Origin of the sequence: Kocuria sp. HMSC066H03, from assembly GCF_001812045.1 — a bacterium.
GTDB lineage: Bacteria > Actinomycetota > Actinomycetes > Actinomycetales > Micrococcaceae > Kocuria > Kocuria rhizophila.
Genome location: NZ_KV807506.1, coordinates 850,781 through 908,329, shown reverse-complemented (window position 1 = coordinate 908,329; position 57,549 = coordinate 850,781). Strand labels below are relative to the sequence as shown.

General features: G+C 70.1%; 45 protein-coding genes and 1 pseudogene (1 of these 46 running past the window's edge). 27 read left to right on the top strand and 19 right to left on the bottom strand.

What is annotated here, in order from left to right; all coding sequences use genetic code 11:
- Positions 1-554, top strand: partial view of a 2-hydroxyacid dehydrogenase gene (locus HMPREF2833_RS07460; RefSeq protein WP_019310465.1) — the 3' portion only. The gene continues 424 nt to the left of window position 1, outside the view; the window shows 554 of its 978 coding nt (coding positions 425-978); its start codon lies off the left edge, out of view; its stop codon occupies positions 552-554.
- Positions 555-712: 158 nt separating this feature from the next.
- Here HMPREF2833_RS07460 and HMPREF2833_RS12705 read toward each other — a convergent pair whose 3' ends face one another.
- The 5 genes from HMPREF2833_RS12705 to HMPREF2833_RS07435 all read right to left on the bottom strand — a co-directional run bounded on the left by HMPREF2833_RS12705 (position 713) and on the right by HMPREF2833_RS07435 (position 7,024).
- Positions 713-2,026, bottom strand: coding sequence for a cysteine desulfurase family protein (locus HMPREF2833_RS12705; RefSeq protein ID WP_019310466.1), 1,314 nt, complete (start codon positions 2,024-2,026; stop codon positions 713-715).
- Positions 2,027-2,178: 152 nt separating this feature from the next.
- On the bottom strand, positions 2,179-3,093 hold the full coding sequence (gene nadC, locus HMPREF2833_RS07450; protein ID WP_070637242.1) for a carboxylating nicotinate-nucleotide diphosphorylase: 915 nt from the start codon (positions 3,091-3,093) through the stop codon (positions 2,179-2,181).
- The gene (gene nadB, locus HMPREF2833_RS07445) at positions 3,071-4,873 is read right to left on the bottom strand and encodes an L-aspartate oxidase (protein WP_070637240.1); all 1,803 of its coding nucleotides are present in this window, start codon (positions 4,871-4,873) and stop codon (positions 3,071-3,073) included. The genes nadC and nadB overlap by 23 nt, the downstream gene beginning before the upstream one ends.
- The gene (gene nadA, locus HMPREF2833_RS07440; RefSeq protein ID WP_070637238.1) at positions 4,866-6,203 is read right to left on the bottom strand and encodes a quinolinate synthase NadA; all 1,338 of its coding nucleotides are present in this window, start codon (positions 6,201-6,203) and stop codon (positions 4,866-4,868) included. Before nadA ends, nadB begins: the two co-directional genes overlap by 8 nt.
- Positions 6,200-7,024 (bottom strand): NUDIX hydrolase, encoded by an 825-nt coding sequence (locus tag HMPREF2833_RS07435; RefSeq protein ID WP_070637236.1) that lies wholly within the window; start codon positions 7,022-7,024, stop codon positions 6,200-6,202. Before HMPREF2833_RS07435 ends, nadA begins: the two co-directional genes overlap by 4 nt.
- A 249-nt stretch (positions 7,025-7,273) precedes the next feature.
- Between HMPREF2833_RS07435 and HMPREF2833_RS07430 the strand changes: the two genes are divergently transcribed.
- Positions 7,274-8,836 carry an AbgT family transporter gene (locus HMPREF2833_RS07430; protein ID WP_070637234.1) on the top strand — a complete coding sequence of 521 codons (1,563 nt, stop codon included), beginning with the start codon at positions 7,274-7,276 and terminating at the stop codon, positions 8,834-8,836.
- Positions 8,837-8,980: 144 nt separating this feature from the next.
- Here HMPREF2833_RS07430 and HMPREF2833_RS07425 read toward each other — a convergent pair whose 3' ends face one another.
- Both HMPREF2833_RS07425 and HMPREF2833_RS07420 read right to left on the bottom strand, forming a co-directional pair.
- Positions 8,981-11,941 (bottom strand): DUF4401 domain-containing protein, encoded by a 2,961-nt coding sequence (locus tag HMPREF2833_RS07425; protein ID WP_246829096.1) that lies wholly within the window; start codon positions 11,939-11,941, stop codon positions 8,981-8,983.
- A 193-nt stretch (positions 11,942-12,134) separates the two neighbouring features.
- A complete protein-coding gene (locus HMPREF2833_RS07420; protein ID WP_070637230.1) occupies positions 12,135-13,553 on the bottom strand; it encodes a glucose-6-phosphate dehydrogenase in 1,419 nt (472 codons plus the stop codon).
- Between the two features lie 164 nt (positions 13,554-13,717).
- On the opposite strand from HMPREF2833_RS07420, the gene HMPREF2833_RS07415 reads away from it, so the two are divergent.
- The 4 genes from HMPREF2833_RS07415 (at position 13,718) to HMPREF2833_RS07400 (ending at position 20,434) form a co-directional block, all read left to right on the top strand.
- On the top strand, positions 13,718-14,098 hold the full coding sequence (locus HMPREF2833_RS07415) for a hypothetical protein (protein WP_070637228.1): 381 nt from the start codon (positions 13,718-13,720) through the stop codon (positions 14,096-14,098).
- A gap of 57 nt (positions 14,099-14,155) precedes the next feature.
- Positions 14,156-16,309 carry a glycoside hydrolase family 15 protein gene (locus tag HMPREF2833_RS07410; RefSeq protein WP_219620212.1) on the top strand — a complete coding sequence of 718 codons (2,154 nt, stop codon included), beginning with the start codon at positions 14,156-14,158 and terminating at the stop codon, positions 16,307-16,309.
- A 184-nt stretch (positions 16,310-16,493) separates the two neighbouring features.
- Entirely contained in the window at positions 16,494-19,553 is a 3,060-nt protein-coding gene (locus tag HMPREF2833_RS12815) for a DUF11 domain-containing protein (protein ID WP_070637226.1), read from the top strand.
- A gap of 92 nt (positions 19,554-19,645) precedes the next feature.
- Entirely contained in the window at positions 19,646-20,434 is a 789-nt protein-coding gene (locus HMPREF2833_RS07400; protein ID WP_235005099.1) for a class F sortase, read from the top strand.
- 151 nt (positions 20,435-20,585) lie between these two features.
- Here HMPREF2833_RS07400 and HMPREF2833_RS07395 read toward each other — a convergent pair whose 3' ends face one another.
- Together HMPREF2833_RS07395 and HMPREF2833_RS07390 are read right to left on the bottom strand one after the other, a co-directional pair.
- The gene (locus HMPREF2833_RS07395) at positions 20,586-21,836 is read right to left on the bottom strand and encodes a S8 family peptidase (protein ID WP_070637594.1); all 1,251 of its coding nucleotides are present in this window, start codon (positions 21,834-21,836) and stop codon (positions 20,586-20,588) included.
- 280 nt (positions 21,837-22,116) lie between these two features.
- Entirely contained in the window at positions 22,117-22,665 is a 549-nt protein-coding gene (locus tag HMPREF2833_RS07390) for a GNAT family N-acetyltransferase (RefSeq protein WP_083310956.1), read from the bottom strand.
- 353 nt (positions 22,666-23,018) lie between these two features.
- On the opposite strand from HMPREF2833_RS07390, the gene HMPREF2833_RS07385 reads away from it, so the two are divergent.
- Entirely contained in the window at positions 23,019-24,395 is a 1,377-nt protein-coding gene (locus tag HMPREF2833_RS07385) for an L-serine ammonia-lyase (protein ID WP_070637592.1), read from the top strand.
- A 103-nt stretch (positions 24,396-24,498) separates the two neighbouring features.
- Positions 24,499-25,005, top strand: coding sequence for a metallophosphoesterase family protein (locus HMPREF2833_RS07380; protein WP_070637221.1), 507 nt, complete (start codon positions 24,499-24,501; stop codon positions 25,003-25,005).
- A gap of 19 nt (positions 25,006-25,024) precedes the next feature.
- Here the strand turns inward: HMPREF2833_RS07380 and HMPREF2833_RS07375 are convergent, their stop codons facing one another.
- Positions 25,025-25,246 (bottom strand): hypothetical protein, encoded by a 222-nt coding sequence (locus HMPREF2833_RS07375; RefSeq protein WP_070637220.1) that lies wholly within the window; start codon positions 25,244-25,246, stop codon positions 25,025-25,027.
- A gap of 168 nt (positions 25,247-25,414) precedes the next feature.
- Here HMPREF2833_RS07375 and thpR point away from each other — a divergent pair, with 168 nt between their 5' ends.
- The 6 genes from thpR to HMPREF2833_RS07345 all read left to right on the top strand — a co-directional run bounded on the left by thpR (position 25,415) and on the right by HMPREF2833_RS07345 (position 32,742).
- Positions 25,415-26,011, top strand: a complete 597-nt coding sequence (thpR, locus tag HMPREF2833_RS07370; RefSeq protein WP_070637218.1) for an RNA 2',3'-cyclic phosphodiesterase — start codon at positions 25,415-25,417, stop codon at positions 26,009-26,011.
- 166 nt (positions 26,012-26,177) lie between these two features.
- Positions 26,178-27,275, top strand: coding sequence for a hypothetical protein (locus HMPREF2833_RS07365; protein WP_246829095.1), 1,098 nt, complete (start codon positions 26,178-26,180; stop codon positions 27,273-27,275).
- Between the two features lie 49 nt (positions 27,276-27,324).
- A complete protein-coding gene (locus HMPREF2833_RS07360) occupies positions 27,325-28,737 on the top strand; it encodes an MFS transporter (protein ID WP_070637216.1) in 1,413 nt (470 codons plus the stop codon).
- Between the two features lie 244 nt (positions 28,738-28,981).
- Positions 28,982-30,214, top strand: coding sequence for a M20 family metallo-hydrolase (locus HMPREF2833_RS07355; protein WP_070637214.1), 1,233 nt, complete (start codon positions 28,982-28,984; stop codon positions 30,212-30,214).
- Between the two features lie 125 nt (positions 30,215-30,339).
- Positions 30,340-31,509 (top strand): CaiB/BaiF CoA transferase family protein, encoded by a 1,170-nt coding sequence (locus HMPREF2833_RS07350; RefSeq protein WP_070637212.1) that lies wholly within the window; start codon positions 30,340-30,342, stop codon positions 31,507-31,509.
- Between the two features lie 57 nt (positions 31,510-31,566).
- A complete protein-coding gene (locus HMPREF2833_RS07345) occupies positions 31,567-32,742 on the top strand; it encodes an acyl-CoA dehydrogenase family protein (RefSeq protein ID WP_180956146.1) in 1,176 nt (391 codons plus the stop codon).
- Between the two features lie 165 nt (positions 32,743-32,907).
- On the opposite strand, the gene HMPREF2833_RS07340 is transcribed toward HMPREF2833_RS07345, so the two are convergent.
- The gene (locus HMPREF2833_RS07340; RefSeq protein WP_070637210.1) at positions 32,908-33,786 is read right to left on the bottom strand and encodes an N-acetylglucosamine kinase; all 879 of its coding nucleotides are present in this window, start codon (positions 33,784-33,786) and stop codon (positions 32,908-32,910) included.
- A 160-nt stretch (positions 33,787-33,946) separates the two neighbouring features.
- Entirely contained in the window at positions 33,947-34,270 is a 324-nt protein-coding gene (locus tag HMPREF2833_RS07335; protein WP_039101461.1) for a putative quinol monooxygenase, read from the bottom strand.
- 122 nt (positions 34,271-34,392) lie between these two features.
- Here HMPREF2833_RS07335 and HMPREF2833_RS07330 point away from each other — a divergent pair, with 122 nt between their 5' ends.
- Complete coding sequence (locus HMPREF2833_RS07330; protein ID WP_039101463.1) at positions 34,393-35,757, top strand: MFS transporter; 1,365 nt, start codon at positions 34,393-34,395, stop codon at positions 35,755-35,757.
- Positions 35,758-35,830: 73 nt separating this feature from the next.
- On the opposite strand, the gene HMPREF2833_RS07325 is transcribed toward HMPREF2833_RS07330, so the two are convergent.
- On the bottom strand, positions 35,831-36,022 hold the full coding sequence (locus HMPREF2833_RS07325) for a CsbD family protein (RefSeq protein WP_019309710.1): 192 nt from the start codon (positions 36,020-36,022) through the stop codon (positions 35,831-35,833).
- 131 nt (positions 36,023-36,153) lie between these two features.
- Positions 36,154-37,107: a hypothetical protein gene (locus HMPREF2833_RS07320; RefSeq protein ID WP_070637208.1), complete on the bottom strand. Its 954-nt coding sequence runs from the start codon at positions 37,105-37,107 to the stop codon at positions 36,154-36,156.
- Between the two features lie 146 nt (positions 37,108-37,253).
- Here HMPREF2833_RS07320 and HMPREF2833_RS07315 point away from each other — a divergent pair, with 146 nt between their 5' ends.
- Complete coding sequence (locus tag HMPREF2833_RS07315) at positions 37,254-38,354, top strand: hypothetical protein (RefSeq protein WP_141756167.1); 1,101 nt, start codon at positions 37,254-37,256, stop codon at positions 38,352-38,354.
- A 185-nt stretch (positions 38,355-38,539) separates the two neighbouring features.
- Here the strand turns inward: HMPREF2833_RS07315 and HMPREF2833_RS07310 are convergent, their stop codons facing one another.
- Entirely contained in the window at positions 38,540-39,658 is a 1,119-nt protein-coding gene (locus HMPREF2833_RS07310) for a pirin family protein (RefSeq protein ID WP_083310992.1), read from the bottom strand.
- On the bottom strand, positions 39,655-40,650 hold the full coding sequence (locus HMPREF2833_RS07305) for an NAD(P)-dependent oxidoreductase (protein WP_070637204.1): 996 nt from the start codon (positions 40,648-40,650) through the stop codon (positions 39,655-39,657). The genes HMPREF2833_RS07310 and HMPREF2833_RS07305 overlap by 4 nt, the downstream gene beginning before the upstream one ends.
- Positions 40,651-40,767: 117 nt before the next feature.
- Between HMPREF2833_RS07305 and HMPREF2833_RS07300 the strand changes: the two genes are divergently transcribed.
- Both HMPREF2833_RS07300 and HMPREF2833_RS07295 read left to right on the top strand, forming a co-directional pair.
- On the top strand, positions 40,768-42,168 hold the full coding sequence (locus tag HMPREF2833_RS07300; RefSeq protein WP_070637202.1) for a YncE family protein: 1,401 nt from the start codon (positions 40,768-40,770) through the stop codon (positions 42,166-42,168).
- Positions 42,169-42,448: 280 nt separating this feature from the next.
- On the top strand, positions 42,449-43,882 hold the full coding sequence (locus HMPREF2833_RS07295) for an aminobutyraldehyde dehydrogenase (protein ID WP_070637200.1): 1,434 nt from the start codon (positions 42,449-42,451) through the stop codon (positions 43,880-43,882).
- A 15-nt stretch (positions 43,883-43,897) separates the two neighbouring features.
- On the opposite strand, the gene HMPREF2833_RS07290 is transcribed toward HMPREF2833_RS07295, so the two are convergent.
- A complete protein-coding gene (locus tag HMPREF2833_RS07290; protein ID WP_070637197.1) occupies positions 43,898-44,623 on the bottom strand; it encodes a TetR/AcrR family transcriptional regulator in 726 nt (241 codons plus the stop codon).
- A 103-nt stretch (positions 44,624-44,726) separates the two neighbouring features.
- Between HMPREF2833_RS07290 and HMPREF2833_RS07285 the strand changes: the two genes are divergently transcribed.
- From HMPREF2833_RS07285 to HMPREF2833_RS07270, 4 genes are all read left to right on the top strand, one after another.
- A complete protein-coding gene (locus HMPREF2833_RS07285) occupies positions 44,727-46,187 on the top strand; it encodes a flavin monoamine oxidase family protein (RefSeq protein ID WP_070637196.1) in 1,461 nt (486 codons plus the stop codon).
- Entirely contained in the window at positions 46,184-47,095 is a 912-nt protein-coding gene (locus HMPREF2833_RS07280) for a universal stress protein (RefSeq protein WP_070637194.1), read from the top strand. Before HMPREF2833_RS07285 ends, HMPREF2833_RS07280 begins: the two co-directional genes overlap by 4 nt.
- The gene (locus HMPREF2833_RS07275) at positions 47,092-48,597 is read left to right on the top strand and encodes an APC family permease (RefSeq protein WP_019309719.1); all 1,506 of its coding nucleotides are present in this window, start codon (positions 47,092-47,094) and stop codon (positions 48,595-48,597) included. The genes HMPREF2833_RS07280 and HMPREF2833_RS07275 overlap by 4 nt, the downstream gene beginning before the upstream one ends.
- A gap of 92 nt (positions 48,598-48,689) precedes the next feature.
- The gene (locus tag HMPREF2833_RS07270; RefSeq protein ID WP_029603161.1) at positions 48,690-49,067 is read left to right on the top strand and encodes an RNA-binding S4 domain-containing protein; all 378 of its coding nucleotides are present in this window, start codon (positions 48,690-48,692) and stop codon (positions 49,065-49,067) included.
- Between the two features lie 148 nt (positions 49,068-49,215).
- Here the strand turns inward: HMPREF2833_RS07270 and mptB are convergent, their stop codons facing one another.
- Entirely contained in the window at positions 49,216-50,781 is a 1,566-nt protein-coding gene (gene mptB / locus HMPREF2833_RS07265; RefSeq protein ID WP_070637192.1) for a polyprenol phosphomannose-dependent alpha 1,6 mannosyltransferase MptB, read from the bottom strand.
- A 276-nt stretch (positions 50,782-51,057) separates the two neighbouring features.
- On the opposite strand from mptB, the gene HMPREF2833_RS07260 reads away from it, so the two are divergent.
- The 4 genes from HMPREF2833_RS07260 to HMPREF2833_RS07245 all read left to right on the top strand — a co-directional run bounded on the left by HMPREF2833_RS07260 (position 51,058) and on the right by HMPREF2833_RS07245 (position 55,666).
- Positions 51,058-52,365: a glycosyltransferase family 87 protein gene (locus tag HMPREF2833_RS07260; RefSeq protein WP_070637190.1), complete on the top strand. Its 1,308-nt coding sequence runs from the start codon at positions 51,058-51,060 to the stop codon at positions 52,363-52,365.
- Complete coding sequence (locus HMPREF2833_RS07255; protein WP_070637188.1) at positions 52,346-53,755, top strand: glycosyltransferase 87 family protein; 1,410 nt, start codon at positions 52,346-52,348, stop codon at positions 53,753-53,755. The genes HMPREF2833_RS07260 and HMPREF2833_RS07255 overlap by 20 nt, the downstream gene beginning before the upstream one ends.
- 108 nt (positions 53,756-53,863) lie before the next feature.
- Entirely contained in the window at positions 53,864-54,439 is a 576-nt protein-coding gene (locus tag HMPREF2833_RS07250; protein ID WP_019309724.1) for an HdeD family acid-resistance protein, read from the top strand.
- A 42-nt stretch (positions 54,440-54,481) separates the two neighbouring features.
- Positions 54,482-55,666, top strand: a complete 1,185-nt coding sequence (locus tag HMPREF2833_RS07245; RefSeq protein WP_070637186.1) for a chloride channel protein — start codon at positions 54,482-54,484, stop codon at positions 55,664-55,666.
- Between the two features lie 10 nt (positions 55,667-55,676).
- Here the strand turns inward: HMPREF2833_RS07245 and HMPREF2833_RS07240 are convergent, their stop codons facing one another.
- Entirely contained in the window at positions 55,677-56,405 is a 729-nt protein-coding gene (locus HMPREF2833_RS07240; protein ID WP_070637184.1) for a GTP pyrophosphokinase, read from the bottom strand.
- Positions 56,406-56,619: 214 nt separating this feature from the next.
- Here HMPREF2833_RS07240 and HMPREF2833_RS07235 point away from each other — a divergent pair.
- A pseudogene (locus HMPREF2833_RS07235) lies at positions 56,620-57,495 on the top strand (IS481 family transposase); the annotation flags it as partial.
- Between the last annotated feature and the right edge of the window lie 54 nt (positions 57,496-57,549).

Genomic DNA, 57,549 nt, shown 5'->3' with positions numbered 1-57,549 from the left:
ACGTCACCGGTGCCACGCTGGGGATCGCGGGCATGGGCCGGATCGGCAAGGCCGTGGCCCGGCGCGCTCTGGGGCTCGGCATGACCGTCCAGTTCACGCAGCGTCCGCCGCACGACCGCGAGGTGTCCGACGACGAACTGGGCGATCTGGCGGGGCACGTCACCCAGGTGCCGTGGGACGAGCTCGTGGCCACGAGCGACTACCTCTCGCTGCACGTCCCGCTCACGGAGGACACCACGCACCTGGTGGACGCGGACGTCCTGCGCCGCATGAAATCCACGGCGGTGCTCGTGAACACGGCGCGTGGGCCGGTGGTGGACGAGAAGGCCCTGGTGCACGCCCTGCGCGAGGGGCAGATCTTCGCCGCCGGGCTGGACGTGTTCGAGAACGAACCCGCCGTGGAACCCGGTCTGCTGGAGCTGCCCAACGCGTTCTTGCTCCCGCACATCGGCTCCGCCGAGGCGGGCACGCGGGCGGGGATGGCACGGATGGCCGCGGAGAACGCGGTGGCCATGGCCCGCGGGGAGAGGCCGCCGTACCCGGTGGAGGTGTAGCTCGCGCGGGTGGTCGGCGGCGTCGGGTTTCCGCGCCGGGGCAGTTCGTGTGCGCCGGGAACTCGTCGGCGTCCGGCGCCTGAGCGGAGTGAGCGGCGGTGCGGGCGCCGCGCTGGCCGGGTTCGGTGAGCGGCGTCGGTCGATGAGGCGGCGGCGAGTCAGCCGCGGCCCTGGAGTGCTGCGACCACGTCCGCCGTGGCGGCGATCGCCGTGTCGACGTCCTGCGCGGTGGTGTCCCTGCCCAGGCTGAAGCGGACCGCGGTGCTTGCCACCTCCGGGGAGAGGCCCAGCGCGGTCAGCACGTGGGACGGTTCCGTGGAACCCGCCGAGCACGCCGAGCCCGAGGACACCTGCACCCCGCGGTTCTCCAGGTCCACCAGCACGGTCTCCCCGTTGACCCCGGGAAAGCAGAAGCTGGCGTTCGTGGCCAGCCTGTTCCCGCTGGCGCTCGGGTCCGGGCCAGTGAGCACGGCACCGGGAACGCGGCCGAGGATGCCCTCGATGAACCGGTCCCGCAGCGCCGCCGTGCGGCGTGCGTGCTCCTCGCGCTCCGCCTCGGCGCGTTCCAGGGCGACCGCGAGACCCACCGCTCCCGCCACGGTGGAGGTTCCGGACCTGCGACCCCGTTCGTGGCCACCGCCGCTGAGCAGCGGGCGCAGGGGGGTGCCCCGCGCGATCCAGAGCAGTCCGATGCCCGGCGGCGTGCCGATCTTGTGACCCGCGAGGCTCAATGCGCTCACTCCGAGGGTCCGAACGTCCAGGGGGAGCACGCCCGCGGCCTGGACGGCATCCGTGTGCAGGGGGACGCCGTGCTCGGCGGCGATCTCCGCCAGTGCCGCGATGTCCTGCACGGTGCCCACCTCGTTGTTCGCGAGCATCACGGAGGCCACCGCCACCTCGGCTCCGCCTTCTGGTGCCGCCCCGTCGGGTGCGGTGGTGGAGCGGACGGCCACCGGCGTCTCGTTCTCCCCGCGGTGCATGACGCCGCCTGCGCGCCCGCCAGCGCCCGGTGCCGTGTGCTGCGCCCCCTGCCGTGCGGCGTCGTCGTTCCCCAGCAGTGCGGTGCGGAAGGCCTCCGGGGTGACCGCACCGCTGGGGTCCACGGGGACCGTCCGGGCGGTGAAGCCGTCGTAGCGGGCGAGGTCCGCGGCCGAGTCCAGAACGGCGTGGTGCTCGATGGCGCTCGTGACCACGCGTGTGCGGGTTGCGCGGCGCTCGCGGCGAGCCAGAGCAATCCCCTTGACCGCGAGATTGTCCGCCTCCGTGCCCCCGGAGGTGAAGACGATCCCACCCGGGCGGGCGTGGAGCACCGCGGCCACGCGCTCGCGGGCGTCCTCCAGCGCGTGCGCGGCGCGGCGCCCGCGCTCGTGGTGGCTGGACGCGTTGCCGAACTCGCTCGTGAGCCACGGCCACATGGCCTCGAGCACGTCCCGGCGCGGAGCCGCGGTGGCGGCGTGGTCCAGGTAGATCATGGGTGGCCTCGTTCGACAGGTAGGGGCATGCGGGGGTCTGGGGTGAGCACCCCCGGGACGGGCAGGAGAAACCGTGCTCGGGCACGGCTCGCGTGCGGCAGCCTGGGCCGGATGCAGGGTCATGGAGGCTGGGTTCTCGCGCCCTGCGCGTCTCAGAAGGTGGGCTGCGGGTCCACCGCGATGTCCAGGCCCAGGTCCAGGGCGCGTACGGAATGGGTCAGGGCGCCCACGGAGATCACGTCCACGCCCGTGGCGGCCACGCGGCCGATGGTCTCCAGGGTGATCCCGCCGGAGGCCTCCACCGCCGCGCGGCCGTCGATCATGGCCACTCCGCTGACCAGGTCCGCGGGCGCGAAGTTGTCCAGCAGCACCACGTCCGCTCCGCCGGCCAGGACGTCCTCGATCTGGTCCAGCCGGTCCACCTCCACCACCATGCATGCCGTGTGGGGCATCTTCCGGCGCAGCTCGCGCAGGGCGCGGGGCAGGGACGCCCCTCCCGCCGTGAGCACGGCCAGGTGGTTGTCCTTGAGCATCACGGCGTCCGAGAGCCCGAAGCGGTGGTTGTGCCCGCCGCCGCACGTCACGGCGTGCTTCTCGAGTGCCCGTAGACCCGGGGTGGTCTTGCGGGTGTCGCACACGCGGGTGCGGGTGATGGTCCCGGTGGGCAGCTTGTTCGCGCGCTCCACCTCCGCCACGGTCTCCTCCACGGCGGCGACGTAGCGCGCGGTGGTGGTGGCGATCCCGCACATCCGCTGCACCAGGTTCAGCACCGTGCGCTCGGCGGTGAGGATGGCCCGTGCCGGTCCGCGCACGGTGGCCACAGTGGTGCCGCGATCGAGAGCGTCCCCGTCCGCGACGTGCAGCTCGACCTCCACGGCCGGGTCCAGCACGGTGAAGCCCACCCGGACCACCTTCGCGCCCGCGAAGACCCCCTGCTCCCGGGACACGACCGTGGCAGTGGCGTGTGCATCCTCGGGGAGCGCGAGCTCGGAGGTGAGGTCACCCCACGGGGCGTCCTCCGCGAGTCCTGCCCGGATCACGGTCTCAACGGCTGAGCGGTGCAGCATGTGCTGTCCTTTCGGTGCTGGTGGGGGCGCTGACGTGGTGGTGTCCTCCGGGGAGGGTCGTGTCCGCGCGGCTGGGGGTGCCGGGGTGCCCGGCCCCGTCGGTGCCCCGGGTGGCATGGTGCGCGGTTGACGGGGTGGGGCACTGGGAACCGGTGGATGCCGGATCGTCGGCGCGGTGGTGGGCCCCGCAGGACTCGATCCGCTGCCGCGCCGCCCGGACGAGCTCGCGTGCCACGGTCAGGAGGTTCCGGTCCTCGTGCTCCGCGAGGGTCTCCGCGTCCGCTCGGGGCCCCTCCGACGACGACGCCGCGAGCCACCCGTCCAGCGCCCGTTGCGTCTCCGCGAGGCCCACCTCGGTGCGGACCACTCCGGCACCCTGCCACATCACGGCCTGCAGGGCCGCACGGGTGAACGGTGCCGTGCTGCCACAGGTGGTGTGCCGGTCCGATGGGGTGGGATGCGCGTCATGCCGATCGGACGCCGGCCAGGACGCGGGATCGGCCGGCGCAGCGGCCACGAGCCGTCCGACGCGCTCCCCGAAGACCACGGCCTCCAGGAGCGAGTTGGACGCCAGCCTGTTGGCACCGTGCAGTCCCGTGGCCGCGCACTCGCCCGCGGCCCACAGCCCGGGGACCGTGGTGCGTCCGGCGGCGTCGGTGGCGATCCCGCCCATGAGGTAGTGCGCGGCGGGGCTCACCGGAACCGGTTCGCGTGACCAGTCGATCCCGCGGTCACGCAGTGCCTGGTCGATCGTGGGGAAGCGACGGGCCAGGTGCTCCGCGCGGGTCAGGCCGTCCGGCACGGGCACCGCGGTGCAGTCCAGCACCACGTGCGCTCCGGGGGCGGACGCCCGTTCGGCGGCGATCGCCCGGGCCACCACGTCCCGCGGCGCCAGCTCCGCCCGGGGATCTACGCCGAGCATGAAGCGCTCCCCGCGGTGGTTGCGCAGCACGGCCCCCTCGCCGCGCACGGCCTCCGAGATCAGGAACGAACCCGGCTCGGCCAGGGCGGTGGGGTGGAACTGCAGGAACTCCAGATCGCGCACCGCGGCCCCCGCACGGAGGGCCAGCGCGATGCCGTCCCCCGTGGCCACCTCGGGGTTGGTGGTGAACGGGTACAGGTGGCCCGCGCCGCCGGTGGCGAGCACCACGTGCTCGGCGGCCAGGACGTGCTCGGGACCCAGGCGACCCGCCGGATCCACGGAGCGCGCGGTCACGCCGGACACGGTTCCACCCCGTTGCAGGATGCCGGTGACCAGTGTGTATTCCTGGACACTCATGCCTCCCGACGCGCTGGCCTCCCGCACCCGTGCCGTGAGGGCCTCCTGGATCACCCGTCCGGTGGCATCACCCCCGGCGTGCAGGATCCGCGGCACACTGTGCGCCCCCTCAAGCCCCTGGACCCACGGGGAGCCCGGCCCGGCCACGCGGTCGAAGGACACGCCGTGCTCCGTGAGCAGGGTGATGGCCTCCGGGGAGTCGGCGACGACGCCGCGCACCACCTCCGCATTGCACAGCCCCGCTCCTGCGGCCTCGGTGTCCCGGGCATGCAGCTGGGGGGTGTCCAGGGGCTGACCGCCAGGGAGGTCGCGGGTCATGGCGGCAATTCCGCCCTGCGCCCAGTCCGTGGCGGTGTGGCCGAGGGTGGACTTGGTCAGGACGGTGACCCGGGCGCCGCGGGCGGCGGCACCCAGTGCGGCGGTGAGTCCGGCGGCACCGGAGCCCACGACGAGCAAGCGCGGCGCGGCATCGTCGTCCGGGCGGTCCCGCGCCTCACGCACGCGGCACCGCGGCGAGCATGCGCTCCAGGGCCACCGACGCCTCGGCCGCGACCTCCGGTGCCACGCTCACCCGGTTGACCACGCGCCCGGCCACGAGCTCCTCCAGGACCCACGCAAGGTATCCGGGGTGGATGCGGTACATCGTGGAGCACGGGCAGATCACCGGATCCAGGCAGAAGATGGTGTGCTCCGGGTGCTCCGCGGCCAGGCGGTTGACCATGTTGATCTCAGTGCCGATCGCGAAGGTCTGTCCCGGTTCCGCCGCGGCCACGGCCCTGCGGATGTGGTCCGTGGAGCCGGCGGAGTCCGCGGCGTCCACCACCTCCATGGGGCACTCGGGGTGGACCACCACGGTGCAGCCGGGGTGCTCGGCGCGGGCCTGCTCGATCTGGGCGACGGTGAAGCGGCGGTGCACGGAGCAGAAGCCGTGCCACAGGATCACCCTCGCATCCTCCAGCCCTGCGGGGGAGTTGCCGCCCAGCGGCCTGTTCGGGTTCCACAGCGGCATCTGCTCCAGCGGCACGCCCATGGCCTTGGCGGTGTTGCGGCCCAGGTGCTGGTCCGGGAAGAACAGCACCCGCTGCCCGCGGGCGAACGCCCACTCCAGCACGGTGGCGGCGTTCGAGGACGTGCACACGATGCCCCCGTGGCGCCCGCAGAACGCCTTGAGCGCCGCGGAGGAATTCATGTAGGTCACGGGAACCACCGAGGCCAGCGGTTCGCCCCGCTCATCCGTGCGCGCGTCACCGTGCTCGTCCGTGGCGTGGGGGCCGAGGACGTCCATGAGCTCCGCCCAGCACTCCTCCACGGAGTCCTCGTCCGCCATGTCCGCCATGGAGCAGCCCGCGGCCGGGTTGGGCAGGATCACGGCCTGCTGCTCCGTGGAGAGGATGTCCGCGGTCTCGGCCATGAAGTGCACGCCGCAGAACACGATGGTCTCGGCCTCCGGGTGCGCCTTCGCCTGCTGCGCGAGCTGGAACGAGTCCCCGATGAAGTCCGCGTGCGCCACGATCTCGTCCCGCTGGTAGAAGTGGCCCATCACCACCACGCGGTCCCCCAGGGTCTGCTTGGCCGCGCGGATCATGGCGTCCAGCTCCTCGGGACTCGCGTCCCGGTAGCGCTGCGGAATGGCGGGCTGCGTCGGGGAACCTGCGGGAACGACGTCGTGCTGGGACGCCCCGGGGCCGTAGCCCTCGGTGAGCGGGGCCGGGAAGTCCCACGGCTGCTCCGCGAGGGCGGCGCTGCACGAGCCGCCGGGCGCGCCGGACTGCGCGGCGTCGTCCCCGGGGCGGGAGGACAGCAGGGTGAGGCGGGTGGCTACGGAGGTCATGGTGTCTCCTGGCTCGAAGGGCTCTCGTATGTTGGCGGACTCGGCGGGGTCGACGGCCCCGGCGGGCCGGGACTGCTTGAAGGGCTGGAAGTGCTCGAGGGGCCGGGAGCGCTCGCGGGGCTGGGACGCTCCACGGGGTGCGGACCGGCGCGGGTGAAGTCCGGAGCGGTGTCCTCGGTGAAGCGGTACAGCGCGGGCGGCCGGTGCGGGGTTCCGGCCACGCGCTCACCCGTGTCCCGCAGCCGGCCCGAGCGCAGCGCGTGGCGGCGGAAGTTGGGGGCGTCCACGGCGCGGCCCAGGATGGCCTCGTGCACCTCGCGCAGCTGGGCGATCGTGAAGGAGTCCGGCAGGAAGGAGCGGGCGACGGCGGGGTCCGCGATCCGGTCGCGCAACCGGTCCAGGGCGTGGGTCACGATCAGCGAGTGGTCGAAGGCCAGGGGTGGCAGGTCGGTGGCGCGCAGCCACGTGACGTTGAGGTCGTCCTCGCGCCTGGCCGCCTCCCGCGGGGGCGGCGCGGCCCAGTAGACCACGGTGACCACGCGCTCGTCGGCGCCCTGCGAGCGGGTGAGGCCGCCGAAGGTGGCGAGCTGCTCCAGGTGGGCGGCGTCGAGACCCGTGGTGAGGCGCAGGTACGCGGCGGCGGAGTCCTCCAGCGCCTCGTCCTCGCCCAGGGGCCCGCCGGGCAGCGCCCACCGGTGGTGGTACGGCTCGCGGATCCGGCGCACCAGGGGCAGCCAGAGCTCGTGGCGCCCGCCCGGCCCGGTGGGGCGCACCGTGAAGATCACGGTGGACACGGCGATGCTCGTGCACGGGGTGCCCATGACCACCGCCCTTCGCGGGAGAGAACCGGGACGGGGCCCGTTGATGTCACAGAGACTCTAACCCTCTTAGAGTCACTGTGACACTGAGTGCGCGACTGTGACGTGCGGGGGTGCGACCGGCTGAGACTCTGTGTGCGGCGCCCGGGGAACGGCGCCACACTGCGCGCTCCCTCGTGTCCTCACCCACGACGGGCCGGGCGTTGCGTACGTTAGGCAGATCACACGTCCACCGTCAGAACGGAATCCGCAATGTCCTCAACCGCACCCAGCGCCCGCCCGAAGGGCGCGGGCAGCAAGGGAACCGGCGGCCTGCTCCGGGTCCTGAACTGGATCGAGTGGCTGGGCAACAAGCTCCCCGATCCCTTCTGGCTGTTCCTGATGCTCGCGGGCATCGTCCTGCTGCTCAGCTGGATCCTGTCCGCCGTGGGCCTCAGCGCGGTCAACCCCGCCACGGGGGAGGCCGTGGCGGTGACCAACCTGCTGTCCCCGGAGGGGCTGCGCAAGATGGTCTCCGAGGCCGTCACCAACTTCGTGGAGTTCCCGCCGCTGGGTCTGGTGATCGTGGTCCTGCTCGGCGTGGCCGTGGCGGAGCAGTCCGGGATGATCTCCGCGGCGCTGCGCGGTTCCGTGGCGCGCGTGGGCCCCAAGTGGCTGACCTTCGTGCTGGCGCTGACCGGCATCACCGGCTCCATCGCCTCGGACGCCATGTACGTGGTGCTCATCCCCCTGGGCGCGCTCGCGTTCAAGGCCGCAGGGCGCTCTCCCGTGGTGGGGCTGATCGTGGCGTTCACGTCCGTGGCGGCGGGCTTCAACGCGTCCCTGCTGCCCACGGCGTCGGACGCGCTACTGGGCGGGATCACCACCGCCGCCGCGGGACTGATCGACGACTCCGTGATCGTGACCCCGGTGTCCAACTACTTCTTCACGTTCGTCTCCTCCTTCGTGCTCGCGGCCATCATCACGCTTGTCACCGAGACGGTGCTGTCCAAGCGCGGCGAGGCGCTCGCCGAGGACACGGACACCAAGCAGCAGGACATGGGCGACTTCAACGACATGCGCCTGAAGCCCCGCGAGAAGCGCGGTCTGCGCAACGCCGGGATCGCGTTCGTGATCATGCTGGCCATCTACCTGGCCCTGCTGCTGACCCCCGGCTCGCCGCTGCGCGCGGAGGACGGCTCCATCCTGATGTCCCCGCTGCTGCTCAACGTGGGCATCGTCATCGCGATCATGTTCGCGGTGGTGGGCTGGGTCTACGGGCGCGCCGCCGGGACCATGACCACCGCCCGAGAGGTGCCCGAGGCCATGGCCAAGGGCCTGGCTGGCGTCACTCCCGTGCTCGTGCTGTTCTTCGCCGCCGCGCAGTTCACCGCGTACTTCCAGTGGTCCGGGATCGGGCCCGTGCTGGCCGTGCACGGCGCGGACTTCATCGGCTCGCTGGGTCTGAGTCCCGTGTTCACGTTCGCGGGCATCGTGGTGATCGTGGCCGTGATGAACCTGCTCATCACCTCCGGCTCCGCCCAGTGGACGCTGCTGGCCCCGGTGATGGTGCCCATGCTCATGCTGCTGAACGTGTCCCCGGAGATGACCCAGGCGCTGTTCCGCATCGGCGACTCCCCCACCAACGTGATCAGCCCCGTGAGCCCGTACTTCGCCCTGGTGCTCGGCTACCTGCGCCGCTACCAGAAGCAGGCCGGCGTGGGCACCCTGATCTCCCTGGTGCTGCCGGTGTCGATCGCCATGCTGATCGGCTGGTTCCTGCTGTTCGTGGCCTGGTACCTGCTGGGCCTGCCGCTGGGCCCCCAGGACCTCTGACACCGGCCTGACCAGTCGGCCAGGGCCCCGCCACTGCCCCGATCCGGCGACCGCCAGGTCTCCTGGTCCGACGACGACGGCGCCCCCGCCCGTGCGATGCGGACGGAGGCGCCGTCGTCACGTCCCGCGGCAGCGGGAGGGGTGTCAGTCGCCGGTCTTCACGGTGAGCTTGTCCCCGGACACCACCACGGTGCCGGAGGTGGAGATGCTCGTGGTGGTGTCCTCGTCGGACCAGTCGGCGGGCTCGTCGTCGTCGTACTCCTCGTTGTGCTGGTAGTCCAGACGCGCCTCACCGGACTTGGTGGTGGTGAAAGAGATCTCGCCGCTGTCGAACGGGGAGCGGGACACCGAGTACGTGGGGTACTTCTCGATGCTCCACACGGGGTTGCGGTAGTCCTTCTCGTCCCCGTAGATGGAGTACTCGAAGGGGCAGCCCTCGGGCTCGAACTCGGCGGTCTTGGCGCACTTGTCCAGCTGCGCGTTGAGCTGCTTGGTGACGTCCTGCTCGAGCGCGGGGGTGAAGGACTGCTGGAACGCCATGCCGGAGGACAGGGGTGCGGACCCGGCGCGGATCTCGGCCACCTGCTCGCCGCCGTAGGTAACGTACTTGCTCGTGGAGGACACGGCCACGGCGTAGTCACCGGGCAGCACCGTGAACTGCGTGCTGCGGGCCTCGCCCTGCTCGTCCACCGCGACCTTCTGGCCGTTGACGGTGAGCTCGCTGACGCCCGCGGGGATCTCCACGCTGAAGCTCTGGTACAGCGGGACCCCCGCGCTCTCGTCCACGCGCCAGGACTTGAACAGCCCGTTGCGGGAGTCGCTGACCATGGGCACGTCCACGGGGGTGGTCACGCCGTCCTGGGTCACGGTGGCGTTCACGGTGGCGTGGTCCCCGTCGATCCGGGTGTCCTTGATCTCGTAGGACGAGATCCGGTTCTCGGCGGCGCCGTAGACCTCGTCCGTGAGCAGGGCACGCTCGCTGGTGCTCACGTTCGGGTCGGCCGCCTCCGTGACGGCGGTGGCCTTCCCGTTCGTCGCGGACTGCAGCAGCTGCTCGGCCTGCTTGTCCGGGCCGAACACGGTGCGTCCCAGCACGGAGAACACCACGGCGGCCACCACGGCCAGCAGCAGCACGGCGCCCACGATGATCGCGATCAGCCGGATCCGCTTCTTCTTGGCGGGGTCCATGGGTTCACGCGGCGGGCGCGTGTAGGTGGCAGCCGCGGCGTCGTCGTACCGGGGCAGCTCCTGGGTCTGCTCCCCGGGGACGGGGGCCGTGTGGTCGCGCTGCGCGGTCACGGCGGGCTCCGCGGGGTACTGCGGGGACGACGCCGCCGCGGCCGTTTCCTGCGCGGGGGCAGCGGGCACGGGGGTGCCGGACGCCGCGGCGCCCTGCGGTGCGGCGGCGTTCGCCGCGCCGTGGTGTGCGACGGCCGCGCCCCCCATCGCGGCGGCGGAGGCCACCACGGCGGCGCGCCCGCGGGAGCGCTCCGAACCGCGCAGCCAGCGGGTCACCGGGGCGGGCAGGGAGTGCATGAAGGCGGGGGCCACGAAGCGCGCGAGCAGCTCGATGACCACGCCCCACAGGAGGAAGACCAGGCAGGTCCAGCCGGCCGGGCGCACGCTGAAGCCCGCGGAAGCCGTGTCGGAGCCCTCACCGATGAAGGACCCGGACACCCGGAGCAGCCACATGAGCAGAAGGCCCAGCAGGAAGTAGGCCAGGGGCAGCACGGCCCAGGAGAAAGGGTTGCGGGCCACGCGCTGGTCCACGGGGCGCACATGGGCCCAGGTGAGAGCCGCGCAGACGACGGACAGCACGGCCAGGGCGATGATCAGCACCACGGCCCACACGGGCACCACGGCGTCGGTCCAGAGGTAGGCCGTGCCGGAACCCCCCGTGAAGTCTGCGAAGGAGGCCGCCTGTCCGCCCGCGAAGAGCGCGGAGAGCAGGCCCATGACGAACAACCAGCCCACGGCGAGCGGCAGCCACAGCAGGGCGGAGAAGCCGAGAACGGCGCCGCCCTTGACGAATGCGTAGATCAGCAGGCCCAGGCCAGCCAGGCTGCCGAACACCGCGAACTGCACCGCCATGGGACGAAGTACCTGCAGCAGGCCGGGAGCGGTGCGCTCGGCGCCGATCACCACGCGGCCGGGGGAGGTCTGGGTGGAGCGGGCGTTGAGCGCGGACGCAATCGTCAGCAGCCCCACCACGAACAGCACGGGGAACAGCAGGCCGCCCACGGCCGTGATGCGCACACGCACATCCGTGTAGTAGATGGAGGTGTTGGTCTGCAGCGAGGTGAGCGCGGTGACGATCAGGGCCACGAGGCCCCAGCTGATGCCGCCCAGTGCGGCCATGAGCCATTGCACCACACGGTTCTCCACGCGCAGGGACGCGGAAAGCTTGCGGGCCAGGAACCATGCGGCGGCAACGCCGCACGCCAGCGCGAAGTACTGCGGGACAGCGATGCCCCCGGACAGGCGATCGTCCTCCGAGGACATGATCAGCCGCAGGGGGGTCAGGGCAGCCATGGCCGCGAGCTGGAAGGGGGCAAAGAAGATCCATTTCCAGCTGGACGCTCCGGGGTCCACACCACTGAGGTCGTCCACCTGGTCGTTGAGCTGGTCCGCGAAACTGCCGTTGGAGTCTCCGGAGATGGCCGCACCCAGCATGCTCAGCACCAGGGCGATGGCAGCTCCGACGACCGTGCCCACGTAGCCGCCGAGACCCGCCACCAGGGGAACCCACCAGTGCCGGGAGGTCATGCTCGCCAGTGCGGCGGGGGGTGTGTAGGCGGGGGCGCCGGGCTGACCGGCGGTTGCGGTGGTGGCGGTGCCGGCGGCGGGTGCCCCGGCGCTCGCGGCGGGAGCGTGCGACGGCGCTCCCGCGGTGCCGTTCGCGGCGGCACCGTTGGTCTGGTGGGCCTCGCCCGTGCGGTCGGTGCCCTGGACGGGCGGCATCGCCCGCGTCTGCTCCGTGTCGCTCGCGGCGGAGGTGGTCTCGTCCCGGTGGTGTCCCGTGCCTTCAGCGGCGGGAACACCCCCGGTGGTGTTCGGGTCCGGTTCCCGGGCCTCGCCCGCCGGATCGTGCGCCGATGAAGGCATGGTCATCTCTCCCTGGTGTCTGCAGCCGGTGCCCAGCACGTGATCCTGGGCAATTCCTGGATAACAGACTCCGGGGGCCGCCGGGGGCACGACCTACCGACAGGGGGACATGTTTATGAATAAGTCACGAAAAATTGGTCGTCCAGCGCTCGCATGCGCGCCACCCCCGGAAGGGTGGCGGCGGAGCGTGGGCTCAGGCGGTCTGCGGACCGGCGGATCCCGCCGGGTACTCCTGCAGGGGCGCGCACGTGTCGTAGGCGTGCTGGATGAGGTCGATGATCCGCCAGCCCTCCTCTGTGGCGTCCGCGCGCACGGTGAAGGTGGGGTCTCCGTCCAGGATCCAGCGCATCACGGAGCCGTACGCGGTGAGCCCGGGCTCCGGCACGCCGCTGGACAGCGTGAGGCGGTTCATCCCGCGGGAGTCGAAGGGGCTGCCCACGTTCGCCTCCAGCTGCACGTGCTCCTCCTCGAAACCCACGGTCAGGGCATTGGGGGCGATGGGGTGCGGCCAGCCCCGGTACTCGTGCGGCGGGCGGCGGAAGGTCACGCGGATGTGCTGGGCGGGGTTGCCGAGGGCCTTGCCGGAGCGCAGCGTCACGGGCACCCCGTTCCAGCGCCAGGTGTCCACCTCCAGGGTCACCTGCACGAAAGTCTCGGTCTCCCGCTCCGGGTCCACGTCCTTCTCCCGCGCGTAGTCCGGCACCTCGTGGCCGCCCACCGTTCCGGCGGTGTACCGGCCGCGCACCACCGGGGTGATCCCCGGGTGCTCGGCGGCGTGCATCGCGGACTCCTCGTCCCACAGCCGGGTGGCCCGCAGGATGTGCGCGGTGTTGGCGGGCACCTCCACGGGGTCGAAGCGGGAGGGCGGGTCCATCATGGTCAGCGCCATGACCTGCAGCAGGTGGGACTGCAGCATGTCCCGTGCGGCACCGGTGGAGTCGTAGAACTCGCCGCGGCCCTCCAGCGCCAGGGTCTCGTCGAAGACGATCTCGATGGACTCGATGTGCCGCCGGTCCCAGATGGGCTCGAACAGCCGGTTGGCGAAGCGCAGCCCCACGATGTCCAGGACGCCGGGCATGCCCAGGAAGTGGTCCACGCGGAACGTGTGCTCCTCGTCCACCAGCTGCGCCACCTGGGCGTTCAGCGCCCGCGCGGAGTCCAGGTCCGTGCCCACGGGCTTCTCCAGAGCCAGGTACAGGTCCTCGGGCAGCGAGTCCAGCTCGGCCAGGGCCGCGCACGCCTCCTTGGTGATGGCCGGGGCCAGCGCGAAGTACAGGCACACGGGGCCGACGACGCCGCCCAGCAGCGTCTCGAGGTCCGCCGCCTCGGTCACGTCGCACGAGACCCAGCGCGTGTTCTCCCGGGCGTGGTCCACGGCGGGGCCGGTGGCGTCCACGGAGTCGAAGGCCTTGGCGACGGTGTCCTCCCAGGTCTCGGCGCGCACGTCGTCGTCCGGGCCGAGCGGGCCGGGGAAGTCGTCCCGGGCGGAGCCGATGACCGTGATCTCCCGCTCGGGCTGCATGGCGAGTAGGGAGCCCAGCCCCGGGAGCAGGAGGCGCGCGGTGAGGTCACCGGAGGCGCCGAGAATCACAAGGGTCTTGATGTTGTCCATGGGATCAGGGTAGGGGGTGAGGGGGGTTGCGCTCCTTGAGCCCAGATTTTCCGGTTCAGCTGGATCCGAAAGTTCAAATCATGGCGGCGCTAATTTACCATTGGAAACCTCTAGCTGGTTCAACGTGCCCCGTTAGCTCGGGGCCTTTGACAGATCGGACTCCCATGGAAATCACGGGCGAGTACTTCCTGTTTGGAACGGAAAGTGCGGCAACGCGGGAGACCCGCGAAGCCGTCGAAGACCTTGGCTTCGAGAGAATTACTTCCGGTGTCGGCTACGCGGTCGGTCCTGGCGAGATCGCCGATGCCGTCACAGTCGCCTACTTCACGATCCAGAGCGTGAGCGCGGGTGATGTTTTCGGCGCTGCCTTGCAGGTTTTAGACCTGCTCCGGCAGTGGGCACGTGGGGAGGGGAGGCCGCAGGACGTTCGGCGGTGTGATGTCACGTTCAAAAACGGCCAGACCGGTGATGAGGTTTTCATCGACGGGTTCGAGTACAAGACTACTGATGAGCTCGTCGACCTTCTCAAGGCGCTGCGCAGCTAGCTCCATGAGCGCGTGACGGTGCACCCGCCCCCAGGCACCGGTGCTTCAATGACCCCCATGAGCACCCCCTTGGAGGACTACGCCCTGCTGGCCGATCTGCACACCGGCCCCCTGGTCTCGCGGGAGGGCAGCATCGACTGGCTGTGCTTCCCGCGCTTCGACTCTCCCGCTGTGTTCTGCGCGCTGCTGGGGGACGAGGACAACGGGCGCTGGAAGCTCAGTGCGGTGGATGGGGAGGTGGTCTCCCGCCGGTACGTCCCGGAGACGTTCATCCTGGAGACCGAGTGGCGGACCCCCACGGGCCGGGTGCTCGTCACGGACTTCCTGCCGCCCAGTGACGACCACGCAGACCTCGTGCGCCGTGTGAAATGCCTGGAGGGCACCGTGGAGGTGGAGCACGACCTGCGGATCCGCTTCGACTACGGGCGCATCACCCCGTGGGTGCGCCGCGTGGACCTGGGCAGCCACTCCAACGGGGACGACTGCGCGCACATGCAGGACTCGCCCTCCGAGCCGCACCCGGTGGGCACCACCCACGCCCCGCACGCGGCGGACGGGACGCGGGGAGCGGCGTCGTCCGCGCAGGACCCGGAGACCGGTACCCGAGAGACCGGAGCCGCAGCGGGGAACATGCCCGCCGAGGGCGCGGCGGGGGAGTCCCGCGCCACGCACTGGTACCGCCACTTCCGGGAGCGTGTGCGTCGCGCCGCGCACGAGGCGCGGTCCGGGGAGACGGACGGGAAGGGGCTGCTCGCCGTCGCCGGCCCGGACGCGCTGCTGCTCACGGGCCCGCAGCTGGAGCCCTACCAGCTTGGCCGGGACGGCAAGGACGTGGCGGTGGAGCACGACGCCGCCCACGGCCCGGGCGCGGACATCCGCGTGCTGGAGGGCCTGCGCCGGGGCCACCGCGGCACGTTCCGCATGCAGGCCGGTGAGCAGCTGGACTGGGTGCTCACGTGGAGCGAGTCCTACCGCGAGCTGCTGGTGCCCGCTGACCCCGAGCGGGCGCAGCGGGCCACGCACACGTTCTGGACGGACTGGGCCTCCGCGGTGGACTGCGACGGCGAGTACCACGAGATCATCAAGCGCTCCCTGCTGGTGCTGCGCGCCCTGACCCACTCCGAGACCGGGGGAATCGTGGCGGCGCCCACGGCCGGTCTGCCGGAGGACTTCGGGGGCGAGCGCAACTGGGACTACCGCTACACGTGGCTGCGGGACGCCGCGCTGACCATCGGTGCGCTCGTGAAGCGCGGCCACGAGTACGGCGCACTGCTGTGGCGGGACTGGCTGCTGCGCGCGGTCGCCGGGAACCCGGACCAGCTGAAAATCCTCTACGGCGTGGACGGGCGCCGCAACATCACCGAGTCCCAGCTGGAGCACCTCAGCGGCTACGAGGGCTCGCGTCCGGTGCGGATCGGTAACGGCGCGGAGGACCAGTACCAGGCGGACGTGGCCGGTGAGGTCATGATGGCCCTGGCCACTCTGCGGGACGCGGGTCAGAAGGAGAACGACTACTCGTGGGGCCTGCAGTGCAACCTCATGTCCTTCTGCGAGCTCCACATGGACACCCCGGACAACGGGATCTGGGAGATGCGCGGGGAGCCGCAGTTCTTCACCCACGGGCGCGTGATGATGTGGACCGCGTTCAACGAGGGCCTGCGGGCGGTGCGTGAGCACGGCCTCGCGGGGGACGTGGAGCGCTGGACCCGGCTGCGGGACAGGCTGCACACCGAGATCTGGGAGAAGGGCTACAACCAGGAGCTGGGCATCTTCACCCAGACCTACGGCGGCACCGAGGTGGACGCCTCCCTGCTGCAGCTGCCCCAGACGGGCTTCATCGCCCCGGACCACCCGGCGATGCTGCGCACCGTGGAGCGGATCGAGCGCGATCTGCAGGTGGAGCACGGGCAGCTGCGCCGGTACCGCACCTCCCCGGGCGGGCAGTCTGCGGACGGGCTCTCCGGCGAGGAGGCACCGTTCGTGATCTGCACCTTCTGGCTCGTGGAGCAGTACGCCCGCTCCGGACGGGTCCAGGACGCCGCGCAGCTCATGCGCACCACGGTGGGCTTCGCCTCGGACCTCGGTCTGCTCTCGGAGGAGTACGACGTCGCACGGGGGCGTCTCGCGGGCAACTTCCCCCAGGCTTTCAGCCACCTGGGACTCATCCGCGCCGCGGACGCGCTGGAGGAGGCGCACCGCGCGGCGGGGTGAGGTTGCTGTGGCGTGCCTTGCTGAGCCCGGGCGTGAACTTCGGGGCACGTGTCCCCCTAAGAGTGGACAGTGTCATGTAAGTGCTTATACACCTCCCGTCAGAATGACGAATGCCTAGCAGGTTACTCTGCACATGTCTACGTCGGCACCACACCCCTGCAGGGGCGATCGGGGCGGATCCATCATGGGTAGAACCCTCAGCACCACCTCCCACCTCTTCCTTGTGCTGCTGCTGGCCATAGCATCTGTTCTCGGGATCGCTCCGGCCGCACAGGCCGCGGAGCAGGCCGATCTGCAGGTCAACCTGACCGGACCGGCACAGTCCTCCCCGAATGTGGATTTCACCTACACCATCGCGGTCTCCAACCTGGGGCCCTCGGCTGCTGATGGGTCCCGGGTGGACTTCACCGCCCCCGCTGGTGCAACCGGTGTGACGGTCACCTGCGGGTCCCCCACGGCGGGAGCAGTGTGTGGAACCTTCACCGTGGCCAATGGCAGGGCATTAGGAACCCTGACGAAGTTCCCCGGCAACGGTGGCGCCGTGATCACGGTCAGGGGAACGTTCGGGGCAGGGTCCTCCGCCACGGCCACTGCCACGATCACCGCTCCCACCGGTGTGACGGAGTTGGATCCCTCCTCCAACACCTCCACGCAGAACACCGCGCTGGCCCAGGCGCAGGTCAACACCACCACCACGGTCTCTCCCACCACCGTGGCCAGCGGGGGAACGGTCACGGTGACCACCACGTTCGAGAACGTGGGGCCCGTGGCTGTCGAGAACTTCGATCTCCGCGGCCTGTTCGAAGGCACATCGGGGCCGGCCGACGGCGCGAGCTACTCCTTCGAGGGAACCACCGAATGTGCGACATCCTCCGAGATTCCCTGCCCTGCTGACAGCCTGGGAAAGGTTTCGATAACGGGGGACAACCGTGCCCGCATGCCCTTCGACGGTGCAAAAGTAGACCTGGCTCCCGGGCAGAAGATCGTCTTCTCCACCACACTCACCGTCGAGCGGTCGTGCAATCTGAACCGATCATCCAGGGCGGGCACTGTGACCTCGCAGTTCTACCCCCGTCAGCAGGCCACCTCAACCGGTGCGCCGTACGAGGTGCAGGGGAACAGCTACTCGAGTGCCGAGTTCTTCGTGACCGGGGGTGGCTCGCTCTGCCCCCGTCCGCTGATCCTCTCCAAGACGGTGGACCAGCCGAGCGCCCCTTCCGGTGAGGAACGGACCTTCACCATCGCAGTTGAGAATCCCAATGACACCCCCGCGTCCGTGGGCTCACTCGTCGACACCCTCATCCACTCGGGTTACGTTGGGTTCACCGCCACCGGTGGCGTCTCCTGCGCTGCGGAATCGTCGGCACCGTGCCCGCCTGGCGTCACCGGAACGGCCGTCACGGCGGATGGTTTTGCCGTTGAAGACGTGCAGCTGCCGGCTGGGTCACGGCTGGTGCTCTCGATCCCGATGCGACTGGGCGCCACCTGCAGAGCTGGCGGTACGGGCGTCAACTCGGTCAATGCAAACAACATCCGAGTGGGTGAGCAACCCCTGACCGGAGAGAGCACCCTGGTTGACTACGTCATTGCCGACCTCCCGGACTGCGGTGAGGGAGTTCTGGATATCACTGCGGATAGAACGTCCCCGGAGGTGGTCTATTCAGGGCAGGACACCGTGGACAGGGTGGTCATCACGAACAACTCGAATACAGCTGTGACAGAGGCTGTCCTGGGCGTGTCGCCGGGTTCCAGGCCCCAGGGCTTCTCCTACTTTCTCCCCAGGGACGTGACGTGCGTTCCTGGGGAGAGCTCGGGGGACTGCTCGACGTTCCAAAGTGCTCTGGGCGGGGGTTACACCTTTGCTCTGGGACCAGGGGAAAGTCTCGTCCTCATCGCCTCCGCCCCGGTCCAGCTGGACGGTGTGTGCCCGTCAGGTGAGCCCGGCAGCTACACCACCAGCTACACGCTCAGAGCGGGGTCGGGATACTGGGCGGACGACACAGAGCAGCGTGTTGGCTGCAACGATGTTGCGGCGGAAACCGCGGTACCCACACTGACTCCGCAGGCAGGCAGTGCATTCCCCGTCACAGCTACGGTGTCGAATGAGGGCGGTGTGGCCCGGGATACGAAGTTCTCCATCGTGCTTCCTGCTAATGGGTACGTCTTCGATCCTGCCGCGGGGGACACCATCACCTGTGAGGTGGTCACCAAGACCTCGACCCAGAACGTGACCTGCCCGGAGTTCTTTTTCGACCCCGCCACCCGTGCGGTCACCGGTGTGATCCCGGTTCTCGGGACCGGGGACAGTGTGCGGATCCGGGTCAATGGTTCGGCCGGTGTGGTGGAGGGCAGGTCGTATCCGATCACCACCACGGTTGCGGCGTCCGGGGACACCGTTCCGGGGTCCAACACCTCGGTGGTGAACTTCGGGGTGGCCAACACCCTGGTGCCCACTTTCGGTGAGGTCACGGTGAACCTCCCGGCGGGTGCGTCTTTGGACCAGGATCTGGTGTTCCCCGCTCAGATGGTGTGCAAGTCCTCCGGAACCACTGATGCCGAGGTGCGGGTGGCTGCGGGCAGCACCACCGGGCGGGTGTCCTTGGATGAGACCGTGTGGCGCAACGATGATTGCGTGGTGACGTTCCAGCGCCCCGAGGCGCCGGCGGGGTTCGAGTGGGACGGGGACTTCTCGGAGAACCCGGTGAATCTGTCGGCGGTGCAGGCCGGTGCCACGGCCCGCACCGCGGTGTCGTTGCGGGCAGTGGTGCCGGTGCCGTCCCCGTCGGTGACGGAGGAGCCGTCCCCGGAGCCGACGACGCCTGGGCCCTCTCCCACGGAGGAACCGTCGCCGGAGCCCACGTCTCCGGAACCGACTGTGGAGCCGAGTGAGCCGGTGCCCTCACCCTCGGTGACGGATGAGCCCAGCCCGGAGCCGTCTCCTACGGGCAAGCCGTCCTCGGAGCCGACTTCTCCGGCGCCGGGGGACCCGTCACCCACAGATCCCGCACCGGATTCCCCGGTGGTGCCCGGGACCCCGGGTGCTGGGCCTGTTGATGGAGCTGCGGGGCCGGGTGGTCCAGGGTCCACCCCCTCGAGTGGTGCCGGTGGGGTGGATGTGAAGACCGGCTTCGACCGTGTGGTCTCGGACTCGCGCACCTGGTGGGTGGTTGCTGCTCTGGTGGTCCTGGGTGGGGCGGCCGGTGTGAGCGCGGCAATGCTGCGTCGTCGTAGTCGCGGTCGCTGAGCCGCCCTGGCGAGAGGATGGGGCTGTGACCCCGGGGGTGCCCCGGGTCACGGCCCCACCCCGTGGGTTGGAAGGAGCGCGTGGTGGCTGAGATGTCACGAACCCGAACAGCGGTGTTCCGTCTGCTGGTGGGCGCGGCTGCCGTACTCGTGGTCTCGGCCGTGGTGATGGCGCTGCTCGGGACCGGTTCGGGTGCCCTGCGGTGGCCGTGGGCCGGGAACAACCAGATGGGTCCGTCGCAGCTGAGTGCGACGCCGACCGGCCCGCGCGTGCCACCGGGTGATGTGCAGGTCTCCGGGACTCTCGGTCCCGACTACCGCGCTGACGCGCTGGGCCGGCCCGTGAACGGCATGGCCGGGGTGGACACCTCTTCGATCTCTCCGGGCGGTGGGCTGGGACCGGACGGGCACGACTGGCGGAGCATGGGCCCCGGTCAGTTGATGGTCCCGCAGGCCAACCTGGTGATTCCCGTGGTGGACCGGGGGATCGTGACGGACGGTTCCGGCGGGCGGTCGATGGACCTGCCGGTCTCCTTCCAGGCCGGGTGGCTGCGTGAGAGCGCGAAAATCACCGCGGCCGCAGGCACCACTGTGGTAGCCGGGCACGTGAACTGGTCCGACGGCTCCTGGGCGCCTATGTCCAACCTGTACAACACTTCTGCGGGGATGGAGGTCTACCTCACGGACCGGTCCGGGAAGCTGACCTCGTGGCGTGTCACGGACAGGACGGAGATCCCGCAGTCGGAACTCGCCGACAGGGTGGCGCTGACCGACACCTCGGGGCCGCGTCGGCTGGTGCTGATCACCTGCAAGGGCCGGCAGAACGCGGACGGGTCCATCACCTTCACCGACAACTGGGCTGTCACCGCCGAACCCCTGTGACCAGGCACCGGCCGGGGTGGTCCCGGCGACGTGCACTCGAGTGCCGGGCGGGCGCCGTCGGCCAACCCGTGGGCGCCCGTAAAGACGAGTGAGCGGCCCACCCCAGGGGGTGGGCCGCTTTCGTGTGCTCAACGACAACTGGCAGTGAGGGTCAGCGAGCCCCGGTGAGTGCCGTGGTGTTCAGCATCAGGTTGGGGGAACCGTTGACGTAGTCGATGGTGTTGCGGGTGGCCGAGTTCTTCAAAGCGCGCTCCACCTCGGTCACCGAGGCGTTGGGGTGCTGCTGCAGGTACAGGGCTGCCGCGCCCGCCACGTGCGGGGTGGCCATGGACGTGCCGGAGATCGTGTTGGTGGCGTTGTCGCTCGAGGGCCAGGACGAGGTGATGTCCGTGCCCGGGGCAAGGATGTCCACGCACGAGCCCCAGTTCGAGAACTCGGAGAGCTGGTCCCAGCGGTCCGTGGAGCCCACCGTGATGGCGGCGGACGCGCGGGCCGGGGAGTAGTTGCAGGCGTTGTCGTAGTCGTTGCCCGCGGCCACCAGGGGAATCACACCGGCGCGGGTCATCCGGCTGATCGCGCTGTCCATGGCGGAGGAAATCCCGCCGCCCAGGCTCATGTTGGCCACGGACGGCCCGTTGGCATTGGAGGAGACCCAGTCCATGCCGGCCACGATGCCCGCGGTGGAGCCCGTCCCGTCGCAGCCCAGGACACGCACGGGCATGATGTTCGCGGACTTGGCTACACCGTAGGTGGAGCCGGCCACCGTGCCCGCCACGTGCGTTCCGTGGCCGGCGCAGTCGTTGCTGCCCCAGTCGTCCTCGATCGCGGTGACGCCGGGGGCCACGCGCCCACCGAACTGCGAGTGGGTGGCGCGCACGCCGGTGTCGATGATGTAGGCGGTGACACCCGCACCCGTGGCGTTGTAGGTGTAGGAGCCGTTAAGCGGCAGGTCCTGCTGGTCGGCCCGGTCCAGACCCCACGTGGCTCGGTTCTGCGTGGCGGTGGCCTTGACGGTCTTGTTCTTCTCCACCACCGCGACACCCGGGTCTGCGTCCAGGGCCTTCACCTGGGCGGGGGTCAGGTTAGCGGTGAAGCCGCCGATGCTCTTGAACTGGTGCTTGACCTTCACACCCTTGGCCTGCCACTTGTCCGCCTGCTTCTGGGTGGTGCTGGCCACGGCGGACTTGGCGGCCGCGCTCCTGGGGGCGCTGGACGCCGAGGCGGGCAGTTCCAGCATGACCACGTAGTCGCCGCCGGAGACGTCCAGGACCTTGGCCTGCTGGTTCACGGTGTTCTTCGACGGCGCCGGGGCCTGCGCCGGGGCGGCCACGGAGGGGGACACCGTGCCCAGGACGACGGCCGCCGCGGCTGCTGTTGCGAAAAAGGCGTTCTTCTTGCTCATGAGGGGAACCTTCATTCTGATCACGGGGAAATCCGAGGATTTCACGAATGACAAGGAGACGCCGGTTCCCGCGTCCACGAACGCCGGCCCGGCAGCCACCACCTGGGCACCTGCCGACGCGGATTCAACCATCACCGCAGGTCAGAGGCGGGTCAACGGGTGCTCCTACACCGTAATGCGATCGTTATCATCGGAGCAATGGTCGATTGGCCACTCTTTCCCTGGCCGATCGGCCACCCAGCACCGGGAGAACAAATTCAGACCCGGTGCTCTCCGGGCGTCATCCGCAGGCGGACGGTCCGTGTGCTCCGGTAGGGCAGGTGAACCACTGACCCGCCAGGACGGCCATGATCACTTCGTCGTGGAACTCGCCGTGGTGGAACGCGACCGCCCGACGGGTTCCCTCCTCGGTGTATCCGAGCTTGCGGTAGACGGCTCGTGCCCGCTCGTTGTAGTCAAAGACCCGCAGCTCGATCCGGTGCAGGCCCAATTCCATGAACCCGAAGTCCGTGAGCAGGCGCACGGCATCCGTCCCGTACCCCCGGTCCACGTGGTCCGCGCCGATGAGCACGGCCAGCGTGGCGGCTCGTGTGGGCAACGACGCCCCGTACAGCGTCACGTGGCCGACGAGCACGTCCGTCTCCCGGTCCACCACGCTGAATCCCACGTTGCCGGGCTTGGTGTTGGTGGACCAGCCCCGGTACATCTCCACCACCGCGTTCTCCGGCTGCGGTGTCACGGTGAGGTTCTGGAACAGCGCCATTTCCGGATTGCGCCACCACCGCACGAGGTCCGGGAGGTCGCGGTCCTGCAGTTCCCGGAAGCGCACCTTCTCTCACTGCAGCACAGTGGAGCCGATGGCGTGGGCGTCGAACTCTCCGAACATGGTGGTGGCTCCTCCATTGGTACTGATCCACGGCCACTCTACGACCCGGGTGACGTGCCCCACACCATGTCCGGCCACCCGGCTCGCATGCTCTCCGAGGTTCCGACAAGGGGCCAGCAGCACCGTTCGCGAGTGATGGGCGTCTGCCCCGGTCCACCCCCGGGGAGGTTGCCCGCCCCAGGGGACCCACGTACCGTGGATCCGTTCCGTGCGGACCCTCCCGGGGCGCACGATCACACGACTCCCAGTGGCCCATCCGCGCCCTCGGCGGAGTCCGACAGTGGGGAGATGTGGACGTGGCACTCAGTGTTCTGGATTTGTTCTCGGTGGGAATCGGACCCTCGTCCTCCCACACCGTGGGACCCATGCGGGCCGCCCGGCTCTTCGTGGCGGGCCTGGCCGACGACGCCCTGCTGGATTTCGTGACGCGCGTCCACTCCCAGCTCTTCGGCTCCCTGGGGGCCACCGGCTGGGGCCACGGCTCGGACAAGGCCGTGATCCTGGGCCTCATGGGTGAGGACCCGGAGACCGTGGACACCGACCTCGCGGACGAGAAGGTGGCGCTCGCGGGCGAGCAGGGCGAGCTGCGCCTGGACGGCACGCACGCCATCGCGTTCGACCGCGCGCAGGACGTCATCATGCACCGCCGCAAGTCCCTGCCCACCCACCCCAACGGCATGAGCTTCACGGCGTACGACGCCGCCGGCGAGGTCATCCGCGAGAGCATCTACTACTCCGTGGGCGGCGGGTTCGTGGTGGACGACTCCAAGAGCAGCGCGGACAAGATCGTGGAGGACACCACCCCCGTCAAGTATCCGTTCAGCACCGGTGACGAGCTGCTGGCCATCTGCGAGGCCGAAAACCTGTCCATCGCCCAGGTGATGGCCGTCAACGAGCTCTCGTGGCGCCCCGCGGAGGAGACCCGCGAGCAGCTGCTGCACATCTGGTCCGTGATGCAGGAGTGCGTGGAGAACGGCTGCACCCGCGAGGAGAAGACCCTGCCCGGGGGACTGAAGGTGCGGCGTCGTGCGCCGGAGATGCGCAAGCGGCTGCTGGCCAAGGAGCCCGGCAACGACCCCCTGTACGGCATGGACTGGGTGAACCTGTACGCGCTCGCGGTGAACGAGGAGAACGCGTCCGGCGGGCGCATCGTCACCGCCCCCACGAACGGTGCGGCCGGGATCATCCCCGCGGTGCTGCACTTCTACACGCGGTTCATGGAGGACGCGTGCGACGACAAGATCGTGGACTTCCTGCTCACCGCGGCGGCCATCGGCATCGTGATCAAGGAGAACGCCTCGATCTCCGGTGCCGAGGTGGGCTGCCAGGGTGAGGTGGGCTCCGCGTGCTCCATGGCGGCGGCCGGACTGTGCGCCGTGCTGGGCGGCAGCGCCCGCCAGGTGGAGTGCGCCGCGGAGATGGGCATCGAGCACAACCTGGGGCTCACGTGCGACCCCGTGGGCGGGCTGGTGCAGATCCCGTGCATCGAGCGCAACGCGATCGCCAGCGTCAAGGCCATCAACTCCGCGCGGCTGTCCATGCAGGGGGACGGCATCCACAAGGTCTCCCTGGACCAGGTGGTCAAGACCATGCGGGAGACCGGCGCGGATATGAAGATCAAGTACAAGGAGACCTCCCGCGGCGGCCTGGCCGTGAACGTCATTGAGTGCTGAGCGCGCCGCACCACCGCTGACCCGAGGATCCCCGCCGGAGCATTCCGGCGGGGATCCGTCATGTTCGGGGTGCGGGTGGCGGTGCGTCCGGGACAATGGCGGCATGGCCACTTCACTGCTGCTGCTCGCGGACACCCACCTGCCCAAGCGCGCCAAGGACCTGCCGGCCCAGGTGTGGGAGGAGGTGGAGGCCGCGGACGTCGTCGTGCACGCCGGTGACTGGGTGGACCTGGCCACGTTCGAGGCGCTGCGCGAACGCTCCCGCCGGCTGATCTGCGTGTGGGGCAACAACGACGGCCCCGAGCTGCGCGCCGAGATGCCGGAGACCGCCCTGTGGGAACTCGAGGGCCTGCGCTGGGCCATGACCCACGAGACCGGGGCCAAGCAGGGCCGGGAGAAGCGCATGGACGCGGCGTTCCCGGACACGGACGTGCTCGTGTTCGGCCACAGCCACATCCCGTGGGACACCGAGGCGCCCTCCGGGATGCGCCTGCTGAACCCCGGATCCCCCACGGACCGCCGCCGTCAGCCGCACTGCACGTACATGCGGGTCACGGCGGACGCGGGGGCGCTCACGGCGGTGGAGCTGGTGGAGCTGCCGCGGCGGTGACACGGAGCATGATCGGGCGTCACTCACCCTCGCCCACGATGAAGCGGGACAGGTACGTGGCCAGGACGCACAGCAGGCCGGCCACGGTGAGCCCCGCCGTGAGGAAACAGGCCATGGCGGCACCGATGTTTGCCCCGCCCCCCGGGTTCTGGGCGTCGAGCATCAGCCATCCGTAGCTCGCCAGAAACCCCACGAGCCCCACCAGGGTGAGGGAGAGCGAGAACTTCATCGCGGATGACATGTCGGTCTCCTTCGTGTCCGGTCCATGCTCCGCCTGTCTTCGGCGGGTCCCGGCCCTGCGGGCCCGGGGCTGGTGCGCGGTGGATTCACCCTAGCCAACTCCGCGCGGCCTGGACAGGGTCCTGCCCGCACTGCCCGGGTCGGCGGTGCCCGGCCTACAGTGGTTCCCATGAGGCTCTTCGCCGCCGCCCACCCTCCCCGCGCCGCCCGTGAGCACCTGGTGCGGGCCATGGCCGAGGTACGCGCCCTGACGGGTACCGCCCTGCGCTGGGGCGACCCTGAGCAGTGGCACCTGACCCTGGGGTTCTACGGGGAGCAGCCGGAGGGGGCTGTGCCCGATCTCTCGGAGCACCTGCGGGAGGTGTCCCGGTCCTTTCCGCCGCTGCGCATCAGCCTGCGCGGGGCGGGCTCCTTCTCCGGGACCACCCTGTGGATGGGGGTGGCCGGACAGACCGCCGAGCTCACGGAGCTGATGCACGCGTGCTCCCTGGACCCCGACGAGCGCGCCCGCCAGCGCGCGCACCTCACCGTGGCCCGCACCTCACGCACGGAGCGCGCACGCCAGGCGAAAGAACGACGCCGCGGCTCCCGCGTCCGCGCGCACAGCGGCCCGGAACTGGCCCACGTGGTGCACGCGCTGTCCGTGTACGAGGGCCCGGAGTGGACCGTGGGGGAGATCCGTCTCGTGGCTTCCGAGCTGGGGGAGGGACGGTCGGGAGGGGCGCTGCACACCGACATCAATCGGTTCGTGCTCACGGGTGCCTGACCGAGGTGCTTTGCCGGACCTCAGGTGGTGCTGGCCGGTCGTGGTGAATGGAAAGATCCGCCCACGTCTGCCCCGATGGTGCACCCAATGTGAGCAATAAAAAGCCCCGGGCGCATGAAGATCAGAGGCGACACCGGGGCGTTCCCCACCAGGCTAGCATTGGATTGTGACCAATGGCTACACCTTTCCCGCGATGCGGCAGGCCATCTCCGACCCCAGGTTCGCGCCGTACCTGCGAGAGGCGGAAGGTGACGAGGAAGCGGCTCTCGAGCTGTATGCGTGGAGCACCCGCATGACATCCGCTGCGTACGAGCTGGTTGCCCATGTCGAGGTGTTCATGCGCAACGCCATCGACCGTGCCCTGTCGCAGCGATACCAGGACGAAGCGTGTGGCATTCCCTGGCTCTTGCGTGAGCCGCCTCTCCAAGAAGAGGCAATGCGACGCGTGACAGACGTTCGCCATCGTCTGCGCGGCCAGCACCGGGAGTCACGGCACCAGATCGTCGCCGGTCTGTCGTTCGGCTTCTGGGCCAGCATGCTCGGCCGAAAATACGAAGAGGAGTGGCGGGGGTCGCTTCGCCACGCATTCCCCGGTGGCAACGGGACGCGCAAGGAAGCAGCCGCCCTCGTCGAGGCCATCCGCAAGTTCCGCAACCGCCTGGCACACCACGACTCGGTTCTCGGGCTGGACATCCCCTTCGAGGTGCAGCGTGTCCACGCTCTGGCGAAGCTCCTCGGGAGCGAACCGGCCGCTTGGTTGCGGTCCGTGGACCGCACTGCCGACGTGTATCGAGAGCGCCCGGTGGCGACGGTCGACACGGTGGTGGTTGCGGCCAAGCACGCATGGCCCCTGTACGAGCAGGAACGGGCCTACGTGTGCCAGGCGGGGCGGTGGTTCCGGCCGGTGACTCGTCTCGCCTTCTACACGGACCAGGAGATCAAGGCAGATGTGCCCTTGATTCGCCATCGCCGTGACAACGTCGTGTGGACCGAGGAGCACGCGGCGGAGCTGTCTGCTGGTAACAGGGAGGACCGAAAGATTGCCTCGGTGATCCGGGCTTCGCGGAGCAGGGAGTGGACGGAGGGCGTCTACCAGGTCTTCCTCCTGACCCGCCCCGGAGACAGCGATCATCGAGTGCTTCCCCATGCTCTCCCCCATCGCACGAGTGGCCGAGGCTCGGCTTTCACCCAGCGTCAGCGATACGTCTCGCTTCACGCACTGGAGACTGCTGCCACTACCGACGACCTCATTCGGGCGACCTGACCGGAAACGTCGATCAACGTCTCCGGACGGTCCATCTACTCTGGAGCGCATGGCCCCGATCACCCGCGCACCCCGGTCCAGCACGTGGCTGTGGGTCCTGGTGGCCGCCGCGGTGCTCACCCAGACCGGGCTAAACCTCTTCCGCCCCATCACGTCCTACAAGCTGCTGGGTCTCGGTGCGGATCCCGTGGTCATCGGCCTCACCACCGCCGCCTACGCCCTGCTGCCCCTGGTGACCGCCGTGTGGCTGGGCAGGATGTCCGACCGGATCCCGCAGCTGCGCCTGCTGATCCTCGCGGGCGTGGGGTTCCTGGCGCTGGCCGGGGTGGGGCTCGCGCTCGCGAACTCCGTGTGGTTCGTGTTCGCCGCCAGCGCGGTGCTGGGCATGGGGCACCTGTGCTTCACGATCGGCGGGCAGACGGCGATCGCCCGCTACGCCGCGGACCGGGACCTGGACAAGGGCTTCGGGTGGTTCACCGCAGCGTTCTCCGCGGGCCAGATGATCGGCCCGGCGCTCGGCGGGTGGATCGTGGGCCGCGGCTCGGACGTCGCCTCCCCGGAACGCCTCGCCGCGGTGAACGAGAGCCTGTGGATCGGCGTGCTCGTCACGGTTGCCGCCGCACCGCTGCTGGCCTTCCGCCTGGGCCCCGCCTCGCGTCGCCCCGGTGCGGAGGCGCCCTCTGACGACGACGCCGCAGCGGGCCCCGCACTCCACGGCACCTCTGCCCCGGCCACCTCCGCGTCGGCGCCCGGCACCCCCGGAGCCGGTGCGGCGTCCGGGGTCGGGGGCTCGACCCCCGACGGCGCGACCGGGGAGTCGCCCGCCGCACCGTCCGGTGGGGACGACGCCCCGAGCGCCGCCAAGAGCGCACCACGCGCCGACGAGCGTCCCGACGTGCTGCGCATCCTCCGCGCACCGGGGGTGATGTCCAACATGGTGGCGTCCCTGTCCCTGCTGGCCATGATCGACATCCTCACCGCGTTCCTGCCGCTCGTGGGCGAGGAGGCGGGAGTGGCCCCCTCCGTGGTGGGAGTGCTCCTGGGCGTGCGCGGACTGGCGTCGATTGCCTCGCGCCTGCTGCTGCCGCTGCTGTCCGGGAGGTTCTCGCGCCGCGCGCTGCTGATTGCGAGCCTGCTGGCCTCCGGGCTGGCGCTGATCGTTCCCCCGCTGTTCCTGGACAGCTTTTGGTGGGCCGCCCTGTTCCTGGCCGTGGGTGGTTTCTTCCTGGGACTGGGTCAGCCCCTGACCATGACCCTGATCTCCACCGCCGTTCCAGGGACGTGGCGCGGCTCGGCGCTCGCGGTGCGGCTCATGGGCAACCGGCTGGGGCAGGTGGTCCTACCTGTGGCCGCCGGTGCGGTGGCCGCCCCGTTCGGTCCGGGTGGTGCCATCTGGCTCACGTGCGCGCTGCTCGTCGCCAGCGGCGTGGAGAAAGCGGTGCGGCGCCCGCGGGAGGGGTAGGGCGGCGTCGTCGTCCGGCGATCGCTCCGGGCACGGGAGACGAGAGGGCCGGAGCGGCGCGCAGGTTGGCGTGTCCGCTCCGTCGGCCGATCCCAGGGAGGGTCGCCCCGCTGCCCGTCCCCGCCGCGTCGGCTGATCGGGGACGCGCTCCGCACGAGATGCGCGTCACACCCGGCACGTAGCATGGCCTCACGATCACCGGCGGGGTTCCGCCCCGCTCCGACGCGCCTCGGGAGGCTCCCTCATGACCCAGCAGCACGGCTCCGACTTCCTGGACGCGTTCACGCAGATGTCCCGCAACGGCGGGCTGGAGTCCGGCGGCGTGGAGCGGCAGGCGGCCACCGAGGCGGACGGGCTGAACCGGCAGTGGTTTGCGGGCTGGCTCACCGCTCGGGGCGCCACGGTGCACTACGACGCCGTCGGCAACCAGTTCGGCCTGTTCGAGCACACACCCGGCGCGCCCTACGTGCTGGTGGGCTCGCACCTGGACTCGCAGCCGCGGGCGGGTCGGTTCGACGGCGCGTACGGCGTGCTCGCCGGGGCGCACGCGTGCGCGGAACTGTTCCGTGCGGCGTCGTCGGGGGAGGTGGAGCTGAGCCGGAACCTGTGCGTCGTGAACTGGTTCAACGAGGAGGGCTGCCGCTTCAAGCCGTCCATGATGGGCAGCTCCGTGTACACCGGCAAGCGGGACCTGGAGGAGACGCTCGAGGTCCGGGACACCGCCGGCGTGAGCGTGCGCGAGGCCCTGGACGCCCTGGGCCAGCGCGGCGAGGACAGCATCCCGGAGGCCACCGCGTACGTGGAGCTGCACATCCAGCAGGGCAGGTCCATGGAGGAGGACGGCTTCACCATCGGGCTGGTGGAGGCCACGTGGGGCGTGCGCAAGTACGAGTTCCTGGTGCTCGGGGAGCAGGCGCACACCGGGTCCACGCTCATCGAGGACCGCAAGGATGCGCTGCTCGGGGCGTCGCTGCTGATCGCCTCGGCGCGGAAGGTTGCGTTGGAGCACGACGTCATCACGTCCTGCGGTGAGTTGCTGATCGAGCCCAACTCCCCGGTGGCCGTGGCCCGCGAGGCCCGCCTGGTGATCGACCTCCGCAGCCCGGACGCCGAGCGCCTGACCGCCGCGGACGAGCACTTCGCGCGGGAGGTGGACGACGCCGCCCGGGCCGCGAACGTGGAGATCCAGACCGTGAACCGCCACGCGTGGGACGTGCTGGAGTACGCCCCGGAGGGCCTGGCCCTTGCCCAGGAGGTCGTGACGGAGCTGGACCTGCCGCACACCCGGATCATGACGCTCGCCGGCCACGACTCCACGAACGTGAAGGACATGCTGCCCACCGTGATGCTGTTCGTGCCCTCCCACAAGGGCATCACGCACAACGAGTACGAGTTCACGTCGGACGAGGACATGCTCGCCGGGCTGCAGATGCTCACGGCCACCCTGCGGCGGGTGGCGCAGGGGGAGCTGGGCTGAGCCGACGCGCAGGGCGGGGTGAGGCGGAGCGGGCGCGAGCGGCGTCGTCGTCCCTGGAAACCGCGCCCGGCAGGTGTGGCCCCGGTCATAGAGTGGGGAGAAATCCCCGACCCGAGGAGGACCCCGTGACCGACACCCTGCCCCTGGACGGCGTGCTCGTCGCCGATTTCTCGCGCGTGCTCGCCGGGCCGCTGTGCACCATGACGCTCGCGGACCTGGGTGCGCGCGTGATCAAGGTGGAGCGCCCCGGCAGCGGGGACGACACCCGGCACTGGGGTCCGCCGTTCTCCGAGACCGGGCCCACGTACTACGAGTCCGTGAACCGCAACAAGGAGTCCGTGTGCCTGGACCTGCGGGAGGACGAGGGCCGCGAGCTCGCGCGTGAACTCGCCCTGCGCGCGGACGTGGTGGTGGAGAACTTCAAGCCCGGCGGGATGGCCACGCTGGGACTCGGCTACGACGAGATCTCCGCGGAGAACCCCGGCGTGGTCTTCGTGTCCGTCTCCGGCTTCGGCACGGCGGGCGGGGCGCACCTGGCCGGCTACGACTTCCTCGTGCAGGCCGTAGGTGGGCTCATGAGCATCACCGGCCGCGCGGACGGTGAGCCCACCAAGGCGGGCGTCGCACTCGTGGACGTGCTCACCGCCAAGGACGCCACGATCGGCACCCTCGCCGCGCTCGAACAACGACGCCGCACGGGCCGCGGCGCGCACATCGACGTCAGCCTGCTCTCCAGCCTGCAGGGGGCGCTGGTCAACCAGGGTCAGGCGTACCTGGGCGCGGGGAAGGTGCCGCAGCGGATGGGCAACGACCACCCGTCGATCGTGCCGTACCAGCTGCTGCAGTGCTCGGACGCGCCCCTGGCCGTGACGGTGGGCAACGACCACCAGTTCCGGAAGTTCACCGAGGTGCTCGGCATCCCCGAGACCGCCGAGGACGAGCGCTACGCGAGCAACGGCGCCCGCGTGGACCACCGGGAGGAGCTCACCGCACTGCTCGAGGAGGCCCTGGCAGCGCGGACCGCCTCCGAGTGGCAGGAGGCCCTGACCGAGGTGGGGGTGCCCGCGGGCAAGGTGAGCGGCATCGACGAAGGCGTGGCCCTGGCCGAGGAACTCGGGCTGGAACCGACCGTGGACGTCCAGGACCGCACGGGTGCGACCGTGGGCCGCCAGTTCCGCCACCCGGCGCAGTGGACCCCGCCGCTGCAGTCCCCCACGCAGGCCCCGCCGCAGCTGGGGGAGGACACGGAGACCGTGGTGCAGTGGCTGCGGGAACCCCGGGACCGGCAGATGTGAGAAATCAGGCTCCGCACCCGGCTACGCGCGGTGTGTCCGCAGTCATACAGTGGACCCATGAGTGAACTGAATCCCGTGGACGTCATGGACCTGGTGAGCTTCGACTCCCTGCTGTCCGAAGAAGAGATCGCGCTGCGCGCGAAGGTGCGCGAGTTCGTGGACACCGCCATCAAGCCGAACATCGCCGAGTGGTACGACAACGCCGTCTTCCCGCTCGAGATCGTGCCGGAGATGGCCAAGCTAGGTCTGCTGGGCATGCACCTCAAGGGATACGGCTGCGCGGGCCGCTCCGCCGTGGAGTACGGCCTGGCCGGCGCGGAGCTGGAGGCCGGGGACTCCGGTCTGCGCACGTTCGTGTCCGTGCAGGGCTCGCTGGCCATGAGCGCCATTTACAAGTGGGGCTCCGAGGAGCAGAAGCAGCAGTGGCTGCCGCAGATGGCCGCCGGTGAGGCCATCGGCTGCTTCGGCCTGACCGAGCCCACCGCGGGCTCCGACCCCTCCTCCATGCAGACCTTCGCCCGCAAGGACGGCGAGGACTGGGTCATCAACGGCGCCAAGCGCTGGATCGGGCTGGCCAGCGTGGCCAAGGTGGCCGTGATCTGGGCGCAGACCGACGACGGGATCCGCGGTTTCGTGGTCCCCACCGACACTCCGGGCTTCAAGGCCACGCCCATCACGGCCAAGCTGTCGATGCGTGCGTCCATCCAGTGCGACATCGAGCTCACGGACGTCCGCCTCCCCGCCTCCGCCATGCTGCCGGAGGCCAAGGGTCTGCGCGGTCCGTTCTCGTGCCTCAACGAGGCCCGCTACGGCATCATCTGGGGCGCGATGGGTGCCGCGCGCGACTCCTTCGAGGCTGCGCTGGCGTACTCGCAGGAGCGCATGCAGTTCGACCGCCCGCTCGCCGGGTACCAGATGACGCAGCAGAAGCTCGTGAACATGGCGCTGGAGATCGACAAGGGCTTCCTGCTCGCCCTGCAGCTCGGCCGCCTCAAGGACGCCGGAAAGCTCCAGAACCACCAGATCTCGGTGGGCAAGCTCAACAACTGCCGCGAGGCCATCAAGATCGCCCGCGAGGCCCGCACCATCCTGGGCGGCAACGGCGTCACCCTGGACTACTCGCCGCTGCGCCACGCCAACAACCTGGAGTCCGTGCGCACCTACGAGGGCACGGACGAGGTGCACTCCCTGATTCTGGGCCAGCAGCTCACGGGGGTGGGGGCGTTCCGCTGAGTCCGCGCGTGCCGAACCGGGTGCCTCCCACGGGAAGCACCCGGTTTTTCATGCGAACGCATCGTTCTTGCGGGGCGACGACGCCGGGCCGCCCGTTCCCGGGGCCTCGTCAGGCGTCGCGGTCGTGGGGGGTCAGGGCGGGGCCACGGGTCTCGGCCTGCGCGGTCAGCCCGGGGCGCAGCGGGCCAGCAGCGGCGCCCCCAGGACCGGTTCGCGGTCCAGAAGGGTCACGGACAGGCCCTGCCCCCGCAGCCGCTCCGCCACTTGCAGGCCCACCGCAGACCCGGTGAGCCCACCGCCCACGACCACGGGCAGCGGCTCGGCCATGGCGCCCGCCACCGTGAGCACGAGGTCCGCGAGGTGGCCCGCGGCGGCCGCGACCAGTGCGGAGGCCGCGGCGTCCCCCGAAGTGGCCAGCTCGCACACGGGCCGCGCGAGCCCTGCCCAGTGGGACCGGTCCGGATGGTCGTGGAACGCGCCGATCAGGTCGGTGGGCTCGGCCACTCCGGCGTGCTCCAGCACCACCCGGGTGAGTGCTTCCCCCTCGTCCCCGGCAGTGGGCTGCTGGGACCGCCGCAGCACGCGGCGCACAGCTTCCCGGCCGACCCAGTAGCCGCTGCCCTCGTCGCCGAGCAGATATCCCCAGCCGCCGGCGCGCACCTCGTGGCCGGAGGCGTCCACACCCCAGGCCACCGAGCCGGTTCCCGCGATGAGCGCGATCCCGGATGTGTGACCGCCGGCGGCGAGGATCAGACGGGTGTCGTGCACGGCCATCACCCTCGCGGACGGGTCCAGGGACCCGGCGGAACGGATGAGACCGGCCAGCCGAGCGGCGTCGTGCGGGGTGTCCACGCCGCCGGAGCCCGCGACCACCGGTGTGGTGGGCGGGGCTCCCAGCTCGAACAGGACTGACGCCAGGCACGCGCGTGCCTGCTCCGCGGGGACGTTCTGCACGTTCGCGGACCCGGAGCGCGCCTCGCGCACGGGTGTCTGCCCGTGGAACAGGACCCCGCGCGTGTGGGAGCCGCCGATGTCCAGGCCCACGAGAAAATCGCCAGTGTCCTCCGCGCCATCGGGGGCAGGGCAATCAGCGCTCGGGTGACAGGCCCCGTCGACGGTCGGGAGGCCGGCACCACCGGAATCAGCGAGCCCGGCGCTACCGGTAGGCGGTCCCGAGGGCTCTGCACTCACCGCGGCGGCCGGGTCAGTTCGAGACCTGCACCTCGCCCATCTCCTCCCAGCCGTCGCCCTCGATCTGGCGGGAGATGATGCGCGGGGTCTTGACCAGGTACTGCGGGAACTGCTCGGTCATCTTCCGGAAGTGCTCGGAGTTCACGTGGGCCTCCGCGGCGTCCTCCTCGAAGGCCTCCACGAGCACGTACTCGTTCGGGTTCTCCAGGCTGCGGGACCACTCGAACCACTTGTTGCCGGGCTCCTGGCGGGTGGCCTCCGTGAACTCGGCGACCAGCTCGGGCCAGCGCTCCACGTACTCGTCCTTGGCCTCGAACTTGACCACGATGAAGATCATTGCGCCGCTCCTCCGGTTGTCTGCAGGGGGTGATTCGTCCGGCCCCAGCATAGGACGCCCACCAGGGTCATGCGGCGTCACGGACCCCGCGGCGGCGCGCAGCGGTGGACTAGCGTGCAGGCATGAGCAGCGCACCCGTTCAGCACCCCGTCACCGGCGACCAGCGGGCCACGGCCCGCCGCGCGGTGGTGGCCTCCTCGATCGGCAACGCCCTCGAGTGGTTCGACATCATCGTCTACTCGTCCCTCGCGGTGGTGATCTCCCAGCTGTTCTTCGAGTCCGAGTCCGTGGGCAGGGTCACGGGCACACTGCTGACCCTGGGCACGTTCGCCGTGTCCTACCTGATCCGCCCGATCGGTGCGCTCGTGCTGGGCTCCTACGCGGACCGCCACGGGCGCCGCCCGGCCCTGACCATCACCATCGGGCTCATGATGCTGGGCACGCTCATCATGCTCGTGGCCCCCACGGCGGCCGTGATCGGTCCGGCCGCCGCGCTGCTGATCCTCCTGGCCCGGCTCATCCAGGGCTTCTCCGCGGGCGGCGAGTTCGGCACGGCCACCGCGTTCCTCATCGAGAACGCCCCGGACAAGCGCGCCTTCTACGGCTCGTGGCAGGTGGCCACCCAGGGTGTGTCCATGTTCCTGGCCTCCGCGTTCGGCTTCGGCCTGCACACCCTGATCAGCGAGGAGGCCCTCTACTCGTGGGGCTGGCGCATGCCCTACTTGTTCGGCCTGCTCATCGGCCCCGTGGGCCTGTACATACGCCTGCGCATGGACGAGACCCCGGACTTCGAGGCGCTGCAGGAAGAACGGGCGCGGGCGGCGTCGTCCTCCGGCGCGGATCACGGGAGCGCGGCCCCGGGGACGACGACGCCGCGCGGGCGCCGCGGGCCCCTCGCCCAGACCCTCGTGCACTCCGCGGGCCGGTGGCTCACCGCGTCCGGTGTGGTGGGGCTGGCTTCGATGTCCGTGTACACGATCCTGTTCATGCCCACGTTCTCCATCCAGAACCTGGACCTGCCCTCGTGGGCGGCGTACGTGGGCGGGATCGTGGCCGGTCTCGTGACCCTGGTGGGATCACCGTTCGTGGGGCGCCTCGCGGACCGGGTGGGCTGCGGCAAGGTCATGCTGGTGGCCGCCGTGGTGGGGGTGCTGGCCGTCTACCCGCTGTTCCTGTGGCTCGTGGCCGTCCCCACGGTGGCCACCCTGACCGCCGTGCAGGTGGTGCTGGGGCTGATCATGGCGCTGTACTTCGGGCCCATGCCCGCGCTGCTGAGCGAGATGTTCCCCACCGCGATCCGCACCACGGGCATGTCCATCGCGTACAACGTGGGGGTCACCGTGTTCGGCGGCTTCGCCCCGCTGGTGCTCGCGTGGCTGATCTCCGCGACCGGTTCCCTGACCTCCCCGAGCATCTACTACGCCGCGGTGGCGGCGCTGTCCCTGGTGAGCGTGCTGATCGCCCGCCGCCGCTACGGGGTGCGCTGAGCGGGCCGGGCATGCGAAAGGCCCCCGCGATCATCGCGAGGGCCTTCCGGTTGAAAGGTTGCGGGTGCGGAGCTCAGCTCAGCCCGTCCTTGAGGTTCTTGCCGGCGTCCTTGACGTTCTCCACGGACTGCTTGGCGCCACCGGATGCCTTGTCCGCAGCGCCTTCGGCCTGCAGATCGCGGTTGTCCGTGGCGTCGCCCAGCTTCTCCTTGGCGGAACCAGAAGCCTTCTCCGCAGCATTGCTGATCTTGTCACCGAGTCCCATAAGCATTTCCTTCCGTGGAGCGAACAGGTGCTCACAATGTAGTCCCGCGCCCCATCGATGGGAAGACATGGACGGCGGTTTTCTTCCCCGGGCGAACGCCGGGGTCCGCCCCCGATCTGGTGCTCACGCGGTCACTGGTAGGAGACGAACCACGGCTTCGGGTCCAGCGCGTAGGTCTGCTCGGGCGTGTACATGGGTGTGTCCTCGTCGTAGAAGTTCTTCCACGCCATGCGGATGCCCTTCGGCAGCCCCTCCTGCAGGGCGTTCCACGTGCCCGTCTTGAGGTCCGGGGTGCCGTGCCCGTCCGCGTGCAGCACGAACGCCAGCTCGGGGTGCTGGGTGTTGATCGCCTGGCGGTTCTCGATCATGGACATGGAGAACTGGTGGAGGATCAGCGACTTCTGGGGCAGCTGGTTGTCCCGGGTGAGTGTGGCCAGCCACTGCGAGGTCTTGTTGATCTCCGCGGCGTCCACGGAGCCGATCTGCTGCAGGGGCAGCTGTCCCGGGGCCAGGCGCCACTCTGCGTCCAGCGCGAGGCCCACGTTGGGGCGCTTGAGCAGCTCCTCGTACTGCTTGGCCTGCGTGAGGAAGTCCGCCTGGCCCGGCTGCAGGTCCAGGACCACGTAGACGTCGTTCTTCTCCGCGGCCTCCACGTACGGCATGAGCTGCTCCACGGTGGACTCGGTGGAGTAGTTGCCGTCCGGGCCCGGTTCCGAGGACGCCGTGGTGGCGATGATCTCGAACGCGGGGATGACCTTCTCCTCGCTGTACGGCTCGTAGCTCTTGGCAAGCTCCTTGACCCGGGTCACGGACGCCTCGGGTCCCTGCTCACCCAGCGCTCCGAGCCCGGGGGTGCCCGGGTGCCCGTACAGCGCCACGAAACGCCGGTCCGGGAACATGGTGGTGCCCCCGCCGATCAGCTCCGCTGGTTCCTCGGGGGTCGGGGTGGCGCTGGGCTGCTCGGTCTGCGACGCCGCCGACTCCCCGGAACCGTCTCCGCTCTGTGCTTCACCCCCTGAGCTGCAGCCCACGAGCAGGAACGAGGCGCAGAGGACGGCAAGAACGGTGGAGCGGCGGGAGCGCATGACGCAAGAACCTCTATCGATGTGGGGGCAGCCGGAAGACTGTGCATCCGTCAGCACACTGCGGATGCGGGGTGCCTTCACCCTATGTCCTCCCGGAGGTGGGCCGTGGGAGGATGACGCCACCATTGTTAACGCACGAGGTGTTCATGAGCAACCACCCCGGCCCCCCGCCGCACGACCCGCCCGGGTCCACCGGCTCGGAACCCCCTGTCACCCCGTACGATCCCACCGCCCGCGGCTCTCGACCGGGCCGTGGCGACGCGGGGGAGACCGGCACGGGTCCGGCGGCCGACTCGGGCCCTCCGGGTGAGGCCACGCCCCCGGGCACGGCCGCGCGGTCGCGCAACGGCGTGTCGCCCGGGGTGGTCATCGCCCTGGTGGCAGTGGGCGGGGTGATCGGCCTCGAGGTGCTCGCGGTGCTGATCTACCTGCTGGTCACCTCCCTCGGGGGTCTCCGGGACGAGGGTCTCCGGGACGAGGGGCCCGAACCACTCACCACGTGGGAGCAGGCGGCGGAACCCACCCGGGGGACCGCGCCCACGAGCCCCGGCCCGGCGGCGTCGTCACCGGGGCGGGACACCACGAGCGCGGAGCCGACGACGAGCGCGGCCGCCCCCGACGCCGCGGGCACCCAGGCGCTGCCGGCTCCGAGCGGGAGGCCCCTGGCGCAGAAGAGCGGGACGTTCGAGGAGCTCACACTGGAGCAGCGGACCGAGAACGCCGTGACCCTCCCGATCGGGGACGAGCCGCTGCTGGTGGTGTGGAGCGCCACCGGTGGCGGGGGCGGCGGCTCCGTGTTCCTCACCGGCGCGGAGCGTCCCGGCGGGCAGCTGTCGGAGACCCTGGGCTCGGTGCGCGCGGGGCAGACGGGGACGGCGCTGGTCAACGCCTCGAGCACCAAGCGCCACACCGCCGTGCTCTACCCGGAGGGCAACTCCGGGATGGCGTGGGACGTCAAGGTCTACCCGCTCTCCGCCGTGCCCCGGATGGAGCGCGGCTCCACCGTGACCGGGGAGGGCCCCGGGGTCTTCCGGCTGCCACAGGGCCCGGCCCGCACGCACTCCCTGGAGGTGACCGCCGAGCACGACGTCCCTTCGGTGGCCGTCTACGATGCCGACGACCTCGGGCTCTCCAGCGCGTTCGAGTACGGGACGTCCCCGGCGACGGTGGACGTGGAGGTCGGCGGCGGTGAGCAGGTGGTGGTGGTCGAGTCGCAGGAGAAGTGGAGCTTCCGGCCCGCCGGCTGAGCGGCCGCGCACGGGCCCGCAACTGGTTCCGCGGGATAGTGCATCAGCGGAGCAAACGCAGCCCGGGGGCCGAAAATCTGCACTAGCGGAGCAAATGCACGACGCTCCGCGGGTCTTGGGGTGCCTCGGGGGCTGGGGCGCCAGGGCGCTGAGCCGCTGCCGATGCGGCGGGCGACGCCGCCGGGTCAGCCCCGCGCGCGCAGGACGGTGTTCGGCATCTCCGGTGCGGGCAGCGGGTCAGCCTGCCCCGGTGGGAAGGTTCCGAACTGCGGGAAGGGGCGGCCGTCGTCGTAGGAGGTGCCCCGCAGCTCGTCGAGTTCCGACCCGCCCACCGGTACCCCGGTGCGCTCCGGCGCCAACGGTGAATCCGGACCCGGCGGCGCGAAGCCCATCTCCTCCATGTAGTTCCGGCGCCACGCGGCGATCTCCTCGTGGGAGCGGCCCACGAAGTTCCACCACATCACGATCTTCTCGTTGAGGGGTGCCCCGCCGATGAGCAGGACCGTCGCGGCGTCGTCGCCCGTGGTGAGGCGCAGGCGGGAGCGTCCCGTGCCCGCGAACCCGATGCCGTGCCGGGGGATCTCCACGCCGTCCAGGGAGAGCGGAGCGTCCACGCGCAGCGCGCCGTGCTCGTGCTCGGGTGGCACATCGATCTCCACGGTGGTGCGCGGTGCGATCCGCAGCTCCGCGCCCGTGAGCGGGATGCGCGTGGCCACGGGGGACTCCACCCCCAGCAGGGAGCCGAGGAACACGCGGGCCCGGTACCCCGGCCCCGCCACGGGCTCGGGCCGGTGGGTGTCCAGGCTCGGCTCCCCGAAGCGGGACTCGTCCGGGAACGCGTACCAGAGCTGCACGCCGTGGAGCACGCTGGTGTCCCGGGTGGAGAACTCGGAGTGGGTGATACCGCGTCCGGCGTTCATCAGGTCCACCTCCCCGGGGCGGACGGTGGCCCAGTTCCCGGCGGAGTCCACGTGGTCGATGCGACCCTCGAACAGCCAGGACACGGTGGCCAGACCCGTGTGGGGATGGCGCGGGACCTTCATGCCGCCGGTGGCCGCCACGTGGTTCGGGCCGTAGGAGTCCAGGAAGCACCAGGCGCCGATCAGCGACCGGCCCTTCTGCGGCAGGGTGCGCCGCACGGTCATCCCGCGCGGGCCGCCCAGGGGCACGTCCCGGGGTTCGAGGATCTCCACGGGCCCGTTCTCCCCGTCCGCCACGACGACGCCGCTGCGCAGCCCGCCGCGCGCCGGCGCAGGTTCCGGGCGGCACACGGTGGGCTGCGGGTCCTTCTCGGGGTTGCTCACCACTCGCCCTCGGCCCGGTCCCGATCTGCGCCCGGCGTCCGGGAGGTGGGCTGGTCGGATCGGTCATCCGGGACCGTTCGGGCGGTCCCGGATGACTTCGGGGGCGGGGCGGCGGCATCCTCTCCGGTTCCGCGCTCGGCCACCCACTTCTGGAACACCGCCGAGTCCTGCTCGCCCAGGCCGGCGTCCACGAGGTGCTGCGCGGCGTCGCGCAGGGGCCCGCCCAGGACGGACGCGGTGCCGGTGGCGCGGGCGGCGTCGAGGTAGGCGGAGACGTCCTTGTGCACGAAGGCCGCGCGGGCGGAGACCGAGTAGTCGTGGGCCACGAGCTTGGGGGTCTTGTCCGCCATGACCACGGAACCGGCGTAGCCGCCCTGCATCAGCTCCAGCAGCTCGGCCAGGTCCAGCCCCGCGCGCTCGGCCACCACGGACGCCTCCGCGAGGGCCACGATCTCCGCGGCGCAGATCAGCTGGTTGCACGCCTTGGCCACCTGCCCCGCGCCGAGCGGCCCCAGGTGCACGGGCCGCCCGCACGCCGCGAGCACCTCGAGGGCCAGGGTTGCGGCGCGGTCCTCGCCGCCCACCATGATGGACAGCTCGCCCCGCACCGCGCCCGCTTCGCCCCCGGAGACGGGGGCGTCCACGAGCGCGAGGTCCGGGTGCTCGCGGTGCCAGCGGGCGACGTCGTCCGGGGACACGGTGGAGCCGACCGCGATGACGACGCCGCCGCGCTCGCCGTCCCGCTCGGTCGCGCCGTCCGCGAGGTGCGGCAGCAGCGCGTCGATCTCCGGGGCCCCCGGGACCATGAGGAGCACGACGTCCGCCTGGCCGGCCATGTGACGGGGATCGTCCACGGGGCGAGCGCCCTCCGCCTTGTGGAGGGAGTGCCGCAGGACCATGACGTCGTGGCCGGCGGCGACCAGGTGCCCGGTCATGGGGGTGCCCATGGCGCCCAGGCCGATGACGCCCACGGTGCGGGGGATGGTGGTCACGGTGACTCCTGGGATCGGGGTGCAGTGGTGCTCCATTGTGGCCCGTGGTGCGGTTGACGGGTAGATGTGTTGCCGCACTACATGAAAATGGTTCTCATGTAATGCTACGGTTCCGCCATGCACACACCACGCGACCCCGGTCCCACTGCCCGTCGATCCACCGCTGCCTCCTCTGCGCGGCGCAACGCTCCCCTGCCCCTGGCGGTGACCTGCCTGGGGGTGACCGCGCTGCTGCTGAGCGGGTGCGCGCAGGGTGGCGGGGCGGCGTCGTCGTCCACGGGGAGCCCCAGCGAGAAAGTGACGCCGGCCGCGAAGGAGGTCTCGCACCTGGCGCCGCGCGCGGTGCTCGCCTACGAGGGCGGGCTGCTCACCGTGGACACCGAGTCCGGGGAGGTGGTGGAGGACGTCGCGGAGGACGGGTTCCTGCGGCTCAACGACGCGGGCGACGGGCGGCACGTGATGGTGTCGGACGGGGACGAGTTCAAGGTCTTCGACACCGGGCTGGAGGCCCAGGCGCACGGCGACCACCACCACTACTACGAGTCGGCGCCCGCGCTGACCGGCCGCACGTTCGCCGCTCCCCACGCGGGGCACGTGGTGGTGCACGACGGGAAGACCACTCTGTTCGGGGACGGAGACGGGTCCATCCAGACCTTCGCATCCGAGGCGCTCAAGGAGAAGGGCGAGCCCTCGGTGGAGAAGCGGGCGACGAAGGCACCGCACCACGGTGTGGCGCTGGAACTCTCCGACGGCACCCTGTTCACCACGCAGGGCACCGAGGACGAGCGGCACACCGCGCAGGTGCTCGCACCGGACGGCTCCGTCAGGGCGGAGACCACCGACTGCCCCGGCGTGCACGGGGAGGCCGCGGCGGCGCCCGGCAAGCGCACGGACACCGTCATGGTCGGCTGCGAGAACGGGCCCGTGGTGTACCGGGACGGGGCGTTCCACAAGGTGCCCGTGAAGGACGCCTACGCGCGCTCCGGGAACCTGGCGGGCTCGGAGGCGTCCCCGATCGTGCTCGGCGACTACAAGGTGGACAAGGACGCGGAGCACGAGCACCCCACCCGGGTGGCACTGTTCGACACCCGCAACGACTCGCACAAGCTCGTGGACCTGGGCTCCTCCTACTGGTTCCGTTCCCTGGCCCGCGGACCCCACGGCGAGGGACTCGTGCTCACGTACGACGGCAAGCTCGCGGTGATCGAGCCGGACACCGGGAAGATCACGAAACGGATCCCCGTGGTCTCGCCGTGGCAGGAGAAGGACGACTGGCAGCAGCCCGGGCCCGCGGTCAAGGTGGCCGGGGATAAGGCGTACGTCACGGACGCCGAGCACCGGAAGCTGCACGTGGTGGACCTGGGTGCCGGAACGGTGGCCAAGAGCATCGACCTGCCGCAGACCCCGGTGGAGCTGGCGGTGACCACGGGGAAGCCGGAGGGCGCGGGGGCTGTATCTGGCAAGGGCCACAGCCACGGCTCCGAGGGGCACCACGGGGATGCGTCGCACGGTCACTGAGGTGGACGGCCACTGGGCCGCGGGGGTGCGGCGGCTGCCCGGGGTGGTCTCGGGGCGGCTCGGTCCCGCTGGGCATCATGGCTGAGGCCGGTGCAGAACACGGCGACGCCGCCGGGGAAGGGAATCCCGGCGGCGTTGCGGCTGTGTGGGTGGGTTCATAAATGAACGTCGATCATTTATAGTGATGCACACGACATGAGCGCTCGACCCCGCGTTCCAGGAAGCACGGGTACGAGCGCAGCGTTCACCGGACGCCCGCCGTCCCACGGAGGAGACCACCATGGCCGACACATTGCAGAACTTCATCGACGGGCACTTCGTGCCTGCCCACGGGGAGAAGACGCTGGACATCGTCGATCCCGCCACTGGGCGGACGGTGGCCGTGTCGCCGGTGTCCGACCAGCAGGACATCGATGCCGCCTTCGAGGCGGCGTCGACGGCGTCCAGAACCTGGAGGAAAACCACCCCCGCAGAGCGGCAGGAAGCGCTCCTCAAGCTCGCGGACGCGCTGCAGGAGCACCGGGACGAGCTGGTGGAGGCCCAGCACCGCAACACCGGTCAGCCGCGAGCCCAGATCGCGGAGGAGGAAGTGGACGCGGGCACCGACAACCTGCGTTTCTTTGCCGGGGCCGCACGCACCCTCGAGGGCCGCGCAGCCATGGAGTACATGTCCGAGAACACGTCGTACGTGCGCCGTGAACCCGTGGGTGTGGTCGCTCAGGTCGCACCGTGGAACTACCCCCTGCTGATGGGCATCTGGAAGATCGGTCCCGCGCTCGCGGCCGGCAACCCGATCGTGCTCAAGCCCAGTGACACCACGCCCGAGTCCACCCTCGTGCTGGCGCGTCTGGCGGGAGAGATCCTCCCCGCGGGCGTGCTCAACGTCGTGCTGGGAGATGCGGGAACGGGGGAGCTGCTCACCACGCACCCCACCCCGGCCATGGTGTCGATCACCGGCTCGGTGCGCGCGGGTCGGGCGGTCGCCCGGGCTGCCTCCGAAGGGCTCAAGCGTACGCACCTCGAGCTCGGCGGCAAGGCACCCGCCGTCGTGTTCGCCGATGCAGACCTGGAGCGCACCGCTGAACAGCTCGTGCAGTACGGAACGTTCAACGCAGGCCAGGACTGCACCGCTGTCACCCGCATCCTGGTGGAGGCGAGCGCGCACGACGAACTCGTCAAGCTCCTGGCGGAGCAGGCGGAGAACACGGTTACGGGCAATCCGGACGAGTCCAAGAACGCCTTCGGGCCGCTCAACAACGTCCGCCACTTCAACGATGTGAAGGCCAAGCTCGGGAACATCCCGGCTCACGCGTCCGTGGTCACCGGTGGCGGACCCGTGGCCGACTCGGACGGCTTCTTCATTCAGCCCACCATCATCACGGACGTCCGGCAGGACGACCAGCTGGTGCAGGAGGAGACCTTCGGCCCCGTTCTCACCGTGCAGAAGTTCACCACGGAGCAGGAGGCCGTGGAGATGGCCAACGACGTGCCCTATGCACTGGCCTCCAGCGTGTGGACTTCGGACCACGGGACTGCCATGCGGGTGAGTCGCGATCTCGACTTCGGGTGCGTGTGGGTCAACACGCACATGCTGCTCGTCTCCGAGATGCCCCACGGCGGTTTCAAGAACTCGGGCTACGGCAAGGACCTCTCCCTGTACTCGGTGGAGGAGTACACGCGCGTGAAGCACGTGATGCACTCCCTCGAGGTCTGAGGTGGGGGCGTTGCGTTAGTCGTTCTCCGATGGACGCAGCGTCTCCAGCTCCTGCCGGAACCCCGCGATCAGGCTCCGCAGGGCGACGTCGAACGCCGCATCGGCGCCGGAACCCGCGGCCCGCCTCCCGTCAGACGAGATCACCGTGAGGTTTCTCTGTGAGACGGCGGCGGAGAAGACCGGGGCGATCTCCGACAATCGCCCGGGATCAAAGATGTTCTCCGGCGCCGTGGCGTCGTAGGCAGAGCCGAACACGAGGGACTCCACCGCCACCACCGTGTTGACCACCCAGGACTCGGGCCAGCCGGCGCGCACGAGACCCGCAGACACCTTCTCGTACATCGCCAGGGTGTGAGGGGAGTCAGCCACGGGGAGCACGGACATCACAGGGATTAGTGGGATGTTCCGTGTGTAGACGTGCCGGTAGGAACGGGCCCACTGCCCCAGAGCCACATCCCACGGCTCCGTCTCAAAGGCGGAGCAGTCGATCTCCATGTTCACCCGGTCCTGGACCAGGATCATGATGTCCCGTTTGGAGCCCACATGGTTGTAGAGCGCAGAGGCCGAGACCCCCAGTTGAGTGGCGAGCGCGGACATGGTCAAGGCGCGATAACCGCGGGTCTGGATCAACGTCACGGCGGCGGCAGCAATTTTTCGCTGGGTGAGTACAGGGCTCTTGGGTCGCCCTCGCGGTCTCGGGGGACGGTCCTGCTCCACAGCTTCTCCTGACCGGCCGCTCATGCGGCCCTGACGTGCCCGACGACGCATCGCGCACCGCGCGACCGGGCACCGGCACGCGTCTTGTAAATGAATATCCTTCATATTCTCTCGAAAGGACACCGAAATGTCTGAACAACGCACCGTAGGCTCCACCGAAGCCATCGAACGCGACGTCGTGGTCGTGGGCGCCGGCCCAGCAGGCCTCATGGCTGCACGCCGACTGTCCCAGGCCGGCAAGTCCGTGGCGGTCCTGGAAGCCCGCGACCGCGTGGGCGGCCGAACCTGGTCCAACACCATTGACGGGGCGTTCCTGGAGATCGGCGGCCAGTGGATCTCCCCCGACCAGACCGAGCTGCTCTCCCTGGTGGACGAGCTCGGGCTCACCACGTTCGAGCGCTACCGCGAGGGCCAGTCCGTCTACATCGCGCCGGACGGATCCCGGCACTTGTACGACGGCCACATGTTCCCCACCTCCGAGGGCACGGAGAAGGAGATGGACCGGCTCATCCAGCTGATGGACGATCTTGCCGCCGAGATCGGACCCACCGAGCCGTGGGCCCATCCCAGGGCTCGTGAGCTGGACACCGTGTCCTTCAAGGACTGGCTGCGGCAGAACTCGGACGACGAGGAGGCGTGCAACAACATCGGCATTTTCATCGCCGGTGGCATGCTCACCAAGCCGTCCCACGCGTTCTCAGCTCTGCAGGCCGTGCTCATGGCCGCCTCCGCAGGCTCGTTCTCCAACCTGGTGGACGAGGACTTCATCCTGGACCGCCGCGTGGTGGGCGGGATGCAGTCGGTCTCCGTGACGATGGCCGAGCAGCTGGGCGTGGACTCCGGCACGGAAGTCCTGACGGGTGACACCGGTGCCTCGGTGTTCCTCAACTCCCCGGTGCGCACCATCCAGTGGGCTGGGGAGGACGAGACCTACGAGGAGCACGACCCCGACTTCACGGTGCGTGTGCTCTCCGACCGCGTGACCGTCAAGGCTAAGGACGTGGTGGTGGCCGTGCCGCCGAACCTGTACTCGCGGATCTCCTTCGAGCCTCCCCTGCCGCGGGCCCAGCACCAGATGCACCAGCACCAGTCGCTCGGCATCGTGATCAAGATCCACGCCGTGTACGAGACGCCGTTCTGGCGAGAGAAGGGTCTCTCTGGAACGGGCTTCTGCGCGCACGAACTGTCTCAGGAGGTCTACGACAACACCAACCACGAGGACGAGCGCGGAACCCTGGTGGGCTTCGTCTCTGACGAGAAGGCCGACGAGGTCTTCCGGCTCCCCGCAGAGGAGCGCAAGCGCCTGGTATTGGAGTCACTCTCCCACTACCTGGGTGAGGAGGCCAAGAACCCGGTGGTCTACTACGAGTCCGACTTCGGCTCCGAGGAGTGGACCCGCGGAGCGTACGCGGCGTCCTACGACCTCGGTGGCCTGCACCGCTACGGGGCCATTCAGTCCGAGCCCGTGGGTCCCATCCGCTGGGCCTGCTCCGACCTCGCGGCAGAGGGCTACCAGCACGTGGACGGTGCGTTACGACAGGGTGCGCTGGCGGCGTCGCAGATCGTGGACATCCGGGGTGGGCAATGAACCGGAAGAGCCGTTCTGCCGCCGCCGAGCAGCCCGGGGTGCGCACGTCGCACTACGTGGTCGGGTACAACGGTGACAAGCGCAGCAAGGATGCCCTCCGTCTGGCGGCAGCGCTGGCCAAGGCCTTCCGGGCGGAGCTGGACATCGTGTGCATCCTCCGGCAGGACGACCCCCACTCGCAGGTGTACCCGCCGGTCGGAGACGTGTCGCCCATGATCCGGAAACAGGCGGCGGCATGGCTGCAGGAGGCCATGGAGCTGGTTCCGCAGGGGGTCGTGGCTCGATCACACCTGCGCACATCCCGCTCGGTCGCCGCGGGTCTGCTGGATGCGGTGACGGAGTTCTCTGCCTCATTGGTGGTGGTGGGTGCCGCGAGCGGAACCTACACGGCCAAGTTCTCCGTGGGGCCGGTGACGGACACTCTCCTCCACCGTGCCGGTGTCCCGGTGGCGCTTGCACCGCGCGGTTACAAGGGAGGGGAGGGCATCTCGAGGCTCTATGCGGGCATCGGAACCCGTCCCGGTGCGCAGCGGATCATGTCGGAGGCGCAGGAAGCGGTGTCCCGCAGCGGACTCGATCTGAGCCTGCTCAGCTTCCTGCCGCTGGACCAGGTGGCTGGAGCGCCGGGGGAGGCGATCGCCCGCGTGGAGGAGAGCCTCGAGGAGGCGGCCCAGCGCATCAGCACGGACTGCCCCGTGTCCGTGAAAGTGGCCCACGGCAAGAACCTCAAGAGGGCCGTCAGCACGATGGACTGGGAACCAGACTCGGTGCTCATGGTGGGGTCCTCCCGCCTCGCCGGTGACCGACAGACCTTCTTGGGGGCAACGACCGCAAGGATCCTGCGTCACCTGCCCATTCCCATGATCGTGCTGCCCCTGCGCGCGTCCGAGGAAGGGGCCGACTCATGAGTACTGCTGAGGACAACGACACCCGCAAGGGTCTGAGCTCCGGGTCCGTGGGTCTGCTCGGCGCTGTGGTCATCGGCATGTCCTGCATAGCCCCCGCCTACACGCTCTCTGGTGCTCTGGGACCCACGGCTGCGGCCGTGGGAACACATCTCCCGGCCATCTTCCTGGTCGGGTTCATCCCGATGCTCCTGGTGGCGGTGGGGTACCGGCAGCTGAACAGAGCCATGCCGGACTCCGGAACCACGTTCACCTGGTCCTCCAAGGCCTTCGGCCCGTGGGTCGGGTGGATGGGCGGATGGGGCCTGCTCGCAGCCACCATCCTGGTGCTCTCCAATCTGGCCGGGATCGCGGTGGACTTCTTCTACCTCATGATCGCCCAGCTCACAGGGCGGGAGGAGATCGCCGATCTCGCGTCCAACGTGCCCGTCAACATCCTCACCTGCCTGGTGTTCATGGCTGGCGCGTGCTGGATCTCCTACCGGGGAATGGAGACCACCAAGAAGGTGCAGTACGTGCTGGTGGCGTTCCAGCTCGTCATCCTGGTGTGGTTCTCCGTGGCCGCGCTGGTGCACGTGGCTCGTGGGACGGCTGCCGGCGGGATCGCCATCCAGTCGGAATGGTTCAACCCCTTCGGGGTGGAGTCGCTGTCCGCCTTCGCGGCCGGGGTGTCACTGTCCGTCTTCATCTACTGGGGGTGGGACGTGGTCCTCACCATCAACGAGGAGACCAAGGGGGCGTCCACCACTCCGGGTCGTGCGGCACTGGCCACCATCTTCTCCATCGTGGTGCTGTACATGCTCGTGGGTCTCGCGGTGCTGAGCTTCGCCGGCTTGTCGGACACCGGGGTGGGACTGAACAACCCGGAGATCCAGGAGAACGTGTTCGCCGCTCTCGCGGGTCCTGTCATGGGTCCGGCGGCGATCCTGTTGTCGTTGGCCGTGCTGTCCTCGTCCGCGGCCTCGTTGCAGTCCACCTTCGTCTCGCCGGCGCGCACTCTGCTGGCCATGGGGTACTACGGGGCGCTACCTCGGCGCTTCGCCCGCATCACACCCCGCTTCCAGTCACCAGGGTTCGCCACGGTGGCGGCGGCGGTGGTCTCCTCGCTGTTCTACACGTTCATGAGGGTGGTCAGCGAGGACGTCCTGTGGGACACCATCACGGCTCTGGGCATGATGGTCTGCTTCTACTACGGCGTCACCGCGCTCGCGTGCGTGTGGTACTTCCGCAGGTCGTGGTTCCGCTCCGTCAAGAGCTGCCTGGTCAACCTGGTGTGTCCTCTGCTGGGCGGCGTTCTGCTGCTGATGTTCTTCGTGCAGACCTCCATCGACTCAATGGATCCGGACTACGGATCGGGTTCCCAGATCGGCGGAGTGGGGCTCGTCTTCATCCTCGGCGCCGGGATCCTCCTGCTGGGCATCGTCGTGATGCTCACGCAGTTCCTGCGCAACCGGGAGTTCTTCCAGGAGCGCTTCGAGACCACGGAGCTCCCGGTCGTGGACTGACGACGACGCGGCGGTGCCCGGGCGGCGCAACCCGCCCGGGCGCTCCGTACCCGCAGGGGGCCGAGAGGCATGCTGCGGAGTACCGTGGATCCATGCCCACCAATGATCCCGCGAGTGTGCGCCTGGACGTGTGGCTGTGGTCCGTCCGGCTGTTCAAAACCCGTTCCTCCGCCACCCAGGGGTGCCGTGCCGGGCACGTCCGGCTCAACGGCGCCCCCGTGAAGGCGGCCCAGCCGGTGCGCGTGGGGGACAGGGTGAGTGTAAAGCGCCCGGGGTGGCAGCAGGAGTTCGAGGCCACCCGGTTGATCGTCAAGCGCGTGGGCGCCCCGGTGGCCGTGAAGTGCTACGTGGACCACTCACCGCCGCGCCCCGCGGAGCTCAGCGTGCCGGTGGCTCGCCGGGACCGGGGTGCAGGCCGACCCACCAAGAAGGACCGCCGGGAGCTGGAGCGGCTGCGGGGGCTGAGCTAGACGCGGCGCGGAGAGCGCCGAACCTCGGCGCGGTCCCGTGCCAGAGCGTATAGGCCACGGGCTGACCGCCCACCGGGAACAGCCGCAACCCGGCACCCGGAGACGGCCCGTGCGGAACCCGGCCGCGCGGCGTCGTCGTCCCCCGGTCTCAGCTCGGCCAGCGCAGCTCCGTGGACGGCTGAGCGGCCCCGGGCCCGAACCAGCCCTGCCACCCGCCGTGCGTGAGGAGGGTGCGGGTGCGGCGGTCGAGCAGGGCGAGGTAGAGGGTGAAGGCCACGGCGATCACGAACGCCACCTGGGACACGCTCACCCGGAGGTCGATGAACGGCCACACGGAGAGCTGGTCCTGCGCGCCGAAGACCACGAAGAACGTGATCACGATGTAGATGCTGCGGATCTGCCAGTTGTCCTTGATGCCGGTGGCGGCCAGGAAGGGCAGGAACCACAGGATGTACCAGGGCTGGATGATGGGGGAGAGCAGCACCACGGCCGCGAAGGAGGTGCCCATGCGGCGCACGATCTTGCGGTCCCCGCCCACGAACATGAGCACCAGCACGATGATGATCGCGCTGCCCTGGAGCAGGCGGCGGAACTGCTGGGCCAGCTGGTCGCCGTGCAGGCCCAGTGCGTTGCCCAGCTGCTCCACCTGCTGCCCCAGGAACCCGGAGGGCGAGTAGCCCGTGTAGCCGGGGGTGGGGTCCAGCAGCGCCCAGGTCCAGCCGAGCCCCAGGCCGTCCACCAGCCCGCTGACCGCCAGCACGCCGAAGCTGAGGGATGCCGTGGCCGCCCAGATCAGGAAGCGGCGCGGCCAGGAGGCCCCCTTGCCCGCCCACAGCAGCCCGACGAACGGCAGCAGCAGAATGGTGATGGGTTTGATGCCGATGGACCCCGTCACCAGGAGTATTCCGATGATGGGATGTTTTGTGGCCGCGAAGTACACACCGGCCACGGCGAGGCCGACCATGAGGGCGTCGTTGTGGGCACTGGCCACGAAGCTGATGAGGAACAGCGGGTTGGCCACGGAGATCCACAGGGCGCGGGCGCCGTTGACGCTGTGCAGCCGGGCGAGCTTGGGCACGTAGACCACGCACAGCGCCACGCCCACGCAGGCCACGAGCCGGAAGAGCATGACGGAGAGGTCCGGCTGCGCGCCGGTGATCTTGACCACCGCGGCGGCGATCCACAGGAAGTACGGCCCGTAGGGGGTGCGGGCCTCGGCCCACTCCGGGTCCGCGCCCAGCATGAACCAGTTGTCCAGGGAGGAGATGCCCTCCGTGTACGGGTCCTGGCCGGCCAGCATGAGCCGCCCCTGGCCGATGTAGGCGTAGACGTCCCGGGAGTAGATGGGCACGGCGAACAGCAGAGGAAGCGACCACGCCACGATGGCCGTGGTGACGGTGCGCTGGGAGCCCGGGGGCCAGCCCCGCAGCCGCTGCCCGAGCCGCAGCCACGAGCGGATGAGCAGCATGGCGCCCAGGGTCAGCAGGGCGGTGCACGCGTAGACCCCCCACACGTTCACGCGCAGCTCGATGATCAGGGGGTGGCGGACCATGGGGGAGCCGTTGGCGATCCACCCGGTCCCCAGGGAACCCAGGAACATCATGACCGAACCGATCACGCCCTGAATCACGGCCACGCGGGCGTGCAGCTCGATGGTGGCGGTCGATCCGGTGTGCGGTCCCGCGGGCGGGGCGGCAGAAGCTGACGCGGTCATGGACTCCAACCCCCTCGGCCAACCAGCGGTGGGCGAGCCGAGGTGTTCAGCGGCTCCGCCCCTCGACTTTACAGGACGGCCTCCCCGCCACCCGGCAATCTTCCGGGGGATTCGGCGGGGCAGGACAACCGCTGCCCGGCGCGGCCCCATAGACTCTGAGGGCGGGGGGCACCACGCGTGCGCCCCATGCCGCCGGAGCGCCCTCGAGCGACCGGCACCGGCAGGCGCCACCCCGCCTGAACACCCCACGTCACGCCGTCGGACAAGGACCCATTCGTGCCCACTGAGAAATACTTCGCGGCCCTCACCCGGTTCCGCGATGCCGTGATCCCCCGGCGCTGGCAGCAGGCGCTCATGACCCCCCGCGGTCTGCTGGTGGGGTTCCTGGTGGTGCACGTGGGCTTCCTGGTCTTCGCGCTGATCGTGTCCCTGCAGGGCAACGCCTTCAGCGACACCAACATCTACCGGGACTGGGCCGCCGCCGGCTTCGACGAGGCCAACCTGCCCTCCGGCCCGAGCCCGTGGGTGTACCCCGTGCTCGCGCAGATCCCCATGGCCGTCGCCTACGCCTTCGGCCCCGGCCCGTTCTTCTTCCTGTGGGTCCTGATCATCACGGTGCTGGACGCCCTGGCCATGGGCAAGCTCACGGACTGGGGCCGCAACCGTGCCGCCCTGCCCGCCGGCTGGTGGTGGCTCCTGTTCATCCTGCTCATGGGCTGGCTGGGCTTCGCCCGCGTGGACGGGCTCACCGCGCCGATCGTGCTGATCGGCCTGGTCTACGGCGTCTCCCGCCCCTTCGCGGCGTCCGCAGTGCTGAGCGTTGCCACGTGGATCAAGGTCTGGCCGGCCGCGGTGGTCCTCGCCCTGCTGAGCGCCGCACGACGCCGCGGCGCCGTCCTGCTCGCCGGCGTCCTGGTGACGCTGGGCGCGGTGGGCGTGGCGGCGGCGTCGGGCTCGGTGGAGAAGATCGCGGACTTCGCCACGCAGCAGGGTGACCGGGGCATGCAGCTCGAGGCCACCTTCACCACGCCGTGGCTGTGGCTGTCCGTGCTGCACATCGGCGACTCCCACATGTACATGAACACGGACATCAACTCCATGCAGGTGGACGGCCCCGGCTCGGAGGTGATGTCCAAGCTCATGCAGCCGCTGCTGCTGCTCGCGGCCCTCGCGGTGGTCTGGCTGATCCTGCGCGGGCTGCACCGCGGCGTGAACGCCGGCCGGCTGGACCGCACCGCCCTGTTCCTGGCCGGGTCCCTGACCATGGTCACCGCGTTCATCGTGTTCAACAAGGTGGGCTCGCCGCAGTTCATGGTGTGGCTGGGCCCCGTGATCGCGGTGGGCCTGGTGCACGACTGGCGCGTGTGGCGCACCCCTGCGGTGCTCGCCGTGCTGATCGGGATCGCCACCTTCTTGATCTACCCCCTCTTCTACACGGCCCTGAGCCACAACAACCCGTTCATGGCCGCGGTGCTCACCTTCCGCAACGCGCTGCTCGTGGTGCTCATGTGGTGGTCCGCGCGCCGGCTGCACCGCCTGGGTTCCGTTCCGAAGGAGGCGCCGGTTGCGTCCCCGCAGGGCTGAGGCCGACGCCGCCGGGTCCCGTTCCCGCGCGGGCGCGTGGCTCGTGCGCCCGGCCGCGGTGTGGTGCGGCTTTGCCGTGGTGCACCTGTACTTCCTGGGCTGGATGGCCTCGTTCTTCCTGCACGGCTGGGCGTTCAGCGACACCGAGCAGTACCGCGAGTGGGCCATGGCGGGCTACAACGCCCCGGTCGAGGACTCCGTGAGCCCGTGGGTGTACCCCGTGCTCGCCCAGGTGTTCATCTTCCTGCCCCGGGTCATGGGCCACGACCTCTACCTCCTGGGCTGGACGCTCATGATCACCGCGCTCAACGCCGTGGCCATGTGGTTCCTGCTGCACCGCGCCCACCGCCCGGCGCGCGGCGAGCTGCCCGAGCTGGTGGGGGACGGCCCGGGCGGCGTCGTCCACGCGGGGACGGACGCGGGTGACCCCCACGGCAGCTCCGCGGTGCAGAGCCGCCGGCGCGGCGCGGTGGTGGCCGGCTGGTGGTGGGTGGTGTTCACCGTGTTCATGGGCTACCTGAGCTTCGCCCGCGTGGAGGGCGTGGCGGCGCCCATCATGCTCGTGGGGCTGCTCTACGCGGTGCGCCGACCCGCGGTCGGTTCCGCGCTGCTGAGCGTGGCCACGTGGATCAAGGTGTGGCCCGCGGCCGCGATCCTGGCCATGGTGGTCGCGCTGCGCCAGCGGGTGCGCGTGGTGCTGGCAGGCGTGGCCGTGACCGCCGCGGTGGTCGCGGGCGTGCTCGTGCTCGGGGGCATCGACAAGATCGCGGACTTCGCGCTGAACCAGGGTTCCCGCGGGATGCAGCTCGAGGCCACGTTCTCCACCCCGTGGGTGTGGGGTGCGGCGCTCGGCATCGAGGGCTTCCGGATCGCGGACAACACCGCGATCAACTCCACCGAGGTCTACGGCCCGGGGGTGGAGACCATGGCCTCCCTCATGCAGCCCCTGCTGCTCGTGGCAGTGGTGCTGTCCGCGGCCCTGCTGATCCGGGCGCTGCGCCGAGGCGCGGACCGCGGGCGGCTCGTCTACGCGGGCACCCTGCTGCTCACCCTCGTGCTGATCGTGTTCAACAAGGTGGGCTCCCCGCAGTTCATGGTGTGGCTGGCTCCCGTGATCATGGTGGGCCTGCTCCACGACCGCGTGCGGTGGCGCACCCCCGCGCTGCTGACCCTGGGGATCGCCGCCACCACGTTCGTGATCTACCCGCTGTTCTACACGCCGCTGATCCACGCGAACCCGGTCATGGCCGCGGTGCTCACCACGCGCAACGCGCTGCTGGTGGCCCTGCTGGTGTGGACCGTGCGCCGGATCTGGCAGCTGGGCACCCGGGCGCGGGTGGATGCACCGGACCGGGTCGCGCCCGGGGCCGTGGCCCCGCCTGCGGCCTGACCGTTTCCCCTCGTTACGGAGGACCGTCCACAGCTGTTGCCAAGGCCCCGCTGTTACGCTAAAGGTGTGCCCATGGGGGCACGACCCCCTCGACGATCGGAGTCCTCCATGAAGGCCGTTCCCCAGCGCAGCGCCGGCATCCTCATCACCATGGGAGCCATGGCCGCCCTCCTGGGCATCATCACCGTACTGGTTCCCATGGGGACCGCCGTGGCGCTCGTGATGATCTGGGGCGCCTACGCCCTGATCGAGGGCGTGACCATGCTCATCGCGGTGTTCCGCGGGAAGTCCGCGCACGGTCGTGGGCTGGGGATCATGGCGGGCATCATCGGTGTGATCGTGGGCATCGCCGCCCTGATCCACCCCTTCGCCGGCGTGGCCACCTTCACGTTCCTGATCGGCATCTGGCTGCTGATCCGCGGCGTCGTTGATCTCGTGGCCGGCATCAAGGGAACCGCCGGGAAGAAGTCCCGCGTCTGGCTGATCATCAGCGCCGTCCTGTGGATCATCGGCGGCGTGCTGTTCATGGTCAACCCGGGTGTCGGTGCTCTCACCATCACCCTCTGGCTGGGCATCCTGGCCATCGCGTGGGGCGTTGCCCTGGTCGTCGCCGGGTTCACCGTGCGCTCGCAGCGCAAGAAGATGGAGCAGGCGAACGCCTCCGCGTCCCGCGCCGGCGTCTGACGGTCCTTCCCCTCTTCCCGCTGCCCCTCGAGGATCCGCACCGTGTTCAGAACAACCGCGCTGACCCGCCGCTCCCTGGCCATCGCCGTGGGGCAGGGCATCCTCGGCGGTGCCGTGGCGGCGGTGACGCTCGGGCTGATGCACTCGATCCAGCACGCGATCTGGAGCTCCACCGACGCCCGCTGGCTGATCCCGCTCATCATCCTCACCGGCGGCGCGATCCTCGCCGTCCTGCACCACTGGGCAGCGGATGAGGGTCTCATCGAGCAGGTCAGCGACGCCGCGGACCCCGTCAGCCTGCACCGGCGCCGCACCGCCTTCATGGCGCTGCGGGGCGTGGTGGCCGTGGGCTTCGGCGGAGCGATCGGACCCGAGGCCAGCCTGATCGCGGTCATGGGGGAGATCTCCGCGCTCGTGACCACCCGGGTGGCGCGCAACGAGGAGGAGGAGCGCCTGATCGGGCAGACCGGCACCTCGGCCTCGCTCGGCGCGCTGTACGGGGCACCCACGGGCTCCACGCTGTTCGAACCGGACCGCAAGGAGAAGGCCGCGAGCCTCGCGAACATCATCGCGGGCGCCGTGGGCTTCATCAGTTTCCTGCTGGTCCACGACCTCTTCTCCGCACCGGGTCTCACCCTGGGTCTGCAGCACGTGGACCTGAGCGTGCGGGACGTGGCTGCCAGCGCCGTCGCCGCCCTCTTCGGTTCCCTGCTCGCGCTGTTCTACATCGCCGTCCGCGGGCCGATCGGCGCCCTTGCGGCGAAGATCACCCGCCCCTGGGTGCGCATCATGGCGGGCACGGTCGTCTTCGCGGCGATGGCCACGGCGGTGCCGCAGATCCGCTTCTCGGGCCACGAGGACGTGGGCGGGGTGCTGGAGCTCGTGAGCGCCGGTGCGTGGTGGGCGCTGCTCGGGATCGCACTGCTGAAGATGGTGGCCACCGCCATCAACCTCAACACCGGCTGGCTGGGCGGAGACTTCTTCCCGCTCGTCCTGGCGGGATCCGCCGTGGGGGTCCTGGCGTGCTCGTTCCTGGACCTGCCCGTGGAGGCGGCCGCCGTGGCGGGCATGGCCGCCGCGGCCACCGTGGGGATGCGCAAGCCCACCGCGGTGTTCATCATCGTGTTGCTGGTGAGCGGTGGCGTGGCGATCCCCGCGGCCATCATGGGGACCGCCGTGGGGCTGATCTTCTACGCGATCACGCCGGATCCGGCGCCGGTGCACTGACCGGCGGGACTCACTGCCGTTCGCGCTCGAACAGGGACAGGGTGCGCAGCATCTGACCCACGATGGGGTCCACCCCGTCCCGGTTCACCTCCTTCAACTGGCGCATCTCGTGGTGCAGCGCCTCCATCTCGGCGTCCATGGCGGCGGCGGTGTCCGCGGCACTGATCAGGCGCCTGCGGAGGTCCTCGGGGACCTCGCCCGCGAGCTTGTAGTGGATCTTGTGCTCCAGGCTGGCCCAGAAGTCCATGGCAATGGTGCGGATCTGCACCTCCACGGGAACGACCTCCACCCGGGAGGACAGGAACACCGGCACCTTCACGATCAGGTGCAGGCTGCGGTACCCGCTCTCCTTGGGCTCCCGGATGTAGTCCTTCTCCTGCACGAGCGTGAGGTCCTCCTGGGAGCACAGCATGTCCCGGACCCGGTAGACGTCGTGGGCGAACGAGCACGTGATCCGCACACCGGCGATGTCCGTGAGGTTGACCTTGATCTCCGCGAGGCTGTTCAGGCCGCGGGACTCCGCCTTGCGGTGCAGGCTGTCGAGGCCCTTGAGCCGGCTGCTGACGTGCTCGATCGGGTTGTAGTCGTGCACGGAGGTGAACTCCCGGCGCAGCACCCGGACCTTGGTCTCGATCTCGTCGATCGCCGAGCGGTAGGTGACCACGAAGTGCTCCACCTCCTCGCGGGTGGCGTGGAAGCGCTCGAGGGCGTTGAGCACGGGGCTCTGGGGAGTGTCCATGCGCTTATTATCGCCCGGTCTGCTGGTGGGGGTACGACGAAGTACGCACGGGCCGACCGGGGCCAGACGATGTCCAAAGTGGGCGATCACCCACTAGATGTTGTGGGGCATGAGGTTCTTGGCACGAGTGGTGGGGTGATGTGAGACGAGCGGGCTCTACCCCGCAGGATGGAAGTTCCTCAACAACCCATCCGCAAGAAAGCAGAGCCCGCTCATGACTCACGCTAATGCACCCCTGACCCCGACCGGTCGTCTACGCATGGTGTTGCGCCACCTCGACGAGGGTGCACCCCAAGCCCACGTAGCCGCGGAGTTCCGGGTCCCCCGACCGACCGTGGCCACTTGGGTTACCCGCTACCGTGCTGAAGGAGAAGCGGGCCTGCACGACCGCACCAGCCGGCCCAGGTCCCGTCCATCCCAGCTCAACCCTGAGATCATTGCCGAGATCGAGTCCCTGCGACGAGACCGAAAGTGGTCGGCCCGCCGTATCCACCACCATCTGCTGGGACTGGGGTACCAGCTGCATCTGCGCACCGTGGGCCGGTGGTTGAGGAGGTTGGGGATCTCCAGGCTGCGTGATCTCACCCCGGACGGGGAGAACCTGCGCCGGGCACCCCAACGCATCCGAGCCCGGTGGGCTGGGCACATGATCCACCTGGACGTCAAGAAGCTCGGGAGAATCCCTGACGGTGGCGGCTGGTGGGCCCACGGGCGAGGCTCCCAACAAGCCCTGGCATTCAAACGCGCCCACAAGCAGCGTGTGGGGTACACCTACCTGCACTCGGCCGTGGACGGTTTCTCCCGCCTGGCTTACACCGAGGCCCTCGATGATGAGAATGCAGCCACCACGATCGGGTTCTTCTGCCGCGCACGGGCGTTCTTCGTCGCCCACGGGGTCACCCGCATCCACCGGGTAGTCACCGACAACGGTGCCAACTACCGAGCCGAAGACTTCACCCGCACCGTGGAAGCACTGGCCAGCAGGCAACAGAGGATCCGTCCTTACACCCCGCGGCACAACGGGAAGCTCGAGCGCTACAACCGGCTACTGGCCGATGAGGTGCTCTATGCCCGCCCGTATCCCAGCGAGTAAGCCCGCCGGGAGGCGATCGGGGTGTGGGTGAACCACTTCAACTACCATCGG

Excerpts from the sequence above, each read along its gene's own strand:
- HMPREF2833_RS07355 (WP_070637214.1), top strand. The coding sequence starts at position 28,982 with ATGACCCAGCAGCACGGCTCCGACTTCCTGGACGCGTTCACGCAGATG.
- HMPREF2833_RS07250 (WP_019309724.1), top strand. The coding sequence starts at position 53,864 with ATGAAGGCCGTTCCCCAGCGCAGCGCCGGCATCCTCATCACCATGGGA.
- HMPREF2833_RS07400 (WP_235005099.1), top strand. The coding sequence starts at position 19,646 with ATGTCACGAACCCGAACAGCGGTGTTCCGTCTGCTGGTGGGCGCGGCT.
- HMPREF2833_RS07325 (WP_019309710.1), bottom strand. The coding sequence starts at position 36,022 with ATGGGACTCGGTGACAAGATCAGCAATGCTGCGGAGAAGGCTTCTGGT.
- thpR (WP_070637218.1), top strand. The coding sequence starts at position 25,415 with ATGAGGCTCTTCGCCGCCGCCCACCCTCCCCGCGCCGCCCGTGAGCAC.
- HMPREF2833_RS12815 (WP_070637226.1), top strand. The coding sequence starts at position 16,494 with ATGGGTAGAACCCTCAGCACCACCTCCCACCTCTTCCTTGTGCTGCTG.
- HMPREF2833_RS07425 (WP_246829096.1), bottom strand. The coding sequence starts at position 11,941 with ATGCCTTCATCGGCGCACGATCCGGCGGGCGAGGCCCGGGAACCGGAC.
- nadC (WP_070637242.1), bottom strand. The coding sequence starts at position 3,093 with ATGCTGCACCGCTCAGCCGTTGAGACCGTGATCCGGGCAGGACTCGCG.
- HMPREF2833_RS07330 (WP_039101463.1), top strand. The coding sequence starts at position 34,393 with ATGAGCAGCGCACCCGTTCAGCACCCCGTCACCGGCGACCAGCGGGCC.
- HMPREF2833_RS07280 (WP_070637194.1), top strand. The coding sequence starts at position 46,184 with ATGAACCGGAAGAGCCGTTCTGCCGCCGCCGAGCAGCCCGGGGTGCGC.
- HMPREF2833_RS07375 (WP_070637220.1), bottom strand. The coding sequence starts at position 25,246 with ATGTCATCCGCGATGAAGTTCTCGCTCTCCCTCACCCTGGTGGGGCTC.
- HMPREF2833_RS07290 (WP_070637197.1), bottom strand. The coding sequence starts at position 44,623 with ATGAGCGGCCGGTCAGGAGAAGCTGTGGAGCAGGACCGTCCCCCGAGA.
- HMPREF2833_RS07300 (WP_070637202.1), top strand. The coding sequence starts at position 40,768 with ATGCACACACCACGCGACCCCGGTCCCACTGCCCGTCGATCCACCGCT.
- HMPREF2833_RS07435 (WP_070637236.1), bottom strand. The coding sequence starts at position 7,024 with ATGGGCACCCCGTGCACGAGCATCGCCGTGTCCACCGTGATCTTCACG.
- HMPREF2833_RS07240 (WP_070637184.1), bottom strand. The coding sequence starts at position 56,405 with ATGGACACTCCCCAGAGCCCCGTGCTCAACGCCCTCGAGCGCTTCCAC.
- HMPREF2833_RS07360 (WP_070637216.1), top strand. The coding sequence starts at position 27,325 with ATGGCCCCGATCACCCGCGCACCCCGGTCCAGCACGTGGCTGTGGGTC.
- HMPREF2833_RS07315 (WP_141756167.1), top strand. The coding sequence starts at position 37,254 with ATGAGCAACCACCCCGGCCCCCCGCCGCACGACCCGCCCGGGTCCACC.
- HMPREF2833_RS07275 (WP_019309719.1), top strand. The coding sequence starts at position 47,092 with ATGAGTACTGCTGAGGACAACGACACCCGCAAGGGTCTGAGCTCCGGG.
- HMPREF2833_RS07430 (WP_070637234.1), top strand. The coding sequence starts at position 7,274 with ATGTCCTCAACCGCACCCAGCGCCCGCCCGAAGGGCGCGGGCAGCAAG.
- nadA (WP_070637238.1), bottom strand. The coding sequence starts at position 6,203 with ATGACCTCCGTAGCCACCCGCCTCACCCTGCTGTCCTCCCGCCCCGGG.
- HMPREF2833_RS07420 (WP_070637230.1), bottom strand. The coding sequence starts at position 13,553 with ATGGACAACATCAAGACCCTTGTGATTCTCGGCGCCTCCGGTGACCTC.
- HMPREF2833_RS07285 (WP_070637196.1), top strand. The coding sequence starts at position 44,727 with ATGTCTGAACAACGCACCGTAGGCTCCACCGAAGCCATCGAACGCGAC.
- HMPREF2833_RS07320 (WP_070637208.1), bottom strand. The coding sequence starts at position 37,107 with ATGCGCTCCCGCCGCTCCACCGTTCTTGCCGTCCTCTGCGCCTCGTTC.
- HMPREF2833_RS07395 (WP_070637594.1), bottom strand. The coding sequence starts at position 21,836 with ATGAGCAAGAAGAACGCCTTTTTCGCAACAGCAGCCGCGGCGGCCGTC.
- HMPREF2833_RS07270 (WP_029603161.1), top strand. The coding sequence starts at position 48,690 with ATGCCCACCAATGATCCCGCGAGTGTGCGCCTGGACGTGTGGCTGTGG.
- HMPREF2833_RS12705 (WP_019310466.1), bottom strand. The coding sequence starts at position 2,026 with ATGATCTACCTGGACCACGCCGCCACCGCGGCTCCGCGCCGGGACGTG.
- HMPREF2833_RS07415 (WP_070637228.1), top strand. The coding sequence starts at position 13,718 with ATGGAAATCACGGGCGAGTACTTCCTGTTTGGAACGGAAAGTGCGGCA.
- HMPREF2833_RS07335 (WP_039101461.1), bottom strand. The coding sequence starts at position 34,270 with ATGATCTTCATCGTGGTCAAGTTCGAGGCCAAGGACGAGTACGTGGAG.
- HMPREF2833_RS07345 (WP_180956146.1), top strand. The coding sequence starts at position 31,567 with ATGAGTGAACTGAATCCCGTGGACGTCATGGACCTGGTGAGCTTCGAC.
- mptB (WP_070637192.1), bottom strand. The coding sequence starts at position 50,781 with ATGACCGCGTCAGCTTCTGCCGCCCCGCCCGCGGGACCGCACACCGGA.
- HMPREF2833_RS07295 (WP_070637200.1), top strand. The coding sequence starts at position 42,449 with ATGGCCGACACATTGCAGAACTTCATCGACGGGCACTTCGTGCCTGCC.
- HMPREF2833_RS07380 (WP_070637221.1), top strand. The coding sequence starts at position 24,499 with ATGGCCACTTCACTGCTGCTGCTCGCGGACACCCACCTGCCCAAGCGC.
- HMPREF2833_RS07410 (WP_219620212.1), top strand. The coding sequence starts at position 14,156 with ATGAGCACCCCCTTGGAGGACTACGCCCTGCTGGCCGATCTGCACACC.